This is a genomic window from Arthrobacter sp. 05T410, assembly GCF_056396505.1.
On sequence record NZ_JBFTLP010000018.1, the window covers coordinates 1 to 57,671 of the forward strand.

Below are 57,671 nucleotides of genomic sequence, written 5' to 3' on the forward strand. Positions count from 1 at the left end.
CCGTCCGGTCCACTGCAACGGCGTGGTGCTCGCCCTTGCCGACGTCCAGGCCGATGAAGACATCAATGCTTTCGCGGTTTCCGATCACCTGTACCTCCCCGTCACAGCAGCTGATACCTGTGCTGGACTGTCCGCGGTGTCAGAGCCCGCATCCACGTTACGCACGACGATCCCAAACTGTCCTGCCTCTATTAGCGGTCTCTCCGGCACCTACCGGACCCCGGTGACAACACCCCCCGGATCATTGACGACTGGGGGCGGCAATCATGCCGGGGTCGGCAGGCCAGCATACCCTCATCCTGCAACAGGAACGGGCTACGAAAAAGGTAACGGGGGCGTTTGATGTGCTTGATCCCGGTGTTGTTGGCTTCGACTTTGCCGATGGTGGCGCCGGTGACGATGAGGACTTCGATTTCCGTGCACCATCTGCAGACGGTGCGGTAGAGCTTGTTGGTCTCTAGCCGTCCGGGGGCTTGGACCAGGACGTTGAGCTCCTCTTTGGCGGCGGCCGCGTCGGCCAGGGAGTTCGTGCGCAGCAGTAGCCACAGCTGTTCCTTGACCTTCCAGACAGCTTGCAAGCTTGCCGGTCGCGTCGTCGGCGGCGAAGACCTCCTCCAGCCGGTGGGCTGCCTTCTCGGTGAGTGGGTCGCCGGCGCGCAGGAGCAGCATCCCGTGCGCCCAGGCCTTATCGATCCCTCGGCCGCGGCGGTCCTTGACCTGCTGAGACAGGTTTTGCCGGGCCTCCGTCACCGCATGGTTGGCCAGCGAGACCAGGTGGAAATGATCAACGGCCACGGCGGTGCGGGGCAGCCACATCCGCAACGCCTTGCGGAACGCAGCTGACGGGTCGATCGCGACGACCTGCACTCCCAGCCGCCAGGCCAGCGGGCGGGCGAAGAGCCAGTCCCCGACGCCCCTGTGGTCCCGGCCGTCGACCACGCCCAGGACCTGCCCTGTGTCCAGGTCAATGATGGTTGTCATCCACAGCTCATGCCGGATCCACGTGCTCGACCCGGGGTCGCGGAAGAATCGAACGGACCGGAACCGGGGGCAATTACAACATGCACGAGCACACGGCACTCGTAACCGCCTAGCAACCGTCACGGAGGGCGTCAGCGGCGCCAGGCCACGCGACCGCTGGCGCTCCCGCACGAACCCCGGCACTGAACCGCACGAACAAGTGGCGCTCAAACGTTTAAAAAGTCAAACTACGACAACGCCCTCGCCGAGGCCGTCAACGGTCTCTACGAGGTTAACCTGATCCACGTGAGGCCGGCTGTCCCTCGATGACCGAGGTCGAGTTTGGAACTCCGCAGCGGGCCCCATGGTCGAACACTGAGCGCCTCCACGAGAGCCCCGAATACCAGACCCCGCAGGAGTTGAGGCCGCCTCCTGCGCGAGAGCCGCCGCGCTCGTTTGAAAAGCGCAGTTAGAGCCAAGGCGGTTCAGACGGCTCGCCCGTGCTATCAGGGACTCCGACAAACCCGGGGCGATTCGTCCGCTAAACTTGGACGCTGAATACAACCTTGAGGGGGATGCGTGGAAATTGCTGATGGGAATGCGTGCGTCGATCACGCCATGGCCGGGGCTAAGTCCGATACCTGTGACGCAGGACGCGAAGATGAATACCGGAGCATCTCGGCATGACGTCGATCTGTTTCGTCTCCGAAACTGGGCGGACCGAAAGGCCCATCAACGACCCGTCGGTACGGTACCGGTGCTATCACCCTGCAGAGGTGCTGGCCGGCCAGGGGCACTTCGCCTCCGTATACTCGGCCGCGCAATTCTACAAAGACCCGAATTTCGATTACGACGTTTACGTCTTTCACCGGCCAAATAAGGCCCGCAAGAATTTCCTGCCTGTCCTCCATCGTCTGCGCAGTGCTGGCAAGATCCTCATCGCTGACTACGACGACCTGATTTTCGGTGACGAGGAGATAGCGCTGCAGTCCTCCGCGGCGAAGAACGGCACACTGACGCCTGAGAAGGCCATCGCCGCATTCGCGAGCAACCGCTCGGGCCTGCGCGAATTCGACAAGGTGACCGTCTCGACTGCGCCGCTCGCGCAGCGGGTGAAGGAGTCCAACGCGGACGCTGACGTTAACGTCGTGCCGAACATCATCCCGCCGTCGATACTGTCGATCCACGGCGAGCTAGAGACGTACCTCGCGCCGCGCCCGCATACGGCGATCGGCTACTTTGCGGGAACCAAGAGCCACGACCGTGACTTCCCGGTCGTCGCCGATGCGCTGCACCGGGTGCTCATGGAAAATCCCGACTTCACGCTGATGATCATCGGCCCTGTCGCGGTCCCGCCGGCGCTGGCTGCGCTGCCGAACGTCAGCACGGCGCCCGTGGTGAACTTCCTGCGGCTGCCGGGGCTGATGACGCTGTGCAGCACGGTAATCGCCCCGTTGGAAATGAGTGACTTCAATGCGTGCAAGTCGCGCGTGAAGTTCCTCGAAGCGGCACTATCGGGCTGCCGCCTGCTGGCCAGCCCGATCCCGGACATGCGAGCCATCGAATCAGGAAGCCTGGATCTCATGGAGTCGCACGACGACTGGTACGAAGCCTTGTCCGCGCCTGCGGAGGCTGGTGGCTACCCAAGGGCAGTAGAAAACTTCGAGTTCCTGCGTAACACCTCCCACGTGGACGGCCTGACGACATTCTGGAGTGAAGCATGAGGGTACTGATTTACGTTGAGCCGCACCCGATCCGGGACAGCCAGACGATCTTCAACGACGTCGCTCGGAAATTCCTTCCGCTGCTCGCGGGGTCCACGCCGGACTTCGACGTTCGTATGTATGCGTCGCGTGCTCTGTTGGGCGCCGTTGGGGTCGAGGCCCTGGCCGGGGTGGAGAAGCGCCTCATCCGGGCGAGCCCCGCCGAGGAGTCTCTGTTCGCCGGGCATGTCTGCGACTGGGATACCGAGGGCATCCCGGCGTGGTTGAGCCTCATGGACGGGGGCGATGTCGCCGACGACTACGTTGGGGTTCTGCGCCGCGTCTGGAGTGTCTTCCCGTTCGACATCGTCGTCCACTGGGGTGAGAATGGCGCCGTAACCCGCTTCGTGGAGGAGCGGCCCGTGACACGCATCGCGATGGAGCTCGGCTGCACCCGCGCCCCGTTCCTTGGGACAATCGTTATGGACCCGTTCGGCACCAACGGCAGCGCGATTGTCCCCCGGCTGTCGGTGGAGGACCTGCGCGGGATCGTCGGCGACAACCCGATGACGGCCGCCGAGGCTCTCTACGGCTACTCGGCGAACCTCGAGGCCCTGCCCTACGAACAGCAGTTCCTCCCCGTCGACAGCGGGGACTGGTCGTCACGGATCCTTGGCACTACCAAAAAGATCGCGTTTCTCCCGCTCCAACTCCACGACGACGCCAACCTCTTGCGCTTCTCCAAGTACGAGACTGTCGAAGACGTCGTGCTCGACGTCGTGCCCAAGCTCGCGGCGGCGGGTTACCTGACGGTCATCAAGACGCATCCGGGTGCCAAGAGCCGGCACCAGTCTCAAGTTGCTTTCTCCCTCGCCAGGGCCGCGGTGCGGCCCTGGGCAGACGATGTCGTGTGGCTGGACGCCACCAAGGGGGTGTACAGCAATGCCCAGCTGATTGCACTGGCCGATCTGGTGGTAACGGTCAACAGCTCCGTGGGGTTCGAGTCGCTGTACTACGACAAAGTCGTTTCGGTGCTGGGCGACGCTGTCTACAAGCCGTCGGGCCTGTTTCCCGACCTCGACGCAGCGATCTCCGGCGCTTTCGACCTGCACGCGTACCGGCACGGGATCGGCCTGCTGCGCCGTTTCATGCTTGGCGGGTACATGGTCAGTGACGCCGTTCGGGGTGACTTCCCCGCGTTCCGAAGCATCGCTGTCACCCTCGATGCGGCGCGCCGTGGCCACGACGACGTTTTCGCCATCGCGAAGAGCATGTACGAGGCGTTCAGCGTGGCCCGGGAGCACCAGGCCCGCGCGCGAATGGTACGGGGCAGCTCGGTTCCTGGAGCGGCCGAGTTCGGCGTTCCCGCCGTCGCCACAGAGCACCTCCGAGCGAGCGAGCCGGCGGAGCTCCGTAACGAGTTCACGGGGCCCGCACGCAGACTCCTCGCCCTGACCGGCACGGCCGATACTGAGAGCTTCCGCGGCGCACTGCTGACAGCCTTCGCCGATCACCGCACTGCCGAGAAGTTCGTTCGCGCCGCTGGTTTCGTCGACGAGACGTTTTATCTCACCACGCACAGGGACGTCGCCAAAGCAGCGAAGGACCCTGTATATCACTGGGCGCGCTACGGCCTCCGTGAAGGACGCCAGCCTCGGCCCGGTTTGAACGTCGGCTCGGTCGAGCGGCTGGTCGATGAGCTGGTCGCCGCCGCCGAGCCGCTGTTCGACGGCGTCCATGACTTCCCCTTAGACGACGACGCCGAAGCGCGCCGTCAGACCAGCCTCGCCACGATCCGCAGTGGCCTCGGCACCTGCGACCACAGAATTGCCGTTGTTGCGCATTTGTATTATCGCGACCTCGTTCCGGAGATCCTCGAGCGGCTGGCGAGTATCCCTGAAGGATTCGATCTCGTGGTGACGATGCCCGAATGGGGCAACCGCCGAATCGCGGAGCTGGTACTTGCCGCCTACCCGGATGCCCTGCTCTACCCGGCGGTTAAGCGCGCCCACAACATCGGACCGTTTCTCGACGTGCTCCCCGCAGTTCTCGAACACGACTACGATGCGATCCTGCACCTGCAGACCAAGGCCGGCTACGTTCATGCCGGCCGTTTGCGCCGGGACCTCGGTGAGCTGTGGTACGGCGAGGCGTTGGACGCTCTGCTCGGCAGCCCTGCGCGGGTGGCGGCGATTCTCGACGCCTTTCGCACGGACCCGGCCATCCAGGAGGTGGGCCCGCAGCCGCACTACCTCTCCCTGGCCCAGCACCCCTACCACGATGGGGGCGACCTCGGTGAGGTTGTCTTAGGGGCGACCCCCGCGGAGGGATTCTTTGACGGGGCGATGTTCTGGGCCCGGCCGGACGTCTTGCGCCCGCTCGTAGAGATAGGTGCACTCACCCTGACCAGCTTTGCGGAGGAGACCGGCGCGCTAGCCCACGATGTAGAGCGGCTTTTTGGCCACGCGGCGCTGGCCGCCGGCGGAGTGATCGTCGGGGCACCCGTCGACCCGGCCAAGCCCCTCATCACCGAGGTTCAGCCTCTCGCTGTCTCGATCCACGAGCATTTGGAAGCCGCCCTCGCCGCGAAGCAGGCGGCGCGCAAGACGCGCCGGCTTGAGGCGTTGGCGTGGTAGGTGCACCGCCGGACGTCGCGTTGGTCATCGGCCCGTCGCATGGTGTCCGGTGGAGCTGGCACGTGCGCGACGGCGTCGTCGGCTCGCCCTTGGAGTGGGACCGCTACATAGGTCGAGGCGGAGCGCCGATATGGCACGCGTCTTTGCTGAGACAGGCATCTGACGCGGCAGGTGCAGAGGGAAGCGTCGCCGTGCTCGTCGGCGACTTCCGGTTTGGAAACGGCATCCTCCTGGAGGACACGGTGCCCCCTGGCGTCTTGGTCGACGGATTCATGGGGGTCACCGCTGGCGCGATGACCCCTGACCAGGACCGCGCCATGTTGGAGCGGGGTCTGGCGGGGATGCGCGCCTGGCATGAGACGTTCGGCGCCCGCGCGCGCTACGTGCTGTGGGATGTCTTCGGGCGGCAGGTCCATGATCGTCTTGCGGGCCGCCACATCGCCGACGGGCGTTACCGGCACCCGGTGTTCAACTACGACGAGATTGTCGCCGCGCTGCCCGGGCTCGACATCGTCGATCTGGCGCCGCTATTGCGCCTGCCAATACACGAACTGTCACGACTGTACATAGACGGCAGTAACCACCCCTCGCAGATCGGGTACCTGCTGCTCAACGGCCTCGTGTTCGACCGCCTCAGCGTGCGCGAAGCCTACGACCGTGCTGTCGCGACGGTGGAGGGCGAACTGCTCGGGCTCGCACAGAAGCTTTACGAGTCCGCTGACCGGCCTGTACTGGTCACCGGTAGATCCGCTTGGCTCGACACCATGTCGCGGTACATGGGAGCGAACGGAGCGCAGCGGCTGGCCGACGCCGGGCTCGTCCTCGCGCCGCTCGATCACGTTTCCGGTCAGCCCTCTCTGACTGAGATCGTCGAGAGAACCGAGCTAACCCAGTGTGCCGCCGTCGTCGTCTCCGCCGGCGGAAAAGACATCTCAGCTCTGCTGGCGCGTGCGTTCCGAACAGGACTCTCGATGTGGACGGACGTTCCCGTCGTCGACTGGGAGACCGCGACAGAGAAGGCTATCGGCGACCGACGCGAGACACCCCGGTTCGCTCGCCTCGACCCTGCCCTCCGCGCCGCCCCCGACGCGATCAAGCCCGCCCTTGTTTCCCCTGCGGTGGAGCAGGGGCCGCTCGGTACGCCATCGTGGTCTGGCATCACGGCACTCTTGCGGCAGGTCGCCGGGAGCCGCTGGCACGCACCGATGACAGGTGATTTTGAGGCGGTGGTGACGACCGCCCCGTCCGACCACGAAGGAACCGCAGCGGTCCATGGTTCGCAGGCGCGAACGTGCCACATGTAGCGTCGTTGACGGAAAGTTTCAGAAGCGGGGTGACAATCGAACATTTCCATCTACGACGCAGTCCCGGCCACCCCGCCAATCCCAGTACCTCCCGCTCGCCAGCCTATCTATACGGGTTGACCGAGGGCGTATCTGCAGACTTATCCAACTCGCTGCCGCTCGAACTTAGATTCGGCAATAGGTACGTAGGCAACGCCCCCGTGACTTTATCGGTTCTGGGCGATGTCGGAATCATTTCGAGCCGTGGTGAGGCTCACGCCGTGGTACGGCTTTCCGAGAGGGGCCGATTCGTATTCCTGACCGAAGTGGCAACTCGACAGATCTTTTCCGCCCGTCCTCGCGACTACGACGCCGTGGAGAGCTTCACCGCCACGCGGACCAGCGCCGAGGTCTGGGAGATGTTCGACCTCGAGGAGGCACCCGCGCCGGAGAATATCACTGAATCCTGCTTCGACCTACTGGCGGCCGGCGCGCGCGGCATCGTTGACGCTGTCATTGGCGGCGGAGCCTTACCAGGACTGCTTCGTTGCGCGGTGCACGCGGTGGCTTCCGCACCTGAGCTTGCTTCCGAGATCCGCGCCACTGGCGAAACGGAGCCTGTGTTTCGCGCATTCCGTGAATGGGCGAGCGACGAGTTGCCCTATACGATCGCACTGCTCGACAACCTGCTATCCCCCGGAGAAGCGCCCCTCACCATCGGCAGAAATATGGACTGGCTCTCCGCAAGCGAAAGCACGCCTGCAGACCGAATCGTCAATGACGCAATTCGCCTCTGCCTGGCGAAGGAGGTCACGTCGTGCGTGGTCGCTACCGCACGTAACGAAGGCGTCTACCTGCTGGAATGGATTGCATATCAGAGGCTTCTCGGATTCGAGCGGATCGTCATCTACACAAACAACAACACCGACGGCTCACTTCACCTATTACGAGAACTTCACCGAACGGGCGTCATAACGCTCATCGAGTCCGAGGTCAGCCCGGGCGCGGATGCCCAACTGAAAGCTTATAGGCATGCGGCCCGTACACTGCCCCATGCGATTTCCGCAGAATGGTGCGCATTCCTTGATACCGATGAATTCATCGTTATTAATAGCGACAGATTTGGAATGCTCAATGACTACCTCAACTGGGCCGCCCGTAAGGGCGGAGACGCCATTGCACTGACCTGGTCGTTGGCAGAGACAACCACTGCTGTCCAGGACTGGATCAACCTTCCTGTTCTCCAACGCCTCACCCGATCTTCACCGTTGCAGGTACCGCTGATCAAGTGCTTCTCTCGACCCGAGCTGATCGATTCGTCTAGCCCGCACTACCCCGTAGCGTCAAACGGCCTTGCGATGCGCATGTCAAATGGAGATGGCGAGCAACATCTCTGGGAGGTCGGCACCGACGAGCCGAATGACCCAACTCGAGCTGTCCGAGCCGCCAAAGATGCATGCCACCTGTACCACTTCGAGCTGCGAACGCTCGCCGAAATGATTTGGAAATACTCCAGAAACCGGGGAAATTACGCTCTCCAAGACGAAGACCTGCAGATGAACGCAGACTTCCCTGGGCGTCTCCATCACTTCAAGAGGTGCTTTGCAGACGCCGAGTCGACCACGCTTCCTTTTGTGTCCGTCACTTCCGGCCTCCGTAGGGAGATGGACTACCTTCGGACACTTGGCGGAGTATCCAGCGCGGAAGAGCAAATGAAGATTGTCACGGCGGCAAGATTCCAGAAGCTAATCAGCCGCCTTCCGGATTACCTTGCGTCCGACCAGGCGGCTGCCATCGATTCCGAGAGCCGAGCCCTGCTTGAGGCGGTCGTTGCCGCCGGCCGGCTCGCTGCACGGCCACGTGACAACCAGTCTTAAACCACTGGGGCGACGGTTCAGTGCATGAGGGTCTCGCGTTCGAAGAGGGTCAACTTCTCGGGTGGAAGGTTGCCGGCACCAACTCACAATGGCGCCACTAGCTGGACCAGCTGTCAAACACTTGAAAGGACGAGCTGAAGGAATACTTCAGGCACCGACTAAGTGGGCTACCCAGGCAGATTGGTTACCGGCTGCCCCGGCGGTGATTCTCGTAATGAGACAGGCCGGTAGGGCCTCGCGGCGTGCCGTCTCCGGACATGGTTGTTTGCGCAACCGCAGGGCGCGAGTGGGAGGGCCTCCCGGGTAGCGGTTCTTAGACAGCTCCACTCCACGCCGGGAGGCCCTCGTCATGCCGGAAATCTACGCCCTGTTCTGAAAACACCTGCATCAGCGTCCTTGGACAGTACAGCTGGCTCGCACCCTTACCCGACAGTGGCGAGTCAGCCGCGAGGAGCGGGCTTACTCGTCACCACGCCGAGCACCTCTTCGTCGGATGCAACGAGCAGCGACGAGATACGGCGGCTGTCCATGAGAGCGAGCGCATCCTCCATGCGCGTGGTGGGCGCGACCATCGTCGGGTTCACGGACATGATGTCCCTTGCGACAAGCGAGAACAGGTTCTCGTCATAGGTTTGCACGGCACGGCGAATGTCGCCGTCGGTGATGATCGCCGTACCGTCTGATGTCCCAATGAGAGCGATGCCCAGCTGACTCTTCGTCATCTGACGGATGACCTCAAGGATGCCGTCCGAGGGACTCGCCCACGGCAGATTGTCGGTGATCATCACGTCACTCACCCGTTCGAGGAGACGGCGCCCGAGTGCCCCGCCCGGGTGCAGCCGGGCGAAGTTCTCGGACACGAAGCCTCGTGCCTCCATGAGCGCCACTGCAAGCGCATCGCCCATCGCCAGCGCGGCTGTGGTGGAAGACGTCGGCGCGAGGTTGAGCGAGCATGCTTCCTCGGCGACCGCGACATTCAAGTGGAAAGTCGAGTGACTCGCGAGAGTCGAGGTGGGGTTTCCCGTCATCGCGAGGATGCGGTTGCCGTTGTCGAGCAGGAAAGGCAGCAGCGCGACGAGCTCCTGGGTCTCGCCTGAGTTGCTGATTCCGAGGAAGTAGTCGGCCTCCGTCGCCATGCCAAGGTCGCCGTGGAGCGCCTCGGCCGGGTGCATGAAGAAGCTCGGGGTGCCGGTGCTCGCGAGGGTCGCGGCGATTTTACGACCGATGAGACCTGACTTGCCCATCCCGCAGACTATTACGCGTCCGCGTGAGGTGAGGATATCCTCGACGGCAGCATCGAAGTCGTCGCCAACGCGCTCAATCAGGTCGGCGACACCTCTCGCCTCGGCGGCGAGGACCCGGCGCCCGGCTTCTGCATGCTTTCGTGCTGGGCTGTACGTGGCGTCACTGAACGACATGGCTACTCGTCATCGTTTCTATTAGGGGTCGGTACATGTCCTCGAGACTGAGGCCGTGTGATGCTAACACATGTTCCGCGGCCTCCCGGGCGACGCCGCGCCCGCCTGGGCGATCGAGTACGACGTCGGCGGCGGCAAGCACCAGGGGGTGCGCATCGCGCGGGGCGTAGAACCGGCCTACCAGGCCCGCCAGCGGCAGATCGACGACGTCGTCGCCGACATATGCGATTTCGTCGAAGGAGATACCGTGCTCGGCCTTGATAGCAGCTAGCGCCTCTGTCTTGCCTAGCGTTCCGGTCACCGCGACATCGAAGCCGAGCTGCTTGATCCGCGCGTCAAGGGGGGCGCTGGACTTTCCCGACAGCACGCCGCAACGGATTCCGTGTACACGCAGGAGCGATACGGCGAGCCCGTCTTGGACGTGGAAGCCTTTGACCGCTTCGCCGGCCCCGTCCATCCAGATGGTGCCGTCGGTGAGCACGCCGTCGACGTCAAGCAGGACGAGCTCGATCACGCGATGTCCAGCGCGGGGAACGACTTGACGAGATCGTCGATTGCCTTGACCTGCCCGAGGAATCCTTCGAGCGCGCTCAGCGGCAACGCGCTCGGGCCGTCGCACCGCGCGTTGTCCGGGTCCGCGTGCGCCTCGACGAACAGCCCGGCGAGGCCGAGCGCCATGCCGGAGCGGGCGAGTTCGACGACCTGGCGGCGCCGCCCACCGGAGGCGGCGGCGCCCGCCTCGCGGCGCTGAAGGCTATGCGTGACGTCGAAAATCGCGGGCGCACCGTCGCACGCCTCGACCATCTCCCGGAAGCCGAGCATGTCCACCACGAGGTTGTCGTAACCGAACTGCGAGCCGCGCTCGCACAAGATCACCTGCTCGTTGCCCGCCTCGGCCAGCTTGCGCTGGATGTGGGCCATCTGCCCCGGGCTCAAGAACTGCGGCTTTTTGACGTTGATGGGACTGCCGGTCTTTGCAAGTGCCACGACGAGGTCGGTCTGGCGGGCGAGGAATGCCGGAAGCTGCAGGACATCCGCCACCTCGGCGACGGGAGCGGCCTGCGCGGGCTCGTGGACGTCGGTGATCACCGGGACGCCAAACTCCGACTTGACGGCGGCGAAGATCCTGAGTCCCTCGTCAAGTCCTACGCCACGGTATGAGTCGACCGAGGAGCGGTTCGCCTTGTCGAAGGATGCTTTGAACACCAGTGGCATATCGAGCTTGGTGGTCACCTCGACATAGCGTGACGCCGCCCGGAGTGTCGAGTCGAGGTCTTCGATGACGTTGATCCCGCCGAAGATCACGCAGGGGCGGTCATTGGAAACGGTGATGTTCGGCCCGATGGCCACGGTTTTAGACATCCCCCGATCCTACTAGACTGGGCATCTCCAGTTCCCAATTATTGAGGATGTCCATCCATGCGAGCCCTCGCTGTCATTCCCGCCCGATACCTGAGCACCCGGCTCGAGGGCAAGCCCCTGCTCAAATTGGGCGAGCGCACCGTCGTGCAGAGAGTCTGGGATGCGACGGTCGCCAGTGGCGAGTTCGACGACGTCGTCGTGGCGACGGACGACGAACGAATCTTTGATGCCGTGCAGGGGTTCGGCGGCAGTGCCGTGATGACGTCACCGTCTCTGGCAAACGGGAGCGAGCGGGTCTCCGCTGCAGCCGACCTCATGCCGGGAGAGTACGACGTCGTCGCGAACGTCCAAGGGGACCAGCCGTTCGTGTCCCAGGCCGCCCTCAGCGCGTTGCTTGCGCCGTTCCGCGAGGGCGAGACTGCAGATATGACGACGGTAGGGATGCCGCTCCAGCCAGAGCTCGCCGACGATCCGAACACGGTCAAGATCGTCACCGATGCGCGCGGCCGGGCGCTGTACTTCTCCCGCTCCCTTATCCCGGCGAACCCGCGCGGAGTCGACCACCCGTATTTTCAGCACCTCGGGCTGTACGCTTTCCGCCGCGACGTGCTGCGCCGATTCCCGACGCTGACGCCCACGCCGCTGGAGCGGGCAGAGAATCTCGAGCAACTCCGAGCGCTCGAACATGGCCTCGTCATCGTCGCCCGCGTCGCCGTGAGCAGCAGCATCGAGATCAACACCCCTGAGGACTACGAGCGCGCCCAGGCTTGGGTGAACGAGCACGAAGATACTCAGTCTTGAACGGACGAGAGACCGAATCGACCCCGGGACTGTAAATACCCGAACCAGACCGCAAGCGTGAGCGCGGTCGAGCGCAGGAAGGCGTACCGGCTCCGGATCCACCTCGGCGGGGCTGCCATGTTCCGTTCGGCGGGGCAAAACCGGCTAGCAGGTACTCGGTAACCCTGTTGGGAATGTTCGGTTGGACAGTTGTGTTGCGGTTGGCCGATGCGTGACACATATCACGGGGGAAAAGCGAAATCGGATATAGCGCCAAGGGGTTATATAGTGGTCCCGTTTGGTTGCGCCACCTGCGCCCAAGACATTGACAGAACCGCGGCTACTGGGGGACTAGTGACACTACGACTAACCGTGATCGGTACGGGATACCTCGGCGCGACCCATGCGGCATGCATGGCGGAACTTGGATTCGAAGTTCTGGGCGTCGACGTCGACAAAGAGAAGATTGACAGCCTCAGCCGAGGCGAACTGCCCATCCACGAGCCTGGCCTGCCCGAGCTCCTGCGTAAGCATACGGAGTCCGGCCGCCTGCGCTTCACCACCTCATTTGAAGAGGCCGGGGCCTTCGGTGACGTGCACTTCATCGCCGTCGGCACCCCGCAGCGCGCCGGCGAGCACGCTGCCGACATGACCTACGTTGACGCATCGGTGGCAGCCATTGCCCGAGCGGCCACGAAGGACTCTCTGATCGTCGGAAAGTCGACCGTCCCCGTGGGCTCGGCTCGTCGCTTGAAAGGTCTCGTCGCGGAAGAAGCGCGCGATGGCGTCACGGTCAACTTCGCGTGGAACCCTGAATTTTTGCGCGAGGGCTTCGCCGTGGAAGACACCCTGCGCCCCGACCGCCTGGTGATCGGCAGCGATTCCGCCGCCGCCGAGGCCACGCTGCGTGAGGTCTACGCCGACGCCATTAGCCGCAAGACCCCGTTCATCGCCACGGACTTTGAAACGGCCGAGCTGGTCAAGGTGGCTGCAAACGCGTTCCTCGCGACCAAAATCTCCTTCATCAACGCTTTCTCCGAGGTTACCGAGACTGTGGGCGGCAACATCCGCACCCTGGCTGATGCCATTGGCCTCGACGCCCGGATCGGCCGCCGCTTCCTCAACGCCGGCATCGGCTTTGGCGGCGGCTGCCTGCCCAAGGACATCCGTGCACTCCAGGCACGCGTGTCCGAGCTCGGCCTGGACAGCACCATGCGGTTCCTGAACGAGGTCGACGAAGTCAACCTCCGCCGCCGTGACCGTGCGGTGCACGTCGCCGAGACTCTGCTTGGCACCCTGGAGGGCAAGCGCATTGCCGTGCTCGGCGTAGCGTTCAAGCCCAACAGCGACGACGTCCGCGATTCACCGGCCCTGGACGTGGCTGCCAGGCTCTTCAACAGCGGAGCAGATGTCAGCGTCTACGACCCCGCGGCCAACGCCAACGCTGCCAAGAGGTACCCGCGCCTGAACTATGTCGATTCGCTGGCCACCGCCGTGGCGGATGCCGACCTGGTCATGGTGCTGACGGAATGGAACGAATTCGTCAACGTCGATCCCGCCGAGCTGGCGGCAGCGGTCTCGCACAAGCGCATGTTCGACGGGCGCAACGTCCTGGACCACGAGAAGTGGACCGCAGCCGGCTGGGATATCGTCTCGCTCGGTCACAAAAGCAAACTGCTGGACCTCGCTTCGGTCATCTAGTTTGTAGTTCGTTCTGTCAATAGGCAGGAGGAAGTGGTCCCGGTTCGGTGTTCCGGGGCCACTTCCTTTTGGCCCGGAGTTCGGCTTGGGGTGTTTCAGCGTGTCGCAGGCGGCGACGTGGTCGGACCAATTGCGCAGGTTGGTTACCGCATGGGCGAGGTGTTGGCTGGAAGGCCCGGGCCTGCGTTGTCCGGAGGTGCAGAATGGCGGGGCTGACGGGCAAGCGATGATACCAGGCGCTTTTTGCAGGGAGCCTGCGTGCGCGGGTGTTGCCGGGCTTCGAGATCGCGTCTTAGGCGCGCTGCTGGCCGGAGGAGATCTCGGACGGGACCAGCCGGAGCGAGGCGCTGATCGTGGACCGGTGAAGCGGATCCAGTTCCCGCTTTAGAGAGGGAGGCTGCAGGTGGTCACCGGGGAAGTCCGGGACGATGACCTTGATGATCTGGTCCGGTTTCAGCAGTCTGGCCATGTGCAGTGGGTCCTTAGAACTGGCGGCCCAGACACAGCGACAATTCTGCCGCCGTAGTCGCCCGGTCCGAGGCGGCGTCTCGTGTTTGCCGGCACCACCCCCAGCTCGGAACTCAAGGCCAGCTAGAGGGCGCTGGGCGATCCCGTCCAGCGCCTCTTGAACGGTCAGCAATAAAGGGACTTTTTGGGCCACAATCACCTATTTCAAAATATGCCACTGTGTTACGTTACGCACATGACGATGGGTGGCGTAGCCGCAGCCTTAGCCGCGGTAATCCTTGCGACGAGTAATGCACTTGGCCCCGCGGAGGTTCGCAGCCAACCTCCAGTTCCGTCGGCACCAGACTTGCTGACGAACGCTGCTCTTGCCTGCAGCAGGGACCAGGGGATTCCCGACGACGCCGGTACGTCGCCAACGTATCGCTTTGTCTCAGCCACGCCGGTCGGAACTACATGGGCGGGCCAATCCGTGGGTCAGGACATCCTGGTCGTCGGAAACACGCAGTACGTTGCCTACTACGATGCCAGCCGTAGGTTAGTGGTGAAAAGCCGAGTGGGCGCCGGCCCCTGGGGGACCAAGGTTCTGGATACCAGCGTCGGCTGGGACAGTCACGACGGCATCACCATGGAGTTGGACAATATGGGAAACCTGCATGTTGCCGGTAACATGCATAACTCGAAACTGAACTACTACGTCACATCCTCACCCGGGAACGTGGCTTCCCTTGCCAGGGTCCCCACTCTCGCTGATTCAAGGTTGGAATCTGCGGTTACCTATCCCCAATTTTTGAAGAGTACATCGGGTGAGTTGTTCTTCAAGTTCAGGTACGGCCGAAGCGGGAACGGCAGCGACTATATGTACCGCTTTGTGGCGGCAAGCAGAAAATGGCAGGTTATTTCTCCTCAGGGTCTTCTGGACGGGCAAGGGAGCAGCAATGCCTATTCCAGTGCTCCGATCGCCGGACCGGACGGATTTTTCCACATGGTGTGGATGTGGCGGAACACACCTGATGTATCGACCAACCATTCGTTGTCTTACGCAAAAACCAAGGATTTTATTCACTGGCAGAATGCCCAAGGCGCCAACCTGACCCTTCCCTTGACAAAGCAGAGCCCTACGATTGTCGACCCGGCACCGGTTGATTCGGGTTTGAGTAACCCAATAATGCGCATTGGCTTTGACGGGGCCAGACGGCCCGTCATCAGTTATACGCGTTACGACGCTGCGCGGGGGAATCAGCTCTTCGTCGCCCGGGCGGACACCTTGGGAACGTGGTATCGAACGCAGATAACGCGTTGGAACGGCGTTTTTCCTGTAACGGGAACCGGCAGCATACGCTTTCCCTTCGCTGTCGGATCTGCTGAGCCAGGAGCACCTGGCACGCTAAAACTCAGCTACAGCTGCTCTGGCAAGGGGCGCACGGTAGTACTGGATGAGAAGTCGCTTGCCGTAAAGTCGGACGCCCCGTCGGTGTCACCGCTTGTGGGCAAGCCGGTACTGCCTGTGCTGAGAAAGGACTCCAAGCTGGTGACCCACCAAGTTTTGACGGAGGCGGACAAGAGTCTCTACATCCTGCGGTGGCGCTCGATGCCTGTGAACGGTGACAAGCCCCGGGCGGTGATTCCGCCAGCTGAACCTCTCCTCATATTGGAGTACAAGTCCGACTAGCAGCCGGTCGCCCTGCCACTTCGCCTTAGGGTGACGCGTAGAACTTGCCCGTCGTGCTCAGCGATACGTTTGTGTGGAAGAGAAACTTTCGGCGGTCCAGGCATTCGTCTCGAAAAGCCCAGTATTCGTCGGGTCCCCCACTCCTCCCGACTTTGGACAGATAACTGCTCCGGTTGGTATGAACTCGGATGCAGTTGTGACGCCTGTAAAAATAGCAGTCTGCGCCACAGCCAAAGGGGCACTCAGGCGCAGCGAATGTGCAGCTTAGTGGGCGTTCTAGCCTTGATAAACAGCATGTCGATTTGCACGCCTTCGTCAGGCTGTCGGTCGAATGCAGGCAAATGCTAAAGGGAACGGTAGAGCTCGCCCGTGGGGGTCAGTGACCCGTCGTTCCGGAACAGGGCGGAGGCTCCCATGATGGGATCGCCGTGGACCCGGGTCTTCCAGGCGAAGCGCTCCACGTAGGACATCTCCCGGAGCCCGGCAACGGTTTCCTTCATGAAAGCCAGAATTTCTTTCTCCGTGAACCGGGAGGGCGACGAGGCCGTGGCTTTCCAGTCGGCCACGGCAAACTCAGTAATCCATATTGGCTTTCCGTAGCGTTCATGCAGCTTCTGCACCGTCTTCAGGAATGAGTCTGCACGGGGCGAGGCGTAGGAGTGCATCGTGACAAAATCCACCTGCAAGTCCTTCGCTGCTGCCTGGTCCATGAATTTTTTGAGCCAGTCGCCCAGCGCCTGAAACGGTGCCGGAGACCCCAGCCTGAGCCCCGATTGTTCCAGCTGCGGCCACAGCTTGATGGCAGTACCCACTGACATGTCCGATTGGGCACTGTAGTCCGGTTCGTTGAAGCCGAGGAGATGTTTGGCCCCCGTCCACTGCGCCTCCGAGCGCACTTGCGCGATGGCGTTCCGCTCCAAAGATCCACGGCCCCAGATCATCGGTACATATTCAGCGGCTTGCCTCGAAGCCGGCTGGAGGGACGGGTAGCTTGCTCCCCAGTTGTAAAACCAGTCCAAGTCCAGCGAATCGAGCTCATCGAAGTCGAATCCGTTAAAACGGGGCATCCCGACGCCCTTGCTCGCATATCCGGGCTTGGGCCGGCGGGGCCGCAGCGTGGCTCTTGGTGTGGTCGGAGCAACCCGTGGCGTTGGCGGCGCCGACGGCGGCCTGGGCCCGGGGGGCGTATCCGGGGTACAAGCCGCCAAGGCGGCGGCACCGGCGGCGAGGGGGACGGTAAGAAAGGTCCTGCGGTCCATATGCACCCCCCTGGCATAGTGGCGGAATCCGGTCAGAATCCAAGGGAGCCAGAGCTGCAGTAGGAGAACGCAACTCTGCCAACCCGCATCCTTGCCCGCTGAACACTCATTCTTCCACGAATGATCGACCTGATTCGACTCGCCGTCCGGGGTCCGGACCCGGTGCGGGCCGCGCGCCTAAGCCCCGCTGAACTCCGCCGTCCGGTAGCCGACGCCCAGCAACTCCTCGATGGCCGCCACCGTGCGGGCTGCGGCCTTGCCGTCGCCGTAGGGGTTCACTGCGTTTGCCATGGCGGCAAAGTGCGCGGAATCGTGCAGGAGGCGGGTCACCTCCGCAACAATCCGCTCCTCGTCCGTGCCGATCAGCTTGACGGTCCCGGCCTCCAGGGCTTCCGGCCGCTCCGTGTTTTCCCGCATCACCAGGACCGGCTTGCCGAGGCTGGGCGCTTCCTCCTGCACTCCGCCGGAGTCGGTGAGGACGATGTGCGCCCGGGACAGCAGCCGGGTGAACTCGCCGTAGGCCAGCGGCTCCGTCACCAGGACGTTGGCCTTGCCCTCCAGCGCGGGAAGCACGGCCTCGCGCACCACCGGGTTCTTGTGAGCGGGCAGCACGATGACAAGGTCCGGCTCGGCGTCGGCGATTCGGGCCAGCGCCCGGCCCACGTTGCGCATGGATTCGCCCTGGTTTTCGCGCCGGTGCGTGGTGACCAGCAGGATCCGGCGGCCGCTCGCGTCCAGTTCTTCCAGCCGTGGGTCCGTGAAGGGGAGCTGCTTGTCCACCGTGGCGAGGAGGGCATCGATCACGGTGTTGCCAGTCACCACGATGTCCTCCGGACTGATGCCTTCCCTTTCCAGGTTTTCCCGGCTGGTGGAGGTGGGGGCCAGGTGCAGGTGCGTAATCTGGCTCGTGATCTTGCGGTTGGCTTCCTCCGGAAAGGGCGAGAGCAGGTCGCCGCTGCGCAGCCCGGCCTCGACATGGATCACAGGGATGCCGTGGTAGAACGCCGCGATGGCCGCGGCGGTGGAGGTGGTGGTGTCGCCCTGGACGACGACGGCGTCGGGCCGGGTGCCGGCGAAGAGCTTCTCCAGCCCGTCGATGGTCCGCGTCATGATGGCCGAGAGGGATTGCCCCTGCTGCAGGATGTTGAGGTCGTGGTCCGGAACGATGCCGAAGAGGTCATTGACCTGGTCCAGCATCTCGCGGTGCTGCCCGGTGACCGTCACGATGCAGCGGAAGAGTGGAGACTCCTGGAGCGCGCTGACGATCGGGGCCATCTTGATGGCTTCCGGCCTGGTTCCGAAGATCGGCATGATGCTGTGCATGGTTTTCCCCAAGGGTGTGCGAGCGGTTACTAAGGTTTATGGGCCGGATTCAGCCGAGCAGCAGCGCCAGCACGATGGCCGGCACAGCGATGGCTACAAAGAGAACGCCTAGGAGTGCCACCCGCCGTTTGCGTCGGTACTGCGTGTCCCGGAGGAGCTGCTGGGATTCCTTGTCCTGGGCTTCTGTCGCCGCGTTTGCGGCATCCCGGCTTGCGGTGTCCAGATCCGCAGCGTCGTGGTTTGCGGTTTCCGGTTCTGCAGGAGCCGGCGCCTCGGCCGACGGTTCCCTTTTGAACGGAAGCGGCTCCGCCCCGGGCACCAGGAGGGTGTCCGGGATCTCAGTGTGCATGCGGCGCCTGCGGAGGTGCCGGGGCGCGGCAACCAGCGGGGGAGGGCCGTCAGGAGAGCGTTCCAGCATGTCCTCCTCGCCTCGGTCAGATGCCAGAACCGGCTGACCAGTTCAGCCGGCTGAGGTTCAATTGTTACATTTTCGCTCACTGATTGGCGCATTCCGGCCGCAAGGAAGCGTCGATCAGTCCTCCGGTTTCGATCACAAACCGCCGCAGCCATTGGGCCAAATCCAAGTCCGGATGTGAGGCAACCATCTGTACGTCCGCCGTCGTGCACTGGCCAATCAGGCGCCCCGCGCGGGTGAGGTGATAACTGGACGACACTACGGTGACGGACTTCCAGCCGTTGGCCTTGACCAGGTTGGAGATTGCCAGCGCTTCGCCGCGGGTGTCCAGGTCCGGGGGCCGGAAGCAGACGACGGCCGCGTTGGGGAAGACGGCTGAATTACACGCCTCGTCCGCCACCCGATTGCCGAACGTGTCCGTGTGCGAGATCACGAGGACCGGAACGTGGAAATCGGCCTGGAACTGGCGCGCCACCGGCAGGCGTTCGGACGCCGCGCCGCCCAGCATGATGACGGCGTCCGTCCGGTGCACGCTGAGCGGGTCCACGTTGACGAACAGTTGGAGGGCGATGATCAGCCACAACAGGAGGCCTCCGACGGCGACGGCGAGCACCCTGCGGGTGGCGGTATTCACCGCGGCAACGGAAGGAAGCACGGCTAAGAGTTTGGCACGCGGTTTTCAGGTGGCGAAATGGTGCGCCGGTACTGCGCCAAAACTTGCATAAAAGAATGCGTGATGCAGTTGTGATTTTGGAGATCAAAGTTACTGGGGTGACAGATGTGGATTGCCGTTTATGCTGTAGGCAACTTACGTCGCTCCCACCAACAGGTCTCCACCTGCGGTCTCACCCCTAAGCGAGCAATCTTGCGAAAACTAAACATAGCGGCAACCGTGATTGCCGCCGTGATGCTGGCAGCAACCTTGCCGCAGGCCGCCGTGGCCGCTGTCGAGGTGCCGGCCGCCGGACAGGTGTCCGCCGGAGCGCTGGCGCCGGCGGCTGCCATGCAGACTGGTGCCGTGCCGGCGGTGTCGGATCCAAGCCTGCAGGGGCAGGTGGATGACTTTGTGCGCCCGGAACCTCCCGCAGGCAGGGCAAAGTCCGAGTACACCTACGTCAGCGCGCCGCTGGCCGGCACGTTGAAAACCACACTGGTGACGGTGCAGCTGGCCGACAAGACTGCAGCCGAAACGGACGCGGCCGTCCCCATGGCCGCTGCGAAGGCCTCGCTCAGCGCCGCTAACCGCTACTGGGCCTACGCCACCGCGGGCCGGGTGGACATTGCGCTGGCCTCCTCGCGCCAGCTGCACAAGTCCGCCGCGACCTCCAAGCAGTCGCCGGCGCAGATCGTGGACATCGTCTCCCAGGAGCTGGGCTGGACGCAGAGTTCCTACACGGCGCTGGTCATGTTCATCCCCGGCGCCTACCTCACCAACGGCGCCGCGGGAATGACCTACAGCAACGGCAACATTGGCGGCCGCATCCTGATGCCGCAGAACAGCCGGCTCTCCACGCCGGTCCTGGCACATGAATTCGGGCACGCCCTCGGCATGGACCATGCCAACAGCCTGCTGTGCGGCAGCGGCGCCATGGACGTGGCCTCCGGGCCGTTCGCCGGGTTCGCGGATGCCACCTGCAGCATCAAGACCTACGGCGACAACCTGGACCTCATGGGTATCTCGCACTTCGACCTCATGCCGGAAATCAGCGCCAGCTTCTGGGAAATGGGCCGGTTCGGCAACGGCAACGAGATCGCCAACCTGGGCACGGTATCCGCCCCCCGCACGGTGAACCTCAAGCCTTGGGCCGGAGCAGGTGCCAACCGCGCAGCGAAGTTCACTGACCCGAAGTCCGGAGAGGTGTACTTCCTGGAACTCCGCACCCCGGTCGGTTACGACTCCGTCATTGCGCAGGACGGAAACCGCGGCGTGAAGATCACCCAGCAGGGCGGCGGCAACTCCTCGATTCTGCTTCCTCCCAATACCCGGGCGACCGCATTCAACGGCTACTACAGCAACACCCAGGCCTGGCAGGCCGGCCAGACTTTTACAACGCACGCCGGCACCAGGGTCTCCATTGACGCTGTCAGCAACACCGCGGCCACCGTGACGATCCGTCCGCCGGGTGCGCCCGCGAAGGGCTCCTTCGACAGCGCAGCCTTCGCGGTCACCTCGTCCGGCGCCACCATCAACGTCCGCGGATGGTCGGTGGATCCGGCGGCGGCCTCCACCTCCACCCAGACGCACGTTTACGTCACAGCACCTGACGGGACGACGACGGGCCACGCCTTCACCGCGGACAAGCCGCGCGCCGACGTCAACGCGGCGCTGGGCATCAGCGGAAACCACGGCTTCCAGGAGTCGATCACCGTCAAAGCGGCCGGACAGTATCAGGCCTGCGCCTATGCGATCGGCATCTTCAACAACACAGCACTGGGCTGCCGGACCCTCACCCTGGCCGGCACTCCCGCTCCCGAGGGATCCCTCGATGAGGTCACCACCGCCATGGTGTCTGGCAAACCGTCCATCAAGCTGCGGGGCTGGGCCGTGGACCGCGGCCAGGCAGGCGCGTCCATCCCGGTCCACGTCTACGTGACCACCCCCGCAGGGGCCACCACCGGCCAGGCCTTCACCGCCAACCTGCAGCGCCCGGACGTCAATCAGGCCTTGGGGGTCAGCGGCACGCACGGGTTTGCGGTCACCGTCCCGGCGACCGAGACCGGCACGTATCGGGTCTGTGCCTACGCCATCCCCGTCGCCCCTTTTGCTGCCGGTAACACCACCCTGGGCTGCCGCAACGTCCCGGTGGCTGTCAGTGACCCGCCCACCGGATACCTGGATTCCGTGGCGTTCATCAACGCCGGGTCCTCGGCGCGGCTGGACGTCGCAGGCTGGTCCTTCGACGCCGGCGTACCGTCGGCGTCGATCCCCGTCCAGCTGAGTGTCACGGCGCCCGACGGCAGCACCAAGTCAGTGACCACCACCGCCAATGCTGCCCGGAGCGACGTCAATGCCGCCATGGGGATCGCCGGTTCGCACGGGTACCAGACATCCGTGAGCGTGACGAAGGCCGGTACGTACCGCGTCTGCGCCACCGGAATCGCGGTCGCGACCCTGACCAAGGGCAACGGCTTCCTGGGCTGCGTGAACGCTACGGCGACCCTTGCTGCGCGGCCGGTCGGCTACGTGGACTCCATTGTGGTGCAGACCAGGACGCCGTCGGCGGTTATCACGGCTTCCGGCTGGACCTACGAACCCGGTACACCGGCGGCCTCCAACGCCGTACATATCTACGTCACGGGCCCGGACGGCAAGACCAAGGGCTACCCCTTCACCGCGAACGGGACCCGGCCGGACGTCAATGCCGCGTTTTCGCTGACCGGAAGCCACGGATTCCAGAACAGCATCCCGATCACCCTGTCCGGCCGCTACCGCGTGTGCGCATACGGCATCTCCGTGAGCCCGCTGAGTGCGGGCAACACGCTGCTCGGCTGCCGGGATGTGGTTGCGCAGCCCGCAGCCCCGGTGCGGGGTTACCTCGACACCGCCCGCCTCTCCGGGACCAGCACGAATAAATCGATCGTGGCGACCGGCTGGGCCATGGATCCGGGCTTCACGAGCCAGAGTGTTCCGGTCCGCGTCACCGTGAAGTCACCGGATTCGAGCTCCAAGAGCTACAGCGTCACGGCCAACCTGGCCCGGCCGGATGTAAACAGCGCGCTGGGCGTGACGGGAAACCACGGCTACCGTGCCGCCATTCCCATCAAGGCGCGGGGCAAGTACACCGTCTGTGTCTCCAGCGCCGGGGCCGGCGTCCTGCGGACCGGGGTGTCCGCGCTGGGGTGCCAGTCCCTTACCTACTGACGGACCGGAGGGTTCCTTCGAACCCTCCGGTCCGGCACGGTCAGTCCCTCGCGGTAGCGTAGGGCTGTGCCTGAAACTGTGCCCGAACCTGTGCCCGAAACCGCTGTCCCCGAAACCGCCGTGCCCGAAACCGCTGTGCCCGATGCCCTGCCCGCGGACGCCGCACTGACCGTTGCCGGCCTCTCGGAGTCCCAGCTGCTGGGACGCATCTTTCCGCGGCTCACGATCCCGCAGCCCAATGGCGGACCGGCGGCGGCGTCGTACTTGCTGCTGGGGCCGGGGGACGACGCCGCGATTGTCGCCGCGCCGGACGGGCGGACCGTGCTGAGCATCGACACCCAAGTGGCGGACCAGGATTTCCGGCTCGAATGGAACAACGGCTACCGGACCACCGGGTACGACGTCGGCTGGAAAGCCGCGGCGCAAAACCTCAGCGACATCAACGCCATGGGCGCCCGGGCCACGTCCGTTGTGGTCAGCCTGACCATGCCGCCGGAGACCCTCGTCTCCTGGGTGGAGGATTTCGCGGACGGCCTCGTGGCCGGCATCAGGGGCCTGGGGGCTCCGGCCTGCGCGGTGGCCGGCGGCGACCTCGGCCGCGGCCGCGAACTGGCGGTCAGCGTGGCGATCCTGGGGACCCTTGACGGCAAGGAACCCGTCCTGCGCTCCGGGGCCCGGCCAGGGGACACCGTGGCCCTGGCAGGAACAGTGGGCCGGGCCGCCGCCGGGCTGGCGCTGCTGGAGTCGAACGTCCCAGTGGGCGCCCTGACCGCCGGGCAGCGTTCCCTCCTGGACACCCAGTGCAGGCCGCAGCCGCCGCTCGCCGCCGGACCGCTGGCCCGTGAGGCGGGGGCGTCCGCCATGATGGACATCTCGGACGGCCTGGTCCGGGACGGAAACCGCATGGCGGCCGCCAGCCGCGCGGTGCTGAACCTGGACGCCGCCGCCCTGAAGGAGCTGGCCGCCCCGCTGCTGCCGGCGTCGGAGCTGTTGGGGGCAGACCCGCTGGCCTGGGTCCTCGGCGGCGGTGAAGACCACGGGCTGCTCGCCACTTTCCCGGCAGGGGTTCCGCTCCCTCCCGGGTTCACTGCGATAGGCTCGGTAGAGGCCCCTGCACCAACCGAAAGCATGGGAGTAACGATCGCGGGCAGGCCCGCTGACGCTGTGGGATGGGATCACTTTGCAGACTAAGATTGCCGCCAACGCGCAAGCGATGAAGCGGTGGTTGGGCAAGGCGGAAACCACGCTCGGCAACCACAGCGACCGCCTGAACGCCATCAACATCTTTCCGGTAGCCGACGGCGACACCGGCACCAACCTCTACCTGACTGTCCGCGCCGCGGCCCACGCCGCGGACGCCGCCGTGCCGGGACACCCGGACGGGGCGGCGCACGCGGCGCCGGACCCGACCCTGCATGACGTTGGCGCCGTCCTGGCGCTGGCCGGCCAGGTTGCCATGGAGCAGGCCCGCGGCAACTCGGGAACCCTGTTCGCCGTCTTCCTCTGCGCTGCCGCCGAACCCCTGGCCGGGCACACCCGGATCAGCTCACCCCTGCTGGCTGCGGCCCTGAACCGGGCCCAGATCCGGGCCTGGTCCGCGCTGAGTGATCCCGTGCCCGGCACCATGCTCTCCGTCATGGAGGCTGCCGCCCGGGCCGCGGCCGCGGTGGACTCCGCACACGACGGCGATGACAGCAACCAGACCCTGGGCCTGGCCCTGGACGCCGCCGTCGAGGCGGCCCTGGCCGCCGTGGTCCGCACGGAGGAGCAGCTCGCTGCCCTGCAGGCCGCCCACGTGGTGGACGCCGGCGGCGTGGGCATGCTGCTCATCCTGGACTGCCTCCGCTCGGCCGTGCTGGGCGAGGAGCTCCAGAGCGAACTGCTGGACGGACTGCACGGCTACGACGTCCAGGATCCGCATATCCACGTCGGCATGCCGCGCGACGAAGGTGTCGAAGTCATGTGCACCATTTCCCTGTCCCCGCTGGACGCCGCAATGATGCGCCAACGGCTCGACGAAATGGGCGACTCGGTGATCATGAGCCAGGTCGGCGGCGGCGCCGACGCCGCCGGGCTCTACCGCTGGCGCGTCCACGTCCACGTCCTGGATGCGGACCTCGCCGTCGCGCTGATCCGTTCCCTGGGCGAGCCCACGGACATTTCCGTGAGCGAGCTCGCAGTCCCGCGCGACCCGGAGGCACCGGCCGCCACAGTTGCCGCCACCGCTGCCCCTACAGTTGCCACTGCGCGTGCCGCCGAAACCCGAAACCCCGACGGACATGCACGCTGAACTTGAACTGGGCCTGGAGCGCCGTATCGGCAAGCGCTCCGCGGCTGTCATCGAAAAACACCTTGGCATCACCACTGTCGGCGGGCTCCTGAACTATTTTCCCCGCCGCTACCTCAGCCGCGGCGAGCTCACGCCCATCAGCGAGGTTCCGCTGGACGAGGAAGTGACCCTGATCGCCCGGGTGGTCTCCAACAGCACCCGGCCCATGCGCGCCAGGCGCGGTTCCCTCACCGACGTCGTGATCTCCGACGACGCCGGCGGTGCCGCTTCCACGCGGGCCGCTGGCGCACCGCCGGGTACGCTCAAGGTCAGTTTCTTCAACGGGTTCCGGGCCAAGGCCGAGCTGCAGCCGGGCCGGCGCGCCATGTTTTCCGGCAAGGTTACGCGCTACGCCGGATCCCTCGGCCTGACCAACCCGGATTTCCTGCTGCTGGACGAGGACCCCGAAACGCCGGGCATTGACCCCGAGAAGCTCGCCGCCATGCCGATCCCGGTGTACCCGGCCACGGCGAAACTGACCAGCTGGTCCATCCAGAAGGTCATCTCGACGCTGCTGGACACCGTGGAACTGGAAACCCTCGGCGACCCGCTGCCCGCCGAGATCGCGGCGCGGGAGAAGTTCCTGCCGGTCGCGGACGCCTACCGGCTGATCCACGCCCCGCAAACCCCGGCGGACTACCAGCGGGCCCGCGACCGGTTCCGCTACCAGGAAGCCCTGGTGCTCCAGTCGGCCCTGGCCCGCCGCCGCGCCCAGCTCGCCGCCGAGGAAGCGACGGCCCGCCGCCCGGCACCGGACGGGCTGCTGCCCGCCTTCGACCGCCAGCTCCCGTTTACGCTGACCGCCGGCCAGGCCGCCGTCGGCAAGACGCTCTCCGATGAGCTCGCCCAGGACTCGCCCATGAACCGGCTGCTGCAGGGCGAGGTGGGCTCCGGCAAGACGATCGTGGCACTGCGCGCCATGCTGCAGGTGGTGGACGCCGGGGGACAGGCTGCCCTGCTGGCGCCCACCGAAGTCCTCGCCGCCCAGCACTATGAATCCATCCGGCGCACGCTCGGACCGCTCTCCCGGGACGGGATGCTCGGCGGGTTCGGCCCGGACGCCGTCCAGGTCACCCTGCTCACCGGCTCCATGCCCACCGCGGCGCGGAAGCAGGCCATGCTCGACGCCGCCTCCGGAACGGCCGGAATCGTGATCGGCACCCACGCCCTGCTCAGCGACAACGTCTCCTTCTACGACCTTGGCCTGATCGTGGTGGACGAACAGCACCGCTTCGGCGTGGAGCAGCGCGACGCCCTCCGGGCCAAGGCCAGCAAACCGCCGCACCTGCTGATCATGACCGCCACCCCGATTCCCCGGACCGTGGCCATGACCGTGTTCGGCGACCTCGAAACCTCCGTGCTCGATGAGCTCCCCGCCGGCCGCGCCCCGATCTCCACCCACGTGGTGGGGCTCGCGGAACACCCGGGGTGGGCCACCCGGATCTGGTCCCGTTCGCGGGAGGAGATCGACGCCGGCCACCAGGTCTACGTCGTTTGCCCCAAGATCGGCACGGACGACGACGGCGACTTCACCCCGGGCGAGGCCGAACCGTCCGCCGCGGACCTCGAAGGCGAGAACGGTTCCCGGGAACTCGCCTCGGTCACCGGCGTCGTGGAACATCTCCAGGACGAACCGGCCCTGGCCGGGGTGGCTGTGGCGCCGCTGCACGGCCGGCAGGACCCCGTCCTGAAGTCCGAAACCATGGCCTCCTTCACGGCCAACGAAACCAAGCTGCTGGTCTCCACCACCGTGATCGAAGTCGGCGTGGACGTCCACAACGCCACGCTCATGGTGATCCTGGACGCTGACCGTTTTGGCATCTCCCAGCTGCACCAGCTGCGCGGCAGGGTGGGCCGCGGCGGGCTGCCCGGAACCTGCCTGCTGGTCACCACCCTGGAGCCGGGCCATCCGAGCCGGCGCCGCCTGGATGCCGTAGCCGCCACCACCGACGGCTTCGAACTGTCCCAGGAAGACCTCAAGCTCCGCAGGGAAGGCGACATCCTGGGCGCCTCGCAGTCCGGCGGGCGCTCCACGCTGAAGCTGCTGCGCGTCCTCGAACACGAGGACGTGATCGCCCGGGCCCGGCAGGACGCCCAGCGGATCGTGGCCGCCGATCCCGCGCTGGCGGGCCAGCCCCGGCTTGCGGCCGCGATCGATGAATACCTGAACCCCGAGAAGGAGGCGTTCCTTGAACGCGGCTAGGACCACGAGCCAGGCAAACACGTCCGCAGGGGTCCGCGCATGAGCCGGATCATTGCCGGTGCGGCCGGCGGAAGCACGCTGAACAGCGTGCCCGGGAACCTGACACGGCCCACCACCGACCGTGTCAAGGAGGCCCTGTTCTCCCGGCTGGACGCCTTCAACGTCATCGCCGGCGCCCGCGTGCTCGATCTGTACGCGGGATCCGGCTCGCTGGGGGTGGAGAGCGGCAGCCGCGGCGCGGACTCCGTGGACCTGGTCGAATTCGACGCCAAGGCAAGCGCCGTCTGCCAGCGGAACGCCGCTCTTGTCAACACCGTCACGGGCCGCAAGGTGGTCTCCGTGCACCGCTCCAAGGTCGAATCGTTCCTCGACCGGGCCGCCGGCTACGCGATCTGGGACCTGGTGTTCCTGGACCCGCCCTACCCCCTGGACGAGCCGGCCCTCGCTGCCGTGCTGGCCAAGCTGGTGCCGCACCTGGGCGAGGGAGCGGTCGTGGTGGTGGAACGCTCGTCCCGGAGCCCCGAACCGGCATGGCCCCAGGGCATGGAACGGTTTGCCGAGAAGAAGTACGGCGAAACCCGGCTGTGGTTCACCGAGCCCGGCGTGGAAGCCGCGGACGCTGTGGAAGCCGTGGACCTGGAAGCCGCGGACGCTGTGGACGCAGCGGGCCTGGAAGCCGGGGACTAGCCGGCCAGCGCGTCCAAATCGACGCCGGCGAGCAGCCGGGCCGGATGCGGACCGCGCGCCGTGAGCGCCGCCGTCCAGACCTCCGGCCACGGCCCCTGCGTCCCGGTCAGGATGATGTTCCCGGGGTACCGGCCAGTGAACATTCCGGCCTCCGCGAAGGCCGAGACGTCGGCCATGGCCCGGCGCATGGCCGCGATCTGGCTCCGGACCAGGGTCAGTCCGGGTTCGTCGCCCACGTTGACGATCAACACGCCGCGCGGCGTCAGCCGGGCCGCCGCCTCCTGGTAGAACCCGGTACACGCGATGTGTTCCGGCGCCTCCGGCCCGGAGAAGATGTCCAGGATCACGACGTCGAAGCGCAGGTCCGCCGGAAGCCCGGCGAGGGCGTCGCGGGCATCGCCGATCACCGTGTGCAGCTCGGTTCCCTCCGGCAGGGGCAGCTGCGCGAGCACGAAGTCCAGCAGTTCCCGCTCCAGCTCTACGGCGTACTGAACCGAGCCGGGCCGGGTGGCCTGGATGTAGCGGGCCAGCGTCAGGGCCCCGGCGCCCAGGTGCAGCGCCGTGATCGGCTCGCCCCACGGGGCGGCGAGGTCCACCACGTGCCCGATCCTGCGCAGGTATTCGTAGAAGATGTCCGCGGGGTCGGCCAGGTTGACGTGGGACTGCTCGGCGCCGCCGATGCTCAGCACGAAGCCGCCGTCGGTAAAGGGATCCGGTTCGATTACGGCGTGCTGCCCGGTGGTCCGCAGGAACCGCGAGGCCCCGGGTTGCTGCCCGGCCATGTTCACAGCCTGTCGCGCAAGGTCGCCAGCCGCTCGGCGGCCTCCTCCAGAACGTGCAGCTGCTTGCAGAACGCGAAGCGGAGCAGGCTGCGGGTGCGTTCGGCGCCGTCGGCGTGGCAAAAGACGGGCACCGGGATCGCGGCGACGCCCACGAGGGCCGGCAGCCTGCGGGCCAGCTCCACGGAATCGGTGATCCCCAGCGGTGAGGTGTCCACGTTGACGAAGTAGGTCCCCTGCGGGGTCAGCACGTCGAGGCCGGCCGCGCGCAGTCCCTCGCTGAGGATGTCGCGCTTGTACCGGAGGGTGTCGGCGATGCCGGCGTAAAACTCGTCCGGAAGCCCCAGGCCCACCGCGATCGCGGCCTGGAAGGGCGTGCCGGAACTGTAGCTCAGGAACTGCTTGACCGTCCGGGCGGCGGCCACGAGCTCCTCCGGCCCGGAGAGCCAGCCGATCTTCCAGCCGGTGAAGGAGAACGTCTTGCCGGCCGAGGAAATGGTCAGCGTGCGCTCCGCCGCCCCGGGCAGCGTCGCGACCGGGATGTGCCGCACACCGAACGTCAGGTGCTCGTACACTTCGTCGGTGACGATGACGGCGTCGTATTTCGCGGCCAGTTCGACGACGCGCTCGAGCACCTCGCGGGGGAACACCGCCCCGGTCGGGTTGTGCGGATTGTTGATCAGCACCACCTTGGTGCGGTTGCTGAATGCGGCCTCGAGTGCGACCAGGTCCGGCATGAAATCCGGGGCCAGGAGCGGGGCGGTGACGTGCGTGGCGCCGGAGAGCCCGATGATGGCGCCGTAGGAGTCGTAGAACGGCTCGAAGGTGAGCACTTCATCTCCCGGACCTACCAGCGCGAGCAGGGCGGCGGCGATGGCCTCCGTGGCGCCGGTCGTGACGATGATTTCGGTCTGCGGATCCGGGTCCAGCCCGTAGAACCGCTGCTGGTGCACCGAGATCGCCTCCCGCAGCGGCAGGATGCCCTTGCCGGGCGCGTACTGGTTGGCTCCGGCGGCGATCGCGGCCTGGGCGGCCTCCTTGATCTCCACGGGGCCGTCCTCGTCCGGGAAGCCCTGGCCAAGGTTGATGGCGCCCGTGCTCAGGGCCAGGGTGGTCATCTCCTCGAAGATCGTCACGCCCAGCGAGCCATCGGGGGAGAGCAGGTTGGCGCCGGTTGCGGCGCGCTGCCACGGCAACGGCATGAGGGGGCTCATCGGGTGCCCGCCTTCTCGTCCCGGCCGGTGAAGCTGTCCATGGTGGTGTAGATCCCAAAGACCTTTCCGCCCACGAAGTCCCACGCCCGCACCGGCAGTATGCCCTTGAGTACTTTCCCCAGCGTGGCCATGGCGGGGGCGATCAGCAGCGGCCGCCCGGCGGCCGTAGCGCGCCATGCCCTGTCCACGGCGTCCTCGGGCGTCATGAGCGGGGTCAGCAGGGGACCGCGGGCTCCCTCGAACATGCCGGTGGAAATGTAGCTGGGGCAGAAGGTGGTGACTTTCAGGTGGCCGTAGCCCCGCTGCTCAAGCTCGAGCCGGAGCGAGTCGCTCCAGCCGATGACGGCCCATTTCGAGGCCGCGTACACGCTCATCCGCGGATTCGAGACCGTGCCGGCGGCGGAGGCAACGTTGAGGATCCGGCGCGGGCGGCCGGCGGCGGCCATCATGTCCGGCAGGAACTCCAGGGTGACGTACATGGGGGCGAGGGCGTTGATGTCCATGGTCAGGGCGATGTCACGGTCCGGGGCGTGGTCCCAGAAGTACGCGCCGCGGACAATCCCGGCGTTGTTCACCAGCAGCGCCAGCGGCCCCTCGGCCCGGGCCTCCCGGGCGGCGCCGGCAATCGCGGCGCGATCCGCCAGGTCCACCGTGCGGGGGACGGCGCGGGCGCCCAGGGCGGCAACTTCAGCGGCGGTGCCGGCCAGGGCATCGGCGTCGACGTCCCAGAGGATCACCACCCCGGCGCCTTCCCGGGCGGCGCGGAGGGCGTAGAGCCGGCCCATGCCGCTGGCGGCACCGGTGACCAGGACCACGCCGCCGTCCACGGTGAAAGGCGGCGCAGTGACAGGCCGCACAGTGACAGGCCGCACAGTGAAAGGAGAAGTCGCGCGATTGTTCGATGCTGACATTCAGCCATGTTATCCCGGGCTGCGGCGCGGATACGGTAGGTTCGGAGCATGAGACGCGCTGTTTGCCCTGGCTCTTTTGACCCCATCCACAATGGACACCTGGAAGTCATTGCGCGTGCCGCGGGCCTCTTCGACGAGGTGATCGTGGCCGTGTCCACGAACTATTCCAAGAAGTACCGCTTCAGCCTGGAGGAGCGGATCGACATGGCCAGGGAAACGTTCGCGTCCTTGCGCGGGATCGTGGTTGAACCCGTGGGGGAGGGTCTCCTGGCCGAGTACTGCCGGCAGCGCGGTGTATCGGCGATCGTCAAGGGCCTGCGTTCGTCCTCGGACTTCGACTACGAGCTGCCGATGGCCACGATGAACCGGCAGCTGACCGGTGTCGAGACGGTGTTCCTGCCGGCGGAAAGCCACTACCTGCACCTGTCCTCCACCCTCATCAAAGAGGTCTTCGCCCTCGGCGGGGACGTCTCGGACTTTGTTCCCCGCTCCGTGCTGAAACGGCTGGCCCCGGGCGAGCCGGTCCCGAACCGGGCGCGCAAAGTGTAAGCTTGACCGGTACTCGGCGGCCTGCTGCCGGTTGCGGGGCCCGAATCCGAGGCCGCTTGTGGTGTGAACCGCCGGCGTGCCCCCGGTTTGAGTCCGTCCGGAAGTTCAGGCTAAGATAGTACGTCGGTCATATGTTCAACAGGAGTTCTCATTAAACGAGATGCTAGTTCGCCCTTGGCGTTCGACGTCAAGGACCTTGGACGCAGTCCGGGAAGCATGCGGACGCTGACGGAACATGTACCCGCGCCAAGTGATCTTGGCGTGGCGCTCATTGGCGTGCAGGAAGGCTCGGATGTCGAGCTGGACCTGCGGCTTGAGGCCGTACACGAAGGAATTCTGGTATCAGGAACCGCGCACGTTGAAGTTACTGGCGAATGCGGCCGATGCCTGGATCCCCTTGCGTATGACCAAGAGGTTGATGTGCAAGAACTTTTCTTCTACGAGGATGCTGTGTTCTCCGACGAAGAAGACGAAGAAGAGCAACGTCGAGTCGAGCACGATCTGATCGATCTTGAGCCGGTGTTGCGGGACGCAGTTGTCACCATACTGCCGTTCCAGCCGGTGTGCCGGGAAGACTGCCAGGGCCTTTGCTCCGAATGTGGAGTGCGCCTGGAAGACGAGCCGGGGCATCACCACGAGGTCGTAGATCCTCGCTGGGCCGCCCTGGCTGACTTGGCTAAGCCTGACCGGCAAAACTGATTTGTAAGTGTTTTTCTAGAGAGAAATGAGTTAGCCGTGGCTGTCCCGAAGCGGAAAATGTCTCGCTCGAATACCCGCGCCCGCCGCTCCCAGTGGAAGGCAACTGCCCCCCACCTGGTGAAGACTGTCGAGAACGGCCAGGTCACGTACAGCCTGCCGCACCAGGCAAAGGTCGTTACCGACTCGGCTGGCACTGCGCTGTTCCTTGAGTACAAGGGCCGCAAGGTCGCAGACGTCTAATCCGCCAACAGGCTGAAAAAGATGTCTTCAACTGAAGAGCTTCTGAAGCGTCTCGGTGTCACTATTGACGCCGGGACGCTTCGTCTTGCGCTCACACACCGTTCCTACGCCTACGAAAACGGCGGCATCCCCACCAACGAACGGCTCGAGTTCCTGGGCGACTCCATCCTGGGGTTCTCCGTAACGGACGCGCTGTATCGTGACAACCCCACGCTGCCCGAAGGCGACCTGGCCAAGCGCCGCTCCGCCGTCGTCAGCACCCGGGCGCTGGCCGGCATCGGCCGCAGCATCGGGCTGGGGGAGTACATCTACCTTGGACAGGGCGAAAAGCTCACCGAAGGCAAGAACAAGGCCTCCATCCTGGCGGACACCATGGAGGCGCTGATCGGCGCCACCTACCTCTCCAACGACATCGAGACGGCCCGGCAGCTGGTCATGCGGCTGGTCGGCCCGCTGTTGAAGGACGCCGCCGCCCTCGGCGCGGGCACCGACTGGAAGACTTCCATCCAGGAGCTCGCCGCCAGCCGGCAGCTTGGGACCATCAACTACGCGGTCGACGGCTCCGGGCCGGACCACGCCCGGACGTTCGAGGCCGTGCTGCGGATCGGCGGCACGGACTACGGCACCGGCACCGGCAACTCCAAGAAAGAGGCCGAACAGGAAGCCGCCGCCGACGCCTGGCGCCGGCTGACCGCCCCGTCCGCGCCGGATCCGCAGCAGCTGCAGTCCCAGACCGGCAGCTAGGCAGCGGCGTTGCCTGAACTGCCCGAGGTCGAGGTGGTCCGGCGCGGCCTGGTGAGCTGGGTGCGCGGCCGGACCATCACCTCCGTCGAGGTGCTGGACCCGCGCTCCCTGCGCCGGCACGCCCTGGGACCGGACGACTTTGCCGGCAACCTTGAAGGCGCGCGGGTCCTGGACGTGGTCCGCCGCGGCAAATTCCTGTGGATGCCGCTGGCGGACACGCCCGCCCCGCCCGGAAACGGTACCCCGGCCGGCGAGCCCGCCCCCGCTGTCGCGCTCATGGCCCATCTGGGCATGTCCGGCCAGCTGCTTATGCAGGACCCCGGCGTTCCGGACGAAAAACACCTGAAGGTCAGGCTGCGGCTCAGCCCGGCCGACGGCATGCCCGAACAGCTCCGGTTCGTGGACCAGCGCATCTTCGGCGGCCTGTTCCTGACCACGCTGATCCCCACCGACGACGGCGGCCCCGGCGGCCTCGCCGAAACGCCGCTGCCGCTCATCGCCGAGGAAGCCGCGCACATTGCCCGTGACCCGCTGGATCCCTGGTTCTCCTTCGAGACCTTCTACCGGCGCCTGCGGGCCCGCAAAACCGGGCTCAAGCGGGCGCTGCTGGACCAGGGCCTGGTCTCGGGGATCGGCAACATCTACGCGGACGAGGCCCTCTGGACGGCGCGGCTGCATTACGCCCGGCCCACCGACACCCTGCGCCGACCCGATGCGCTGCGGGTCCTCGACGCCGCCCGTGCGGTCATGACGGATGCCCTGGCCGCCGGCGGCACGAGCTTCGATTCGCTCTACGTCAACGTCAACGGAGCCTCCGGGTACTTCGACCGTTCCCTGAACGCCTACGGCCGGGAGGGGCTCGAGTGCAAGCGCTGCGCCGCCGCCGGCCGGGTCAGCCGGCTCCTGCGGGAACAGTTCATGAACCGGTCCTCGTACACCTGCCCCGTCTGCCAGCCCCGGCCGCGGAACGGACGCTGGTAGGGGGCGTCCGGGCGTAGTGCCCGGCCAGCCTCGCCAGGCCCTCGTCAAGCGAAACGGCGGGGGCCCAGTTGAGGAGTTCACGGGTCTCGCGCTGGTCGAACCAGTGGGCCGTGGAGAGCTGCTCAGCGAGGAATCTGGTCATCGGCGGTTCCCCGGCCCGGCCGGACCGGGACCACACCTTCTCCACCACCGATCCCGCAGCCCGCGCGAGACTGCCCGGCACCGTCCACGACGCCGCAGTGACGCCGCCCGCGGCGCAAATGCCAGCCAGCAGCTCACCGACCGGGCGGGGTTCGCCGTTGCTGACCACGAGCGCCCGGCCGTGGATGTGCTCCATCCGGTCAAGCGCGGCGACGATGGCCGAAGCGGCGTTGTCCACGTAGGTCGTGTCGATCAGGGCCGCACCGGCGTCGAGCAGCGGCAGGCGGCCGCGGCTGGCACGTTCCAGCACCCGTTCCACCAGCTGGGTGTCACCCGGGCCCCAGACGATGTGCGGGCGCACCGCCGTGACCCGGAAACCCGGCGAGTCCGCGGCCAGCGCCAGCAGTTCGGCCTCGGCCTTCGTGCGGGAGTAGTCACCGTGCGCGCGGGCCGGGTCCGCCGCCTCGGCGCCCAGCCCGGCGATGGCGGCCCCGGAATTGGCCACGGACGGGGAGGAAACAAACACCAGCTCCCGCACACCGGCCTCGCGGGCGGCCCGGAGCAGGCGGCGCGTGCCTTCGACATTGACCTCGTCGAACTCCGCGGCACGGCCCGTGAAGGACACCTTCGCGGCCAGGTGGATGACGCCCTCGGCGCCGGAGACGGCGCGGCGCACGGCGGCCTCGTCCGCAACGGACCCTTGGAGGTCCGTTACGCCGTCGACGCCGGAGGGGCGGCGCTGGAACGTGCTGACGGCGTGGCCCTGCCGCACCAGCAGCCGTGCCACCTCCCGCCCGAGCAGTCCGCTCGCGCCGGTGACGAGGACCCTCATGGCGTGCCCGGACGGCCGCCGGCCAGCACCGCCGAAGCCCACCGGGCCAGGCGGCTCCGGTCGATCTTGGCGTTGTGGCGGATGTCGGTCGGCTGGGAGGGGACAGCGAGCACGGCGGAGACGCCGACCCCTGCCGCGCGGGCGGCGTCCCGCACGCGGCCCGCCAGCTGCGGCGCGGCGGGACCGGCCCGGCGGACCGGCGGAACTGTTTCGACGACGGCGACGACAGCCTGGGTCCCGGACGGACCGACCCCGACGACGGCTGCCATCCCGACGTCGTCCAGGCGTTCGATGGCCTGCTCGGCGCCCACCGGCGTCACCACGGCGCCCGGGGCCGTCACGACGTGCACGAGGCGTCCTTCCACCCAGAGCCGGCCGGCGGCGTCGAGGTGCCCCACGTCGCCGGTGCGGTGCCATCCGGCCGTGCGGACGCTCTCGCGCTGGGTCAGCCAGAGCCGGTCGTAGGCTTCTTTCACGTGCGGGGCGCTGACGAGGATCTCCCCGCTCACTCCGGCCTCCCTGACGGGCTCGTTCCCGGGTGCGGTGCCGTCCGCGGCCAGCGGGATGATGGCCACGCGGGCGCCCTGCACCGGCCGGCCCACGCACACGCCGTTGCCGGCGCCTGCCATGGTTCCGGCGGCGGCGTCGGCCGCGGCGGCACGGATCTGTTCGAGGCTGATGTCCGTGACGGGCAGCGCCTCGGTCATCCCGTACGGGGTGTGCAGCGAGGCGCGCGGCAGCAGCCGCTGCACCTCTGCGAGGAGGGCTTCAGGGACCGGCGCGCCGGCGGAGAGCAGCAGCTCCACGCGCCCCAGCGCCTCGTGTCCGGCCCGGCTCAGGCCGGCCCGGGTGGCCAGGACGTTGCGCAGCGCCGCGGGCGAGGCGAAGACCACCGTGGCGTCGATGGCTGCTGCGGCGTGCGCCAGCGCGCTGGCCGTCAAGGTGCGGGGGGCGGTGACGTCCATGGCGGGCGTCACCGAAACGGCTCCGAGCGCCGGTCCCAGCAGGGCGAACGGCGCGAAGCCCGCCACCAGGCGTGCGCCCGGGCGGATCCCCAGCGTCGCGGCCACGGCATCGCGCATCGCCGCCAGCCGCCGGTGCGTGTAGACCACGCCCTTGGCGGGCCCGGTGGAACCGGAGGTGAACAGCACCGCGGCGGGGGCGCCCGGGTCCGGAACCGGGGCCGTGCCCGGGCGGGGCAGTCCGGGGCTGAGGCCGGCTCCGCGGCGGGCAAGGGCAGCGAGGGAGGTCTCGACGGCGAGGAGCCGGCGGCGGCGGGCCGGCAGGTCCCGCAAACTGATGCGCCGTCCCGGCCAGCCAAGTACCGAGGCGGCCGCCAGGGCCTTGTCGATTCCGATGAAGAAGTCCGGGGTGGCGCCCTTCACCGCACGGCTCAGGCCGCGGGTGCCCAGGCCGGCGTCGGCCACGATGACCACCGCGCCGAGCCGCAGGCAGGCGTAGAGGACCACGGTCAGGTCCACGCCCGGGGGAACCATCAGGCTCACCCGGGTGCCGTTCCCTACACCGGCGTCCTGCAGGCCCGCCGCGAGGGCGGCGATGTTCTGTTCGAGCTCCTGCCAGCTGAGCGAGCGGGCGACGCTGCCGTCCGTGGCCATTTCCGCGACGGCGGTATCCCCGGCCGCTGGTCCCGCCGCCAGCTCGGCGAGGGGCGCCCAAAGGGGCGGGACCCCGGCGCCGGGCTTCAGGGGCCCGGCCCCGAATTCCAGCATCGAGTCGTCGGCCGGGCCGTCGGCCGGCCCGCTGTCCGGCCCGCACTCCGCAAGCCACTCGAAGACGGGCGCGGCGATGTCCCGGTCTTCCGCGACCAGGTGGCCGGCACCCTCGAAGCGGTGAACTTTCGCGTCCGGCAGCCGGCCGATGAGGTCCTTGAGGTACCGGTCGGAAAAGATCGGATCGCGCGGGCCCCAGAGCATCAGGGCCGGAACCCCCAGCCCGCGCACCCCTTCCGCGACGCGGCTGAGCGTCGGAAAGCTGGGGTGGGACGCGTCGGCGGGAATGTCCGCGACAAAGTTCCCCACGCCGGCGCGTCGGCCGGCGCCGCGGTAGGGGGCCATGAAGGCGCCACGGACATCCGCGGCGAGCGGCGGGCGGGCCAGGGCATGCGTCACGCGCAGGAAGCTGTCCGTCCCCGTCGTTCCCCAGCGGTGCACGGCAGGGTGCAAGGCAAGCCGCAGTGCAGGCGGGATGCGGGCGCCGGAGGGCTGGTGCACGGCCGTGTTGGTCAGCACCACGCCGGCGAGCTGCTGCGGATGGGCCACGGCCCAGCCCAGGCTGATCACGCCGCCCCAGTCGTGGCCGACGGTGACGACCGGCCCGTCCAGGCCGAGCGCCGCGGTGAGGTCGCCCAGGTCGTTGATCCGGTCCTCCAGGCGCCGGAACGTGCCGGTGCGCTCGGAGAAGCCCATGTCCAGCTGGTCCACGGCCACCACGCGCCACGGGTGTGCGGGGTCGGATCCGGCGGCCAGCAGGGTCCGCCACAGGTAGGACCACGTCGGGTTGCCGTGCACGCACAGCAGGGTGCCGGCAGGAGTCAGGCCGCGGCGCGTGAGCTGGGCACCGTTGTCCAGCAGGTGCCAGCGGCGCACGGTGCCGGGCTCATCCGCGGCGGAGGTGGATGCCACATCGATCTCGCGCGACCATTCGGGGTCGACGCCGGGCCAGTCGGCGGCTACCAAACGATTTCCACCATGGCGGTGTTCAGGCCGGAACCGACGCCCATGCACAGCACGCGGTCCCCGGCGGCGAGAGTCTGCGCTTCGGCCGCGAGGGTCATGGGGAGGGAGGCCGGGCCCACATTGCCCCAATGCGGGAACGTGATCGGCACCTTGTCCGGGTCCAGGTCAATGGCGTTGATGATGGCCTGGGTATAGGCATTGCTCACCTGGTGCGTGACGTACCGGTCCATCGAGGCCCAGTCCCACTCCGGCTGGGCCTCGTGCCAGGCATCGACCACGAGCTGCAGGCCGCCGTCGAGCAGGCCTTTGGTGTCGGTGGCCATGCCGTCAATGCTGCCCACGCACAGTTCATGGTGCTCGGTTCCGGCACGCATCACGCCGCCGAGGACCCGGTGCGCCCCGGGGTGCTCGTCCGCCGGGCCCAGGACGGCCGCAGCGGCTCCGGAGCCGAGCGTCAGTGTGGCGAACTCGCGGTTGAAGTCCTCGCGGGTGGTCTCGGGCCGCTGCAGCCGGGCCAGGGTGGCCTCCTGCGTTGGCTGCGCGTCTTCACCGTTGACGATCATCGCGTACTTGATCTGGCCGGAGTCGATCATGTTGGCCGCCAGCGTCATGCCGTTGACGAATCCAAGGCAGGCGTTGGCCAGATCAAAGTTCATGGCCGACGAAGGCAGGCGCAGTCCGTGGTGGATCTTCACCGCGACGGACGGTTCGAGGTTGCGCCGCGTCACGGAGGTGTTGATCAGCAGGCCAATCTCGGACGCTTCGATGCCGGACTCGGCCAGGGCCTTTGCGCCCGCCTCGATGGCTGCGTCGTCGAACGATGTCCCGGGGGCCCACCAGCGCCGGTGTGTGATGCCTGCGACCCGTTCGAGCAGCTTCGGGGGGACCCTCAGCCGCCGCAGGGTCGAAGCCAGCCTGCGGTCGAAATCCATGGAACTGATGATCGTCGGAGCTTCGACGCTGCTTACCGAAAGTAGAGCGGTGTTGCTGTGCCGGAATGTTGCATTGCCTACCAATTCAAGCCCCTCTTCATGTCCGTCCTGCGCTCCGGCGGTGGCCGCTCACAAGCCCGAGAGCTTAACTATGCCCCGTGCAGGTCAATTCCCGCATATGCGGCCTCAGCCATCTGCGGCGGCTTCGCGCTGGTTCTGCGCGGAATGGCCGCAGATGCGCAGTAGATTGTAAGTATCCGGGGCCGCCCCGGAACCCCCGTGTCCGTCCGAATCATGCTTTCGCCGGACAGCGGACCAGTCCGCCGACCAGGAGAACCGAAGCGCCTTGCACCTGAAAAGTTTGACCGTCCGGGGATTCAAGTCGTTCGCCTCGGCGACGACCTTTGAATTCGAACCGGGCGTCACCGCCGTGGTGGGCCCCAACGGCTCGGGCAAATCCAACGTGGTGGACGCGCTGGCGTGGGTCATGGGCGAACAGGGAGCCAAGACCCTCCGCGGCGGCAAGATGGAAGACGTGATCTTCGCCGGCACCTCGGGCCGGCCGCCCCTGGGGAGGGCGCACGTCTCGCTGACCATCGACAACAGCGACGGCGCCCTCCCGATCGAATACAGCGAGGTCACGATCTCGCGCACGCTGTTCCGGACCGGCGGCTCGGAATACGCCATCAACGGCGCGGGATGCCGGCTGCTCGATATCCAGGAGCTGCTCTCTGACTCGGGCCTGGGCCGCGAGATGCACGTGATTGTCGGCCAGGGCCAGCTGGACAAGGTCCTGCACGCCACCCCCGAGGACCGGCGCGGCTTCATTGAGGAGGCCGCCGGCATCCTCAAACACCGCCGCCGCAAGGAAAAGACGGTCCGCAAACTCGAAGCCATGCAGGCCAACTTGTCCCGGCTCAGCGACCTCACCGGCGAAATCCGGCGGCAGCTGACCCCGCTGGGCAAACAGGCCGAGGTGGCCCGGCGCGCCCAGAGCGTCCAGTTCGAGGTCCGTGACGCCCGCTCACGGCTCCTGGCCGACGACCTCGTTGCGCTGCAGTCCGCGCTGGCGCAGGACGTGGCGGATGAATCGGCGCTCAAGGCACGCCGCGCCGTCGTCGAACGCGACCTCGAGGCCGGGCGGCAGCGCCAGGCCGTCCTCGAAGGGCTCGCAGCCGAGGCCACGCCCGCGCTGAACGCCGCGCGGGAGAACTGGTATTCGCTTTCCACCGGGCGCGAACGGCTCCGTTCCCTCGGTTCGCTCGCAGAGGAACGCCGCCGCCTGCTCGGCGCCGCGGACGTGGTTCCGGACACCGGCCGGGACCCGGACCAGCTGGAGCAGCAGGCCGCCCGCGTCCGCGACGAGCAGGCCGGGCTGGAACGGCAGATCCTGGACCGCACCGAGGCCCTGGACGCCGCGACAGCCGCCAAACACTACGCCGAACAGGCCGCCGCCGCCGAGGACAAGCGGCTCGCGGCCCTGCTCCGCGCCGCCGCGGACCGGCGTGAAGGCCTGGCCAAGCTCGCCGGGCAGGTCGGCGCGGCACGGTCCCGCGTCGAGTCTGCCCAGTCCGAGCTCGGCCGCCTCCGCGAATCGCAAAAGGCGGGCGAGGAGCGCCGCCGCCAGGCGCACAGCGAGTTCACGGCCCTGGAAGCGCAGGTCGCAGGGGTCGAGGACGGCGAGGAATCGCTCGACGCCGATTACGAGGCCGCGAGCGAGGCCCTCGAAACCATCATCGCCGAAATTGACGCCCTGAAGGCGGCCGAGCGTGAAGGCGAGCGGGAACGCGGCGCCCTCATGGCCCGCCGCGATGCCCTCCAGCTGGGCCTGAACCGCAAAGACGGCTCCGGGCATGTGCTCGGTGTGGCAGCCGGGGACCTGGCTGACGGGGTCCTGGGATCGCTGGCATCCATGATCGCCGTGGATCCCGGATTCGAGGCCGCCGTCGCCGCCGCACTCGGCAGCGCGTCCGACGCCGTGGTGGTCCGGGACCAGCAGACGGCCGCCGCTGCCGTGCGGCTGCTGCGCGCGGACGACGCCGGCCGTGCCGCGCTGCTGCTGGCCGGCCCCCCGGCCGGGTCCCCGCCGCCGGTGGCCGATGCGCTGACGGCCGATGCATTGTCGGCCGATGCAGTAGCCGTCGGCAGCACGCTTCCCGCGGGCGCGCGCTGGGCTGTGGATCTGGTGGATCTTGTGTCGGCGGCGGCACCGGATGCCGCCGGCCTGCCGCTGCCCGCCCTGCTGGCCGGCGTCGCCGTTGTCGAGGACCTGGATGCGGCCGTGCAGCTGATCGCCGCGCGTCCCGAGCTGACCGCCGTGACCCGGACCGGGGACGTCTTCACGGCGCTGACCGTGACCGGCGGCTCCGCGTCGGCGCCGTCGCTGCTGGAAGTCCAGGCCGCCGTCGACGACGCCGCGTCGAAGCTGGCCGCCGTCACCGCCGCGCTCGAACGCAACCGCTTCGCACTCTCCACCGCCCGGACCCGGCGCGCCGAAGCCCGGGACCGTGCCGACGCGGCCCTCGCGAAACTCCACGACTCCGACGCGAAACTCGCGGCCGTCGCCGAACGCCTGGGCCACCTGAACGCGGTGCTGCGCAGCGCCGTCGCCGAAAGTGATCGGCTGGCCGCGTCCCTGGCCAGGGCTGAGGCCCAGATTGTCAGCGAACAAGGTGCGCTGGAAGCGGTGGCGGCCCGGCTCGCCGCGGCCTCAGAGGCCCCCGCGGAGCAGGAACCTTCCCCGGAGCACCGGGATGCCCTGGCACTGGCCGCCTCGCTGGCCCGCACGGCCGAAATGGAAGCCAGGCTCGCCCTGCGCAGCGCCGAGGAACAGCTCACGGCCACCCGCAACCGGGCGGCGTCGCTGGAACGGGCCGCCGCCACCGAACGCCGGGCCCGCGAGGAAGCGGCGGAACGGGCCCGCCGCCGCCGGCTCCAGGCCCGGCGCGCCGCCGCCGTCGCCGTCGCCGTGCAGCAGGTCATCGGATTCATCGACGTGTCCGTCGAGCTGGCCCGCCGCGAGCGGGACAGCGCCGAGGAACGCAGGGACGCCATGGACCTTGAACTGGCCGGGGTCCGCAGCGGCAACGACGCACTGGCCCGCGAACTGGCCGAACTCACCGACTCCGTGCACCGCGACGAGCTCGCCCGCACGCAGCAGCGGCTGCGGATCGAGGCGCTGGAACTGAAGAGCGTGGAGGAGCTCGGGCTGACTGCCGGGCAGCTCGTGGCCGACTACGGACCGGACCTGCCCGTCCCGGTCCCTGCCGGCGACTCGGCGGACAAATGGGCCGCACTGCGCGCCCCGGTGGACCAGGACGGACGCGAGATTTCCGACGGCAAGCCCTTCGTCCGTGCGGAACAGGAAAAGCGGCTCAAACGCGCCGAACGCGACCTCGCGGCCCTGGGGAAGGTCAACCCGCTGGCGCTCGAGGAGTTCGCCGCGCTTGAGGAGCGCCACCAGTTCCTCAGCACCCAGCTCGAAGACCTGAAGTCCAGCCGCAAAGACCTGCTGGACATCATCAAGGAAGTCGACGACCGCGTCCAGAAGGTCTTCGCCGAGGCCTTCGAGGACACCTCCCGGCAGTTCGTCCGCGTCTTCGCCCGGCTGTTCCCCGGCGGCGAGGGCCGGCTGGTCCTGACCGACCCCACCGACATGCTCACCACCGGCATCGAAGTCGAAGCCCGCCCCGCCGGCAAGAAAATCAAGCGGCTCTCGCTGCTTTCCGGCGGCGAACGCTCCCTGACGGCCGTGGCGCTGCTGGTGGCCATCTTCAAGGCACGGCCCTCGCCCTTCTACGTCATGGACGAGGTCGAGGCCGCGCTCGATGACACCAACCTGGGCCGGCTCATCACCATCTTCGAAGAACTCCGCGAATCCAGCCAGCTGATCGTCATCACGCACCAGAAACGCACCATGGAAGTCGCCGACGCCCTCTATGGCGTCACAATGCGCGGCGACGGCGTCTCCACGGTGATCAGCCAGCGGCTCAGTGCGGAGATCTAGGCAAACGTCCAGGTCCCGGCACGACGGCGCCCGCGCGCAACAAAAGCGCTGGCCACGGCCCATTTGGGGTTTGTGAGAAGCTAGGGGAGTGAACGATATCCTCCCCATCATTCTGCCCATTTTCGCTGTCCTGGTGGTCCTCGGTGTGCTGATCCCGGTGCTCACGAAGACCCGGAAGAGCGCCAAGACCTACACCGGCCCGCGTGACGCAAACGACCCCGTGCAGGCCCCGGGAGCCGGAACCCTTGTGGAGGACCGTCCCGCGCAGGCGCAGGCGCCGGCACCGGCACGGACCTCGCCGGACGGCGTCGAACTCGAAGAACCAACCCTCGAAGTTCCGGACGACGCAGCCGGGCTGGAAACCGTCCCGGTGGAAACCCCGCTGCCGGTGGCCGGGCGGCTGATGCGGCTGCGCGAGCGGCTGGTCAAGTCCAACAACATCCTCGGCAAGGGGCTCCTGGCCCTGCTCTCGGCAGACAAGATCGATGAAAACGTCTGGGATGAGGTCGAGGAAACCCTGCTGCTGGCCGATCTCGGCACCGAACCGACCATGCAGCTCGTGGACTCACTCCGCGAACGCGTCAAGGTGATGGGCACGCGGGACCCTGAGCACGTCAAGGCCCTGCTCCGGGAGGAACTCATCAAGCTCGTGGATCCGACCATGGACCGGAGCCTGAACGTCGAGCGCCACGGCGACAAGCCCGCCGTCATGATGGTTGTCGGCGTCAACGGCGTTGGCAAGACCACCACCGTGGGCAAGCTGGCCCGCGTGCTCGTGGCCGAGGACAAGGACGTGCTGCTGGGCGCGGCGGACACCTTCCGCGCCGCCGCCGCCGAGCAGCTGGCCACGTGGGGCCAGCGCGTCGGCGTGCCCACCGTGAAGTCGGACATCGACGGCGCGGACCCGGCCTCGGTGGCCTACGAGGCCGTCAAGGCCGGCATCGACCAGGAAGTCGACGTCGTCATGATCGACACCGCGGGGCGCCTGCAGAACAAGGTGGGCCTCATGGACGAGCTCAGCAAGGTCAAGCGGGTCATCGAAAAGCTGGCCGAGGTGGACGAGGTGCTGCTGGTCCTGGACGCCACCACCGGCCAGAACGGACTCAACCAGGCCCGGGTATTCTCCGAGGTCGTGAACATCACCGGGATCGTCCTGACCAAGCTGGACGGCACCGCCAAGGGCGGGATCGTCGTCGCCATCCAGAAATCCCTCGGAGTCCCGGTGAAGCTGATCGGCCTGGGCGAAGGCGCCGACGACCTCGCGCCGTTCGACGCCGAAGGCTTCGTGGATGCGCTGCTGAACTAGCCCGCACCGCAACAAAAAGAGTGCCCCGGTCCTGTCTGGCCAGTTCAGACGGGACCGGGGCACTCTTTGTTCGAGCGGCTAGTACTTGAAGTTCAGGACCGTCACTGTGCCGGCCGTCAGCTTGAACTGCTGCGTCTGGGACTTGAACGCGAAGCCGGGCACCGTGGCGCGCTTGGCGAGGGGCGTGGGCTCGGTCTTGGCGCCATCGATGACGGTCTCGTCCTCGGCTGCGTAGCTGGGTCCGCTGAGCTGGGTCATGGTCCCGGTGACCGGTTTGCCCGGAAGGTTCAGGGTGACGGAAGTCTGCGCGGCCTTTTCGGGGTCGTTTTCGTTGATGATCACCACGCTGGTGCTGCCATCGGCGTTCTGCAGCGCGTAGCTGAACGCCGGGCCGCCTCCGGTGCTGTTCACTTTCATGAACTTGCCGGCCTCGAGCTCGGCCACCATGGAGATGCCGAAGAAGTTGGCCCGGCCGGACATCTGGCCGTTGCCGAACGGGTAGGCCCCGGCGCTGCAGATGGCGGACAGGGGCGGGCCGCCCTTGCAGGTCAGCAGCGAGCTGTGGAAGCCGATTCGGGTGATGCCCAGCTGGGCGGCGGTGAGGGCATAGTCTGCCGCCCACAGCGCAGATGCGTGGGTGCGGGAGGTCTCGTTGGAACCGGGGCACGCCGAGATCCCGGTTTCCGGAATCCAGGTTTCCAGGCCGGCGGCCTGGCCCACCGCGAGGGCCGCCTTCTGGTAGTTGACGCCACGGTCGTGCATCGTTCGGCTCATCGCGTTTGCCAAGGTAGGCGAGTCCTGGGGCAAGCTGCCGTCACAGTTGGAGAGCGGGTAGTGGTGGAACGTCAGGATCTTCTTCTGCGGGAGGTCCGCATCGACGAACGGCTGCCACCACTTCTGGTCGTAGGCGCCCGGGCCGGAGATGGGCACGTTCGGCGCCACTGCATAGATCGCGTTGGCGTAGTCCTTCAATTCCCGAATGTACTGATCCAGGCTGTAGCCGCTGCCGGACTTCACATCGTTGAACACGAAGCCGTTGGGCTCATTGCCCACGGTGATGCTCAGCAGCCGGTCGCCAAGGATTGCCGAGGCGTTCTTGGCCATGTCCGCGGCCCGCGCCGGGTTGTAGTGGCCCAGGTCCACTGTGAGGCTGACCCTGGCGTCGCCGGCCTCCAGCAGAGTCTTGAGCCGGACCAGGTCTGCCGGGCCTACGGCCTTGACCGGGTGCGTCTTGTCGCCCTTGTAGTCGGCAGGGACGGCCTCGCCGCTGGAGGTCCAGAAGAAACGCCGGTCCACGGCGTTGCCGCCGAAACGCAGGACCGGCTGGTCGATCTCCTTGAGCAGCTTGACCATGGACGCGTTGTCGCTGCTGAGGTCGGGATCGGCCAGATCCGTGGCCTCCAGGGAAATTCCCGTCATGCCTTTGTTCAGGGAAGTGCCCACGAGGTCGCTGGAGACATCGACCTTGAGGGGCTCAACCTTTTCCAGCGGCGACCCGGCCGGCGGACCCGGCTGCGCGTAGTAGGTGACGGTCGGTCCCACCTCGGCAGGGGCGAGCGCCGGTGCCGACTGGGCGGGGGAAGAAGCGGCCGGCGGGGCCGGCGTCGGGTTTCCGAGGGCGAGTGGAACCAGTACTGCTGCGGCGACGGCGACAATTCCGGCGCCGGCGATCAGCCCTGCGCGCTTCCTGTTTCCCGCGCTTGTGCCCGCACTCTTACCGGGGTTTGCGGGTAGGGCGGGGTCGGGGCTTTCGGCTTTCCCGGGGGAAGAGTCGAATTTGGCCATGGGGGATTACCTCCGGAAGTTTGTGCACGTGCCCCCAGCTTAGCCAAGGGCGGAGGCCGCCGCTGACCGGAAGGCCCTGGACAACGTCCTGTGCACGGTCCCGGACAAGGTCCCGGTGGAGGCGCTGCCCGGATCGGGCCAGCGGCGGCAACGCCGCAGGTCAGGGGCGGACCGGGGCCGGCCGGCGGAACGTTTCGCGGGCCGGCAACCACACGGCGGCGGCGGCCAACAGGATGCCGCCAGTGACCCCAAAGGCCCAGCCGTAGCCCAGCCGGTCCGCCAGCAGCCCGGCCACCACCGGTCCGACAATCGCGCCGCTGTCGGAAGCCATCTGGAAGACGGCCAGGACGCGGCCGCCCGAGCGCTCGTTGCCGATCACGTCGGCGATGGCGGCCTGCTGGGCCGGTCCGAGCAGTCCGGAGCCGATCCCGGCGCAGGCGGAGGCGAGCAGGAACCAAGGCAACTCGTGCGTGAAGCCGATGGCCGCCGTGGCGGTGCCGGTGACCAGCAGCCCGGCCAGCAGGAGCGGCTTGCGGCCGAGGCTGTCCGCGAGCCGGCCGGAAAACGTCAGCGCCACCGCGTTGCCGCCGGCAAATACCGCCAGGGCCCAGCCGGCCGATTCCGGACCGGCGCCGAGCGCCACGACGGCGAAGAGCGGCACTGTGGCCATCCGCACCCCGAAGGTGGCCCAGCCGTTGGCAAAGCTCGAAAACAGGCCGGCCCGGTAGGCGCTGTCCCGCAGCGCGTCCCGCAGTTCCATCGCCGGGGCCGTGGCGCCGGGCTGCCGCGAGGCGGCGGGGACATGGCTGAGCTGGGTCTGCACCACGACGGCGGCCAGCACCAGGGCCGCCGCGTAGGCCAGGAACGGCACCCGCAAGCCGAAGCTGGCGAGCATCCCGCCGACGATTGGGCCGCAGACGTTGCCGATCAGGAAGGCGGAGGCATAGGCCCCGGAGACCCGGCCGCGGCTTTCCGGCGGCGCGAGGCGGACCACGAGCGCCATGGACGCCACCGTGAACATCACCGAGCCAGCCCCGCCGAGGCCGCGGAAGACCAGCAGCTGCCAGTAATTCTGGGCGAAGGCGCAGGCGGCCGTGGACACCGCGACGATCAGCAGCCCGGCCACATAGACCGGCCGTTCGCCCAGCTTCACGATCAGGGTGCCCGCGGCCGGTGCGAAGACGAGCCGCATGAAAGCGAAGATGCTCACGATCACGGCCGCGGCGGTCGCCCCGACGTCGAACGTGGTGGCGAACTGGGGCAGAACCGGTGCCACGAGGCCGAAGCCGATCGCAATCAGGAAGGCCGCCACCAGCATCACCTTGATGTCCCGGGGCAGCCGGGAACGGCCCGGGGCCCGGGAGGGCACCTCGGCTGCGGCGTCGCCGGCGGGGCGGGAGGTCTTGCTCATAATGCGTTCGTCCTTGGGAAGATGCGGTGCCGGCTGGCGGCGGGTCCAACAAGTGCGGGAATAATCCGCTGAAACATAACCGTAACAAGTGTGAGATGCACCATTTACGTCCGGGAGGTTCTTGTAACAACCCGGCAATGTAAATCCTCCGCCAGCGAAACACGGCCCCGCGAAACTCTTTCTAGAACGCAAATAAATGCGTTGGGACCGGCGGACTACTCCGCACCTAATAGCAAGAGAGGACGTAGACCATGGAACTCACCGCAAGTCTCGTTTGGCTCCTGGTCGCCGCGGCACTCGTGCTGTTCATGACCCCGGGCCTGGCATTCTTCTACGGCGGCATGACCCGCGCCAAGTCGGCTTTGAACATGATGATGATGAGCTTCGTCGCCATTGGAACCGTCGGCATCATGTGGATCCTGTGGGGCGCTTCGATGGCTACGACCAACGAAGACAACTTCTACCAGATCTTCGCCAACCCGTTCAGCCACTTCGGCCTGCACAACTTCACCGAACCGGCCGACCTGCTCAAGGTCGGCTACGCGGCCACGTTCGCGATCATCACGGTGGCCCTGATCTCCGGTGCGGTCGCCGACCGCGCCAAGTTCTCCGCATGGGTGGTCTTCACCCCCATCTGGGCCACCCTGGTCTACGCGCCGATGGCCTTCATGGTCTGGGGCGGCGGACTCTTCTCCGCGAATGGCTGGTTCGGCCAGACGTTCGCGCCGGTCATCGACTTCGCCGGCGGCACCGTGGTCCACATCAACGCCGGCGTCGCGGGCCTGATTCTGGTCCTGATCATCGGTAACCGCAAGGGCTTCGGCAAGGACCCGAACCACCGCCCGCACAACATTCCGTTCGTCATGCTCGGTGCCGCAATCCTGTGGTTCGGCTGGTTCGGCTTCAACGCCGGTGCCGCTGCCACTGTGGAGCAGGCCGGCCTGATCTGGATCAACACCCTGGCCGCCCCGGCCGCAGCCATGCTCGGCTGGCTCGCCGTGGAGCGCTTCCGCGACGGTCACCCGACCTCCCTCGGTGCCGCGTCCGGCGTGGTCGCCGGCCTGGTCGCCATCACCCCGGCCTGCGCCAACGTCTCCCCGCTGGGTGCGATCGCCCTCGGCGTCGTTGCCGGTGTGGCTTCGGCGCTCGCCGTCGGCCTGAAGTTCAAGTTCGGCTACGACGACTCGCTCGACGTCGTCGGCGTCCACCTCGTCTCCGGTGTTGTCGGCACGGTCGCAATCGGCTTCCTGGCCACCCCGACCCAGGGCGCCGCGGGCCTGTTCTACGGCGGCGGCACCACGCAGCTGGTCGCCCAGAGCCTCGCGGCAATGATGGCCATCGTCTTCACCGCCGTGATGACCTTCATCATTGCCTTCCCGATCCACAAGCTCATGGGCTTCCGGGTTTCCCAGGAACAGGAAGTTGTCGGCGTGGACCTGAGCCTGCACGCAGAGACCGCCTACGAGTTCGGCGTCGGCGGGCACGGCGGCAGCTTCCAGCCGCTGCACGAACTGATCACGGGCAAGCCGATGGGCGGCGAGCCGCAGGAGGAAGGCACAGCCGCCGAAGTGCCGGTGGACGCCGCGTCCAACGGCAAGCAGAACGCAACGGGCAAGGAAAGTGTGGGGGCATGAAACTGATCACGGCAATCGTCCGACCGGAAAAGCTTGAGGCTATTCGCGAAGGCCTGGAAGCCTACGGTGTGCAGGGCCTCACGGTCAGCGCAGCCAGCGGCTACGGCCGGCAGCGCGGCTACACCGAGGTGTACCGCGGGGCCGAGTACAACGTGGACCTGCTGCCAAAGATCCGGGTGGAAGTCCTGGCCACCGACGAACAGGCGGACGACATCCTGGATGTCATCATCGCCAGTTCCAACACCGGCCGGGCCGGCGACGGCAAAGTCTGGACGATGGATGTGTTCGAGGCTGTCAGGGTCCGTACCGGAGAGCGTGGTTCGGCAGCGATCTAGCTGCCCCCGCTCCATGCCGCTAGGGCCAACAGACACAGCGGCGTTGACACGGCACTGACACAGCGGGCCGGATACCTGAGAAGGTATCCGGCCCGCTGTGTCGTTGCTGCTTGTGTCGTTAGTGCTGTGTCGTTAGTGCTGTGTCGTTGCTGCTGTGTCGGCCCGGCGCGCCGCGGGATCCGCGCTGGCCCTGCCGCGACGAATCTAGGCCGGCCAGCCCTCCGGCCCCGGGGTCCCGGCCGGATATTCCTCCAGCGGGACATGTCCGGCGGTCCAGGATTTCAGCACCGGCGCCAGGATGCGCCAGCAGTCTTCGGCCGTGTCCGCCCGCACCGAGAGCAGCGGATCCCCGGTCAGCACGCCCTCGAGCACTTCACCGTAGGGGAGGAGCTCGGAGGCGCTCAGTTCGGCCTGCAGCGTGGCCCGGTCCAGGCTCAGGACATTGCCCGGGCCGTTCACGTCGACGTCGAACTGCAGCGTGTCCGGGCCAAAGCCGATCCGCAGCTGGTTGGGGGCGTCCACACCGGTGAACCCCTTCGGAAGGTGCGGCACCGGCCGGAAGGTCACCACGGCCTCCTTGCGTTTCTGGCCCAGCGCCTTGCCCGAGCGCAGGATGAACGGCACGCCCTGCCAGCGCCAGTTGTCGATCTCCACCTGCACCTCGGCGAGGGTTTCAGTAGCCCTGGACGCGTCCACGCCCTCCTCCTTGGCGTAGTCCGGGATGTCCCGGCCGTTGATCGAACCCGCCGTGTACCGGGCCCGGCGGCTGCTTTGGCGGTAGGGGGCCTTGATGCTGCTGGCCCGCAGCACTGTGGCCACGGCATCGCGGAGATCGCGTTCGTCCACGGATGCCGGCGGCTCGATTGCCATGAGGGCCATGATCTGAAGCAGGTGGCTCTGGATCATGTCGCGGAGCGCCCCGGCGCCGTCGTAGTAGCGGGCGCGGCCTTCGAGGGCGAGGTCCTCGTCGAAGATGATCTCGATTTTTTCGATGTTCTGCCGGTTCCACACCGGCTCCAGGAACGTGTTCGCGAAGCGCAGGCCAAGGATGTTCAGGACCGTTGCCTTGCCGAGGAAGTGGTCCACGCGGTGGATGTGGTCCTCCGGGACCAGCGCGGCCAGCGTCTTGTTCAGGTGGCGCGCCGACTGCTCGTCGGAGCCGAACGGCTTCTCCATGACCAGCCGGGTGCCGGCGGCCACGTCCTCCGGCGCCAGGGCCTCGCACGCGAGCTGGCTGACCCGCGGCGGCAGGGCGAAGTAGACCGCCACAGGTCCCTCCAGTTGCGCCAGGAGCCCGGCGAGCTGGCCCTCGGCCGTGACATCGAGCTGGTGGTAGGTGCTCTCCTTGCGGATCCGCTTGAGCTCCCGCTTGCCGTGGGCGTCGGCCTTGGAGTCCTCGTCCGCGAACGACTCCTCGATCCGGCCAAGCCACTGCTCCGGCGTCCAGGGGTCCGATCCCGCTCCCGCCAGGGCGAGGCCGTCTGCGCGGCCCCGGGCCACCAGGCGGGCAAGCCCCGGTAACAGGAGCCTTCCGGTGAGATCGCCGGAAGCGCCCAGGATGAGCAGGGTTTTTACAGTTGTTTGGCTGGTCACCTACGCCAGCATGCCATCTTGAAGGCGCATCTTGGTACCCTAGATAGTCGAGTCCTGTTGTCGTGGCGGTTCGTCCAGGCGAATACCAGTCGCGACGCTGGCGTGCCGCACCGGCCGCCACCTGTAGATCCACTGAAAGAAGTGCACGGCGCGTGTTCAATTCACTCTCTGACCGGTTGACAGCAACCTTCAAGAATCTGCGTGGCAAGGGCCGCCTGACCGAGGCGGACGTTGACGCCACAGTCCGCGAGATCCGGCGTGCCCTCCTGGACGCCGATGTCGCTGTGCCCGTGGTCCGGGAATTCACCGGCCGCGTGCGCGAGCGTGCCCTCGGCGCCGAGGTCTCCGGGGCGCTGAACCCGAGCCAGCAGATCGTGAAGATCGTCAACGAGGAACTCGTCGAGATCCTCGGCGGCGAGACCCGCCGGATCCGCCTGGCCAAGACCGGACCCACCATCATCATGCTGGCGGGCCTCCAGGGCGCCGGCAAGACCACCCTGGCCGGCAAGCTCGCCAAATGGCTCAAGTCCCAGGGCCACAGCCCCATGCTGGTGGCCTGTGACCTCCAGCGGCCCAACGCCGTCACCCAGCTGCAGGTGGTCGGCCAGCGCGCCGGCGTACCCGTGTTCGCCCCGCACCCGGGCGCCACGTCCACCGAACTGGACCACCCTGCCGGTGACCCCGTCGCCGTCGCCCGTGACGGCGTCGAGGAAGCCAAGCGCACCCTGCACGACGTCGTGATCGTGGACACCGCCGGCCGTCTCGGCGTCGACGCCGAGATGATGGAGCAGGCGCGCCAGATCCGCCGCGCGATCGTCCCGAACGAAGTCCTGTTCGTGATCGACTCCATGATCGGCCAGGACGCCGTCAACACTGCCCTGGCCTTTGACGAGGGTGTCAACTTCACCGGCATCGTGCTCTCCAAGCTCGACGGCGACGCCCGCGGCGGCGCCGCGCTCTCCGTCGCGTCGGTGACCGGCAAGCCGGTCATGTTCGCCTCCACCGGCGAAGGCGTGGACGACTTCGAGCTCTTCCACCCGGACCGCATGGCCTCGCGCATCCTCGACATGGGTGACGTCCTCACCCTGATCGAGCAGGCCGAGAAGTCCTGGGACAAGGATGAAGCCGCCCGGATGGCGAAGAAGTTCGCCGACCAGGAAGACTTCACCCTCGATGACTTCCTCGCCCAGATGCAGCAGATCCGCAACATGGGCTCCATGAAGAAGATGCTCATGATGATGCCGGGTGCGCAGAACATCCGCCAGCAGCTGGAGCAGTTCGACGAGCGCGAGATCGACCGCGTCGAGGCCATTGTCCGCTCGATGACCCCGCACGAGCGCGTGGCTCCGAAGATCATCAACGGCTCCCGCCGGGCCCGTATTGCCCGCGGTTCCGGCGTGCACGTCTCCGAGGTCAACGGACTGCTGGAACGGTTTGCCCAGGCCCAGAAGATGATGAAGAAGATGGCCGCCGGCGGCGGGATGCCCGGCATGCCGGGAATGCCCGGCATGGGCGGCGGGGGCGGCGCCCGCAAGGGAGCCAAGTCCGCGCCCAAGAAGAAGGCCCGCTCCGGCAACCCGGCCAAGGCGGCGCAGGAACTGCGCGACGCCGAGGCCCGGCGTGCCGCCGGCCCCAAGGCGCTGCCCACCGGAGCGTCGTTCGGCCAGCAGGGCGGCGACTTCGATCCGTCCCAGCTGAACCTGCCCAAGGGTTTCGACAAGTTCCTCGGCGGCAGCAAGTAGCCGCAAGTGCTGACGGCCGCCGGCACTGTGTCGCCGGCGGCATCAGCACTGAAGTGCCATAGGGTTAGACAATGTTCAAGCAGCGCGTAGTCTTCGTCCACGGGGACGGCAGCTTCGGCGCCGCCGCGTGGCCAAAACAGCACGGAATGGCGCTGGACTACGACGCCCTGTTCCTGCGGCGGCACGGGTTTGACGCCGTCGCGGAACCGCTCGAATCCAGCTTCGCCGCCGACGCCGCCATCGTGCTCGCCTCGCTGGCAGACGACGGCCGCGGCGAGGCCGGCGGCCATGTCGTGGCCCATTCGCAGGGCGCGATCGCCGCGATGATGGCCGCCGTCGAACGGCCCGACCTCGTCCAGTCGCTGACCCTGGTGGAACCGGCCTGCCTGTCCCTGACCGCGGAACTCCCGGCCACCGCCGCGCACCGGGCCCTCATGCAGCCGCTCTTCGACGTCCGCCACAACCTCAGCGACGACGACTTCCAGCGGGAGTTCATCCGCCGCGCGTTCGCGGCGGACGCCCCCGGGGCCACTACGCCGGAGGCCCTCCGGGCTGCGCGCCGGCTCCGCCTGCAGGCGCCGCCGTGGGAAGCCCCGCTGCAGATCGTGCCGGGCGTGCCGACCCTGGTCCTGACCGGCGGCTGGGAACCGCTGTATGAGGAAATCGCCGGCTACCTGCGCGAGACCGGCGCCCTGCACCGCACGGCGCCGGGAGGGCACCGGCCCCAGGATTCAGCCGAAGGGGACCGGGCCATCCGCTCCTACATCGCCGAGGTCAGCCGGCACCAGCACGCCCGGGCGTCCTAGGAAGCTGCGGGTTCTCCCACCGAGGGCTGCGGCAGGTAGACCTTGCCGCCCGAGGCGAGGAACTCGTTGCTCTTCGCCCGCATTCCGGCCGCCATCTGCGCTAGGGCCGCCTGCGAATCTGCTGATCCGTATTCGTCCCGGATGTCCTGGCTGATCCGCATGGAGCAGAACTTCGGACCGCACATCGAGCAGAAGTGGGCTGTCTTGGCAGGCTCCGCGGGAAGCGTCTCATCATGGAAGGCCTCGGCCGTGACCGGGTCCAGGGACAGCGCGAACTGGTCCCGCCAGCGGAACTCGAACCTTGCCTTGGACAGGGCATCGTCGCGTTCGTGCGCGCCGGGGTGGCCCTTGGCGAGGTCCGCGGCATGGGCGGCGATCTTGTAAGTGATCACGCCCGTCTTCACATCGTCCTTGTTCGGCAGCCCGAGGTGTTCCTTGGGCGTGACGTAGCAGAGCATGGCAGTGCCGTAGCGGGCGATCTCGGTGGCGCCGATCGCCGAGGTGATGTGGTCATAGCCCGGTGCGATGTCCGTGACGAGCGGCCCGAGTGTGTAAAACGGGGCGCCCTTGCAGAGTTCCTGCTGGCGCTCCACGTTTTCCCGGACGAGGTGGAAGGGCACATGCCCGGGGCCCTCCACCATGACTTGCACGTCGAAGTCCCAGGCCCGCTGCGTGAGCTCGGCCAGGGTGTCCAGTTCGGCGAACTGTGCCGCGTCGTTGGCATCCGCCGTCGCGCCCGGCCGCAGCCCGTCGCCCAGCGAGAACGCGACGTCGTAGCGTGCGAAGATCTCGCACAGCTCATCGAAGTGGGTGTACAGAAAGTTCTCCCGGTGGTGCGCCAGGCACCAGCCAGCCATGATGGAACCGCCGCGGGACACGATGCCGGTGACCCGGTTGGCCGTCAGGGGCACATACCGCAGCAGCACGCCCGCGTGGATGGTCATGTAGTCCACGCCCTGCTCGCACTGTTCGATCACGGTGTCCCGGAAGATCTCCCAGGTCAGGGCGTTCGCCTCACCGTTCACCTTCTCCAGCGCCTGGTAGATCGGGACCGTTCCGATGGGGACGGGGGAATTACGGATGATCCACTCGCGCGTGGTGTGGATGTCATCCCCGGTGGAGAGGTCCATGACGGTGTCCGCGCCCCACTGCGTGGCCCACTGGAGTTTGTCGACCTCCTCGGCGATGGAGCTGGTCACGGCGGAGTTGCCGATATTGGCGTTGATTTTCACCAGGAACGACTTGCCGATGATCATCGGCTCGGATTCGGGGTGGTTGACGTTGTTGGGAATGATCGCGCGGCCCGCGGCCACCTCGCTGCGCACCAGCTCCACATCGCAGTTCTCGCGCAGCGCGACGAACCGCATTTCCTGGGTGATGACACCGTCCCGGGCGTAGCGCATCTGCGTGACGGTCCTGCCCTCAACGGCCCGGCGCGGCACCGGCCGGCCGCCCCGCCACTCGGCCGACGCAGCACCGCGGCGCACCGCCGATTTGCCGTCGTCGAGCAGCTCCCGTTCGCGGCCGGCGTAGGGTTCGGTGTCCGCCCTGGCCTCAATCCAGGGGGTGCGGAACGGCTCCAGCCCGCGGACCGGATCGCTGCCCGGGCCGGCAGTGCGGTACACCCGGAACGGCGGGTTCCGGACGTCGCCCGGGGAGGGTTCCAGGGCGATCTCGGTCACCGGCACGCGGATGCCATGCTCCGGATCCGTGCTGAAGGCCAGCGAGTGGGACTTCAGCGACTGCGTGGTGGCTGCGGACTGAATTTGGACAGGGCTGTGCTGTGTCACTTGGGTGTTCACGGAAAAGCTCACTTCCTTCGCCGGCATTACCCGGACAGGTTCAACGGTCGCAGGCTGCGTCAGCCCGATCTCAGCCCCTGCAGGGGCACCCGTGTGGTCGTAGACGAAACTACCACGCACCTCCGGCCGGCCCTCGAGTGTGACGGAGTGCGGTCGGGCCGCGGTGTTAGCGTGGCATTGTGACTCTGCCCAGGGCCGTGCCCCGCATCCGGATGGCGACGCCGGAAGACCTCAAGGCGCTGCCGGTTCTCGAGGCCTCAGCAGACCGCATCCTCGAAGCGGAGCTGGGGAACCAGACGCTCCCGGCTCCGGAGTTGACGACGCCGGTTGAGCCGCTCTTCATACTTGTCGCCGGTAACCCGCCCGTAGGGTTTGCCCGCGTTGACGAGGTCGGCGGCCAGGCCCATCTGGAACAACTCTCCGTGCAGCCGGACTCCGCCGGGCGGGGGATAGGACGGTCCCTGGTGGAGACGGCCCTTGATGCGGCCCGGAGCCGTGGCTATTTATCGATGACGCTTTGCACCTTCGCAGGCGTCCCGTTCAATGCGCCGTTTTATGCGAGCTGCGGTTTCGAGGAACTCGCCCAGCCAGGACAGGCGTTGGGCGCCCTGCGGATCCACGAAGCGCAGCTGGGGCTGGACCGTCTTGGCCGGCGGATCGTCATGCGGATTAGGCTTTAGGTCATGACCGGCATCATCGAGTTCAGCGGCCCCATCCTCACCGCGGCGGACCAGGAACGCCGCGGGCTCTGGTCGGTGGGCGGCCTGCTGACCTTCCACCGTCCGGCCGCCGCGCCTGACCTCGTACTCGACGGCTGGGTCATGCCCGGCCTCGTGGACGCGCACTGCCACATCGGCCTCGGCCCGGGCGGGGACGTTACCGAGGACACCGCGGAATCCCAGGCCCTGGCGGACCGCGACGCCGGGACACTCCTGGTCCGCGACGCCGGCGCCGTCCACAACACACGCTGGCTGCAGCAGCGCGCGGACCTGCCCCGGATCATCCGCTCCGGCAGGCATCTCGCCAGGACCCGGCGGTACCTGCCTGGCCTGGCCGTCGAGGTCGAACCGGAGGATCTCGTCGAGGCCGTGCGCAAGCAGGCCAGGGCAGGCGACGGCTGGGTGAAGGTCGTGGGGGACTGGATTGACCGCGACGCCGGCGACCTCGCCTCCAGTTTTCCCGCCCGGACCATCAGGGACGCCGTCCAGGCCGCCCACGATGAGGGGGCCCGCGTCACCGCACACTGCTTCGCCGAAGACACCCTCGATGACATGCTGGACGCCGGGATCGACTGCATCGAGCACGCCACCGGGCTGCTGCCGCGGCACCTGCCGCGCTTCCTCGAACAGGGTGTTCCGATCGTGCCCACCCTGATCAACATCGCCACGTTCCCGGACATCGCCGCCCGGGCGGCGGCCAAGTTCCCCCGCTACGCAGCCCACATGCGCTCGCTGTGGGAGCGCCGGGCGGAGCGGATCCTCGAAGCCCACGAGGCCGGGCTGGCGATCTATGCCGGTACCGACGCCGGCAGCGTGATCAGCCATGGCAGGATCGTGGACGAGATCCAGGCCCTGCACGCCGCCGGCCTTTCCGCCGCTGCCGCCCTCAACGCCGCGAGCTGGTCCGCGCGGACCTGGCTCGGCGCGGAGTCCATCGGTGAAGGGGCAAGCGCTGATGTCCTCGTCACGGCCGAAGATCCGCGGAGCAATCCGGCCACGCTCCGCCGGATCCGGCATATCGTGCTGCGTGGGCTGCCGGTAGACCGGGTGCCAGTCCATGTTTTGGAATAAATTGAAGCTTCAAGTAATTTATCTTTATGTAGAGTCGCCGAAGGCCGGTGGCTACAGAATCCACGGAGCATTGCCATGACCGCAGAAGCCAGCACCCAGGACCTCCTTCCTGCCGAACTCACCATGGGCACCGTGATGCTCAAGGTCGGCGACATGAAGCTCATGACCGACTACTACCAGCGCGCCCTCGGCCTGGAGACTGTGGCCGAACAGGACGGCGGGCTCTACCTTGGGCGCCAGCAGAAGCCGCTGGTGCATCTGGCGCCTGCCCCGGGCCTGAATCTACCTTCCCGCGGCGAGGCCGGGCTCTTCCACACCGCCCTCCTCTTCGAGGACCAGCACTCCCTGGCGGCCACCATCGCCACCGCGGCCCAGTACGAGCCCCAGTCCTTCACCGGCAGCGCGGACCACCTCGTCAGCGAGGCGTTCTACTTCAACGACCCCGAAGGCAACGGCATCGAGCTGTACTGGGACCGGCCGCGGGCGGCGTGGTCCTGGGAGGGCAAGAACGTCGTCATGGACAGTCTCGCCCTGCCGCCGCAGCGCTACCTGCAGCAATACCTGACCGAGGAGTCCGTGGCCGGCCAGCGCCAGGCCGCCGCCGGCGTCGGGCACGTCCACCTGCAGGTCGGCGACGTCCAGTCGGCGCATGATTTCTATGTCGGCACGCTCGGCTTCGAAAAGACCGCGGGCTGGCACGGCCAGGCGCTGTTCGTCTCGGCCGGCGGCTACCACCACCACATGGCCATGAACGTCTGGAACAGCCGCGGCGCGGGCCCCCGGCGCGACACGCTGGGCCTGGGCGAGG

45 protein-coding genes, 2 pseudogenes and 1 riboswitch (1 of these 48 running past the window's edge) are annotated in these 57,671 nt (G+C 67.2%); of the genes and pseudogenes, 26 read left to right on the top strand and 21 right to left on the bottom strand.

What is annotated here, in order from left to right:
* The 3 genes and pseudogenes from AC1DFR_RS17450 to AC1DFR_RS17460 all read right to left on the bottom strand — a co-directional run.
* A pseudogene (locus tag AC1DFR_RS17450) lies at nucleotides 1-156 on the bottom strand (IS110 family transposase); the annotation flags it as partial.
* A 35-nt stretch (nucleotides 157-191) separates the two neighbouring features.
* The gene (locus AC1DFR_RS17455; protein ID WP_476874059.1) at nucleotides 192-578 is read right to left on the bottom strand and encodes a transposase; all 387 of its coding nucleotides are present in this window, start codon (nucleotides 576-578) and stop codon (nucleotides 192-194) included.
* A gap of 67 nt (nucleotides 579-645) precedes the next feature.
* A pseudogene (locus AC1DFR_RS17460) lies at nucleotides 646-981 on the bottom strand (ISL3 family transposase); the annotation flags it as partial.
* A gap of 662 nt (nucleotides 982-1,643) precedes the next feature.
* Here AC1DFR_RS17460 and AC1DFR_RS17465 point away from each other — a divergent pair.
* The 4 genes from AC1DFR_RS17465 (at nucleotide 1,644) to AC1DFR_RS17480 (ending at nucleotide 8,459) form a co-directional block, all read left to right on the top strand.
* Nucleotides 1,644-2,684: a glycosyltransferase family protein gene (locus AC1DFR_RS17465; protein WP_476874016.1), complete on the top strand. Its 1,041-nt coding sequence runs from the start codon at nucleotides 1,644-1,646 to the stop codon at nucleotides 2,682-2,684.
* A complete protein-coding gene (locus AC1DFR_RS17470; protein WP_476874017.1) occupies nucleotides 2,681-5,299 on the top strand; it encodes a rhamnan synthesis F family protein in 2,619 nt (872 codons plus the stop codon). Before AC1DFR_RS17465 ends, AC1DFR_RS17470 begins: the two co-directional genes overlap by 4 nt.
* Nucleotides 5,300-5,490: 191 nt before the next feature.
* The gene (locus AC1DFR_RS17475; RefSeq protein ID WP_476874018.1) at nucleotides 5,491-6,603 is read left to right on the top strand and encodes a hypothetical protein; all 1,113 of its coding nucleotides are present in this window, start codon (nucleotides 5,491-5,493) and stop codon (nucleotides 6,601-6,603) included.
* Nucleotides 6,604-6,803: 200 nt separating this feature from the next.
* Nucleotides 6,804-8,459, top strand: a complete 1,656-nt coding sequence (locus tag AC1DFR_RS17480) for a glycosyltransferase family 2 protein (RefSeq protein ID WP_476874019.1) — start codon at nucleotides 6,804-6,806, stop codon at nucleotides 8,457-8,459.
* 440 nt (nucleotides 8,460-8,899) lie between these two features.
* Here AC1DFR_RS17480 and AC1DFR_RS17485 read toward each other — a convergent pair whose 3' ends face one another.
* The 3 genes from AC1DFR_RS17485 to kdsA are packed head-to-tail and all read right to left on the bottom strand — an operon-like array spanning nucleotide 8,900 to nucleotide 11,239.
* Nucleotides 8,900-9,877 (bottom strand): KpsF/GutQ family sugar-phosphate isomerase, encoded by a 978-nt coding sequence (locus AC1DFR_RS17485; RefSeq protein ID WP_476874020.1) that lies wholly within the window; start codon nucleotides 9,875-9,877, stop codon nucleotides 8,900-8,902.
* A complete protein-coding gene (locus tag AC1DFR_RS17490; protein WP_476874021.1) occupies nucleotides 9,864-10,391 on the bottom strand; it encodes a KdsC family phosphatase in 528 nt (175 codons plus the stop codon). Before AC1DFR_RS17490 ends, AC1DFR_RS17485 begins: the two co-directional genes overlap by 14 nt.
* Nucleotides 10,388-11,239 (bottom strand): 3-deoxy-8-phosphooctulonate synthase, encoded by an 852-nt coding sequence (gene kdsA / locus AC1DFR_RS17495; RefSeq protein ID WP_476874022.1) that lies wholly within the window; start codon nucleotides 11,237-11,239, stop codon nucleotides 10,388-10,390. Before kdsA ends, AC1DFR_RS17490 begins: the two co-directional genes overlap by 4 nt.
* A 57-nt stretch (nucleotides 11,240-11,296) precedes the next feature.
* Between kdsA and kdsB the strand changes: the two genes are divergently transcribed.
* Both kdsB and AC1DFR_RS17505 read left to right on the top strand, forming a co-directional pair.
* Nucleotides 11,297-12,040, top strand: a complete 744-nt coding sequence (gene kdsB / locus AC1DFR_RS17500; RefSeq protein WP_476874023.1) for a 3-deoxy-manno-octulosonate cytidylyltransferase — start codon at nucleotides 11,297-11,299, stop codon at nucleotides 12,038-12,040.
* 333 nt (nucleotides 12,041-12,373) lie between these two features.
* The gene (locus tag AC1DFR_RS17505; protein ID WP_476874024.1) at nucleotides 12,374-13,720 is read left to right on the top strand and encodes a UDP-glucose dehydrogenase family protein; all 1,347 of its coding nucleotides are present in this window, start codon (nucleotides 12,374-12,376) and stop codon (nucleotides 13,718-13,720) included.
* A gap of 292 nt (nucleotides 13,721-14,012) precedes the next feature.
* Here AC1DFR_RS17505 and AC1DFR_RS17510 read toward each other — a convergent pair whose 3' ends face one another.
* Nucleotides 14,013-14,189, bottom strand: coding sequence for a hypothetical protein (locus tag AC1DFR_RS17510; protein ID WP_476874025.1), 177 nt, complete (start codon nucleotides 14,187-14,189; stop codon nucleotides 14,013-14,015).
* A 468-nt stretch (nucleotides 14,190-14,657) separates the two neighbouring features.
* Between AC1DFR_RS17510 and AC1DFR_RS17515 the strand changes: the two genes are divergently transcribed.
* A complete protein-coding gene (locus AC1DFR_RS17515) occupies nucleotides 14,658-15,857 on the top strand; it encodes a BNR repeat-containing protein (protein ID WP_476874026.1) in 1,200 nt (399 codons plus the stop codon).
* A 344-nt stretch (nucleotides 15,858-16,201) separates the two neighbouring features.
* On the opposite strand, the gene AC1DFR_RS17520 is transcribed toward AC1DFR_RS17515, so the two are convergent.
* The 4 genes from AC1DFR_RS17520 to AC1DFR_RS17535 all read right to left on the bottom strand — a co-directional run bounded on the left by AC1DFR_RS17520 (nucleotide 16,202) and on the right by AC1DFR_RS17535 (nucleotide 19,509).
* Entirely contained in the window at nucleotides 16,202-16,924 is a 723-nt protein-coding gene (locus tag AC1DFR_RS17520; RefSeq protein WP_476874027.1) for a glycosyl hydrolase, read from the bottom strand.
* A gap of 369 nt (nucleotides 16,925-17,293) precedes the next feature.
* Nucleotides 17,294-18,439, bottom strand: a complete 1,146-nt coding sequence (wecB, locus tag AC1DFR_RS17525; protein ID WP_476874028.1) for a non-hydrolyzing UDP-N-acetylglucosamine 2-epimerase — start codon at nucleotides 18,437-18,439, stop codon at nucleotides 17,294-17,296.
* Between the two features lie 49 nt (nucleotides 18,440-18,488).
* Nucleotides 18,489-18,788: a hypothetical protein gene (locus tag AC1DFR_RS17530; protein ID WP_476874029.1), complete on the bottom strand. Its 300-nt coding sequence runs from the start codon at nucleotides 18,786-18,788 to the stop codon at nucleotides 18,489-18,491.
* A gap of 145 nt (nucleotides 18,789-18,933) precedes the next feature.
* Nucleotides 18,934-19,509: a YdcF family protein gene (locus tag AC1DFR_RS17535; protein WP_476874030.1), complete on the bottom strand. Its 576-nt coding sequence runs from the start codon at nucleotides 19,507-19,509 to the stop codon at nucleotides 18,934-18,936.
* Between the two features lie 210 nt (nucleotides 19,510-19,719).
* Here AC1DFR_RS17535 and AC1DFR_RS17540 point away from each other — a divergent pair, with 210 nt between their 5' ends.
* The 5 genes from AC1DFR_RS17540 to rsmD all read left to right on the top strand — a co-directional run bounded on the left by AC1DFR_RS17540 (nucleotide 19,720) and on the right by rsmD (nucleotide 27,935).
* The gene (locus tag AC1DFR_RS17540) at nucleotides 19,720-22,716 is read left to right on the top strand and encodes a hypothetical protein (protein WP_476874031.1); all 2,997 of its coding nucleotides are present in this window, start codon (nucleotides 19,720-19,722) and stop codon (nucleotides 22,714-22,716) included.
* Between the two features lie 120 nt (nucleotides 22,717-22,836).
* Nucleotides 22,837-23,907, top strand: coding sequence for a thiamine-phosphate kinase (gene thiL, locus AC1DFR_RS17545; RefSeq protein WP_476874060.1), 1,071 nt, complete (start codon nucleotides 22,837-22,839; stop codon nucleotides 23,905-23,907).
* A 22-nt stretch (nucleotides 23,908-23,929) separates the two neighbouring features.
* A complete protein-coding gene (locus AC1DFR_RS17550; RefSeq protein ID WP_476874061.1) occupies nucleotides 23,930-25,006 on the top strand; it encodes a DAK2 domain-containing protein in 1,077 nt (358 codons plus the stop codon).
* A complete protein-coding gene (locus AC1DFR_RS17555) occupies nucleotides 24,996-27,248 on the top strand; it encodes an ATP-dependent DNA helicase RecG (RefSeq protein ID WP_476874032.1) in 2,253 nt (750 codons plus the stop codon). The genes AC1DFR_RS17550 and AC1DFR_RS17555 overlap by 11 nt, the downstream gene beginning before the upstream one ends.
* Nucleotides 27,249-27,287: 39 nt before the next feature.
* Nucleotides 27,288-27,935, top strand: a complete 648-nt coding sequence (gene rsmD, locus AC1DFR_RS17560; RefSeq protein WP_476874033.1) for a 16S rRNA (guanine(966)-N(2))-methyltransferase RsmD — start codon at nucleotides 27,288-27,290, stop codon at nucleotides 27,933-27,935.
* On the opposite strand, the gene AC1DFR_RS17565 is transcribed toward rsmD, so the two are convergent.
* Genes AC1DFR_RS17565 through AC1DFR_RS17575 form a run of 3 tightly spaced genes read right to left on the bottom strand, consistent with a single transcriptional unit; the run spans nucleotide 27,932 to nucleotide 30,785 of the window.
* On the bottom strand, nucleotides 27,932-28,717 hold the full coding sequence (locus tag AC1DFR_RS17565) for a spermidine synthase (protein ID WP_476874034.1): 786 nt from the start codon (nucleotides 28,715-28,717) through the stop codon (nucleotides 27,932-27,934). The two genes, rsmD and AC1DFR_RS17565, sit on opposite strands and share 4 nt — an antisense overlap.
* 2 nt (nucleotides 28,718-28,719) lie before the next feature.
* Nucleotides 28,720-29,928 carry an aminotransferase class I/II-fold pyridoxal phosphate-dependent enzyme gene (locus AC1DFR_RS17570; RefSeq protein ID WP_476874035.1) on the bottom strand — a complete coding sequence of 403 codons (1,209 nt, stop codon included), beginning with the start codon at nucleotides 29,926-29,928 and terminating at the stop codon, nucleotides 28,720-28,722.
* Nucleotides 29,925-30,785 (bottom strand): SDR family NAD(P)-dependent oxidoreductase, encoded by an 861-nt coding sequence (locus tag AC1DFR_RS17575; protein WP_476874036.1) that lies wholly within the window; start codon nucleotides 30,783-30,785, stop codon nucleotides 29,925-29,927. The genes AC1DFR_RS17570 and AC1DFR_RS17575 overlap by 4 nt, the downstream gene beginning before the upstream one ends.
* 102 nt (nucleotides 30,786-30,887) lie before the next feature.
* Between AC1DFR_RS17575 and coaD the strand changes: the two genes are divergently transcribed.
* The 5 genes from coaD to mutM all read left to right on the top strand — a co-directional run bounded on the left by coaD (nucleotide 30,888) and on the right by mutM (nucleotide 34,052).
* Complete coding sequence (coaD, locus tag AC1DFR_RS17580; RefSeq protein WP_223916485.1) at nucleotides 30,888-31,388, top strand: pantetheine-phosphate adenylyltransferase; 501 nt, start codon at nucleotides 30,888-30,890, stop codon at nucleotides 31,386-31,388.
* A gap of 174 nt (nucleotides 31,389-31,562) precedes the next feature.
* A complete protein-coding gene (locus AC1DFR_RS17585) occupies nucleotides 31,563-32,087 on the top strand; it encodes a YceD family protein (protein ID WP_079553424.1) in 525 nt (174 codons plus the stop codon).
* A gap of 36 nt (nucleotides 32,088-32,123) precedes the next feature.
* A complete protein-coding gene (rpmF, locus tag AC1DFR_RS17590) occupies nucleotides 32,124-32,327 on the top strand; it encodes a 50S ribosomal protein L32 (protein ID WP_009356569.1) in 204 nt (67 codons plus the stop codon).
* Nucleotides 32,328-32,348: 21 nt separating this feature from the next.
* A complete protein-coding gene (rnc, locus tag AC1DFR_RS17595) occupies nucleotides 32,349-33,071 on the top strand; it encodes a ribonuclease III (protein ID WP_079553422.1) in 723 nt (240 codons plus the stop codon).
* A 9-nt stretch (nucleotides 33,072-33,080) separates the two neighbouring features.
* Nucleotides 33,081-34,052 (top strand): bifunctional DNA-formamidopyrimidine glycosylase/DNA-(apurinic or apyrimidinic site) lyase, encoded by a 972-nt coding sequence (gene mutM, locus AC1DFR_RS17600; protein WP_476848948.1) that lies wholly within the window; start codon nucleotides 33,081-33,083, stop codon nucleotides 34,050-34,052.
* Here mutM and AC1DFR_RS17605 read toward each other — a convergent pair.
* From AC1DFR_RS17605 to AC1DFR_RS17615, 3 genes are read right to left on the bottom strand one after another with little or no spacing between them, the layout of a single operon-like run.
* Nucleotides 33,988-35,025 carry an NAD-dependent epimerase/dehydratase family protein gene (locus tag AC1DFR_RS17605; protein WP_476874037.1) on the bottom strand — a complete coding sequence of 346 codons (1,038 nt, stop codon included), beginning with the start codon at nucleotides 35,023-35,025 and terminating at the stop codon, nucleotides 33,988-33,990. The two genes, mutM and AC1DFR_RS17605, sit on opposite strands and share 65 nt — an antisense overlap.
* Nucleotides 35,022-37,721 (bottom strand): alpha/beta fold hydrolase, encoded by a 2,700-nt coding sequence (locus AC1DFR_RS17610; protein WP_476874038.1) that lies wholly within the window; start codon nucleotides 37,719-37,721, stop codon nucleotides 35,022-35,024. Before AC1DFR_RS17610 ends, AC1DFR_RS17605 begins: the two co-directional genes overlap by 4 nt.
* On the bottom strand, nucleotides 37,715-38,737 hold the full coding sequence (locus AC1DFR_RS17615) for a 3-oxoacyl-ACP synthase III (RefSeq protein ID WP_476860310.1): 1,023 nt from the start codon (nucleotides 38,735-38,737) through the stop codon (nucleotides 37,715-37,717). The genes AC1DFR_RS17610 and AC1DFR_RS17615 overlap by 7 nt, the downstream gene beginning before the upstream one ends.
* A 262-nt stretch (nucleotides 38,738-38,999) precedes the next feature.
* Here AC1DFR_RS17615 and smc point away from each other — a divergent pair, with 262 nt between their 5' ends.
* Nucleotides 39,000-42,659, top strand: coding sequence for a chromosome segregation protein SMC (gene smc / locus AC1DFR_RS17620; protein WP_476874039.1), 3,660 nt, complete (start codon nucleotides 39,000-39,002; stop codon nucleotides 42,657-42,659).
* Between the two features lie 88 nt (nucleotides 42,660-42,747).
* Nucleotides 42,748-43,965: a signal recognition particle-docking protein FtsY gene (gene ftsY, locus AC1DFR_RS17625; RefSeq protein ID WP_476874040.1), complete on the top strand. Its 1,218-nt coding sequence runs from the start codon at nucleotides 42,748-42,750 to the stop codon at nucleotides 43,963-43,965.
* A 78-nt stretch (nucleotides 43,966-44,043) separates the two neighbouring features.
* Here the strand turns inward: ftsY and AC1DFR_RS17630 are convergent, their stop codons facing one another.
* Both AC1DFR_RS17630 and AC1DFR_RS17635 read right to left on the bottom strand, forming a co-directional pair.
* Nucleotides 44,044-45,750, bottom strand: a complete 1,707-nt coding sequence (locus tag AC1DFR_RS17630) for a hypothetical protein (RefSeq protein ID WP_476874041.1) — start codon at nucleotides 45,748-45,750, stop codon at nucleotides 44,044-44,046.
* A 160-nt stretch (nucleotides 45,751-45,910) separates the two neighbouring features.
* Complete coding sequence (locus AC1DFR_RS17635; protein WP_476874042.1) at nucleotides 45,911-47,161, bottom strand: MFS transporter; 1,251 nt, start codon at nucleotides 47,159-47,161, stop codon at nucleotides 45,911-45,913.
* A gap of 251 nt (nucleotides 47,162-47,412) precedes the next feature.
* Here AC1DFR_RS17635 and AC1DFR_RS17640 point away from each other — a divergent pair, with 251 nt between their 5' ends.
* Both AC1DFR_RS17640 and AC1DFR_RS17645 read left to right on the top strand, forming a co-directional pair.
* Nucleotides 47,413-48,795, top strand: a complete 1,383-nt coding sequence (locus tag AC1DFR_RS17640; RefSeq protein ID WP_476874043.1) for an ammonium transporter — start codon at nucleotides 47,413-47,415, stop codon at nucleotides 48,793-48,795.
* Nucleotides 48,792-49,130 (top strand): P-II family nitrogen regulator, encoded by a 339-nt coding sequence (locus AC1DFR_RS17645; protein WP_028276847.1) that lies wholly within the window; start codon nucleotides 48,792-48,794, stop codon nucleotides 49,128-49,130. The genes AC1DFR_RS17640 and AC1DFR_RS17645 overlap by 4 nt, the downstream gene beginning before the upstream one ends.
* A 204-nt stretch (nucleotides 49,131-49,334) precedes the next feature.
* Here the strand turns inward: AC1DFR_RS17645 and AC1DFR_RS17650 are convergent, their stop codons facing one another.
* Nucleotides 49,335-50,723 (bottom strand): glucose-6-phosphate dehydrogenase, encoded by a 1,389-nt coding sequence (locus AC1DFR_RS17650; RefSeq protein WP_476860306.1) that lies wholly within the window; start codon nucleotides 50,721-50,723, stop codon nucleotides 49,335-49,337.
* A gap of 152 nt (nucleotides 50,724-50,875) precedes the next feature.
* Here AC1DFR_RS17650 and ffh point away from each other — a divergent pair, with 152 nt between their 5' ends.
* Together ffh and AC1DFR_RS17660 are read left to right on the top strand one after the other, a co-directional pair.
* Nucleotides 50,876-52,465, top strand: coding sequence for a signal recognition particle protein (ffh, locus tag AC1DFR_RS17655; RefSeq protein ID WP_223916506.1), 1,590 nt, complete (start codon nucleotides 50,876-50,878; stop codon nucleotides 52,463-52,465).
* A gap of 71 nt (nucleotides 52,466-52,536) precedes the next feature.
* Nucleotides 52,537-53,271: an alpha/beta fold hydrolase gene (locus tag AC1DFR_RS17660; protein WP_230011099.1), complete on the top strand. Its 735-nt coding sequence runs from the start codon at nucleotides 52,537-52,539 to the stop codon at nucleotides 53,269-53,271.
* On the opposite strand, the gene thiC is transcribed toward AC1DFR_RS17660, so the two are convergent.
* Nucleotides 53,268-55,073, bottom strand: coding sequence for a phosphomethylpyrimidine synthase ThiC (thiC, locus tag AC1DFR_RS17665; RefSeq protein ID WP_476874044.1), 1,806 nt, complete (start codon nucleotides 55,071-55,073; stop codon nucleotides 53,268-53,270). The genes AC1DFR_RS17660 and thiC overlap by 4 nt on opposite strands.
* A riboswitch (TPP riboswitch) is annotated at nucleotides 55,069-55,176 on the bottom strand. It overlaps the preceding gene by 5 nt.
* A gap of 76 nt (nucleotides 55,177-55,252) precedes the next feature.
* On the opposite strand from thiC, the gene AC1DFR_RS17670 reads away from it, so the two are divergent.
* The 3 genes from AC1DFR_RS17670 to AC1DFR_RS17680 all read left to right on the top strand — a co-directional run.
* Complete coding sequence (locus AC1DFR_RS17670; protein WP_476874045.1) at nucleotides 55,253-55,753, top strand: GNAT family N-acetyltransferase; 501 nt, start codon at nucleotides 55,253-55,255, stop codon at nucleotides 55,751-55,753.
* A gap of 3 nt (nucleotides 55,754-55,756) precedes the next feature.
* Entirely contained in the window at nucleotides 55,757-56,863 is a 1,107-nt protein-coding gene (locus AC1DFR_RS17675; RefSeq protein WP_476874046.1) for an amidohydrolase family protein, read from the top strand.
* A gap of 75 nt (nucleotides 56,864-56,938) precedes the next feature.
* Nucleotides 56,939-57,671, top strand: partial view of a VOC family protein gene (locus tag AC1DFR_RS17680; RefSeq protein ID WP_476848963.1) — the 5' portion only. The gene runs 143 nt beyond the window's last position; the window shows 733 of its 876 coding nt (coding positions 1-733); it begins with the start codon at nucleotides 56,939-56,941; the stop codon falls past the right edge of the window.

Excerpts from the sequence above, each read along its gene's own strand:
- AC1DFR_RS17605 (WP_476874037.1), bottom strand. The coding sequence starts at position 35,025 with ATGAGGGTCCTCGTCACCGGCGCGAGCGGACTGCTCGGGCGGGAGGTG.
- rsmD (WP_476874033.1), top strand. The coding sequence starts at position 27,288 with ATGAGCCGGATCATTGCCGGTGCGGCCGGCGGAAGCACGCTGAACAGC.
- AC1DFR_RS17530 (WP_476874029.1), bottom strand. The coding sequence starts at position 18,788 with ATGCACACTGAGATCCCGGACACCCTCCTGGTGCCCGGGGCGGAGCCG.
- AC1DFR_RS17640 (WP_476874043.1), top strand. The coding sequence starts at position 47,413 with ATGGAACTCACCGCAAGTCTCGTTTGGCTCCTGGTCGCCGCGGCACTC.
- AC1DFR_RS17660 (WP_230011099.1), top strand. The coding sequence starts at position 52,537 with ATGTTCAAGCAGCGCGTAGTCTTCGTCCACGGGGACGGCAGCTTCGGC.
- AC1DFR_RS17635 (WP_476874042.1), bottom strand. The coding sequence starts at position 47,161 with ATGAGCAAGACCTCCCGCCCCGCCGGCGACGCCGCAGCCGAGGTGCCC.
- AC1DFR_RS17555 (WP_476874032.1), top strand. The coding sequence starts at position 24,996 with ATGCACGCTGAACTTGAACTGGGCCTGGAGCGCCGTATCGGCAAGCGC.
- AC1DFR_RS17565 (WP_476874034.1), bottom strand. The coding sequence starts at position 28,717 with ATGGCCGGGCAGCAACCCGGGGCCTCGCGGTTCCTGCGGACCACCGGG.
- kdsA (WP_476874022.1), bottom strand. The coding sequence starts at position 11,239 with ATGTCTAAAACCGTGGCCATCGGGCCGAACATCACCGTTTCCAATGAC.
- AC1DFR_RS17550 (WP_476874061.1), top strand. The coding sequence starts at position 23,930 with ATGAAGCGGTGGTTGGGCAAGGCGGAAACCACGCTCGGCAACCACAGC.
- AC1DFR_RS17570 (WP_476874035.1), bottom strand. The coding sequence starts at position 29,928 with ATGAGCCCCCTCATGCCGTTGCCGTGGCAGCGCGCCGCAACCGGCGCC.
- AC1DFR_RS17645 (WP_028276847.1), top strand. The coding sequence starts at position 48,792 with ATGAAACTGATCACGGCAATCGTCCGACCGGAAAAGCTTGAGGCTATT.
- AC1DFR_RS17465 (WP_476874016.1), top strand. The coding sequence starts at position 1,644 with ATGACGTCGATCTGTTTCGTCTCCGAAACTGGGCGGACCGAAAGGCCC.
- AC1DFR_RS17470 (WP_476874017.1), top strand. The coding sequence starts at position 2,681 with ATGAGGGTACTGATTTACGTTGAGCCGCACCCGATCCGGGACAGCCAG.
- AC1DFR_RS17520 (WP_476874027.1), bottom strand. The coding sequence starts at position 16,924 with ATGCCCCGTTTTAACGGATTCGACTTCGATGAGCTCGATTCGCTGGAC.
- coaD (WP_223916485.1), top strand. The coding sequence starts at position 30,888 with ATGAGACGCGCTGTTTGCCCTGGCTCTTTTGACCCCATCCACAATGGA.
- AC1DFR_RS17510 (WP_476874025.1), bottom strand. The coding sequence starts at position 14,189 with ATGGCCAGACTGCTGAAACCGGACCAGATCATCAAGGTCATCGTCCCG.
- wecB (WP_476874028.1), bottom strand. The coding sequence starts at position 18,439 with ATGCACAGCATCATGCCGATCTTCGGAACCAGGCCGGAAGCCATCAAG.
- AC1DFR_RS17630 (WP_476874041.1), bottom strand. The coding sequence starts at position 45,750 with ATGGCCAAATTCGACTCTTCCCCCGGGAAAGCCGAAAGCCCCGACCCC.
- AC1DFR_RS17675 (WP_476874046.1), top strand. The coding sequence starts at position 55,757 with ATGACCGGCATCATCGAGTTCAGCGGCCCCATCCTCACCGCGGCGGAC.
- kdsB (WP_476874023.1), top strand. The coding sequence starts at position 11,297 with ATGCGAGCCCTCGCTGTCATTCCCGCCCGATACCTGAGCACCCGGCTC.
- rnc (WP_079553422.1), top strand. The coding sequence starts at position 32,349 with ATGTCTTCAACTGAAGAGCTTCTGAAGCGTCTCGGTGTCACTATTGAC.
- AC1DFR_RS17485 (WP_476874020.1), bottom strand. The coding sequence starts at position 9,877 with ATGTCGTTCAGTGACGCCACGTACAGCCCAGCACGAAAGCATGCAGAA.